Below are 57,671 nucleotides of genomic sequence, written 5' to 3'. Positions count from 1 at the left end.
GCATGTGGAAGCTGCTTTTCTACATGGGTTCAGGTTGGGAGCAAACCTACTCATTGAGGTTATGAGCAATCGGGAGGAGTTGATTCCATTGAAACCTCAATGATCAATTGCAAAGGCTTCAAGAAAAGTACTTAAAGAGTTGAAAGCTAAAAACTGGGTAACTGATGATGTTGAAGATTTAATAAAGCAAGTAGAATAATAGATTTGACCTTGGGGGTATAAGTTCCTCAAGGTCATTCTTTTGCCCCCACCCAATGCCGAATGAATTGGGCGGCACATATAGTAATGGCTTAACCCGCATCACCCCCGTATAACATTCCCTAATCCGTTAACATTCAGTTGGAATGATGCGAGGGTCAAATAGAATTTCAGCAAAATTACATTTATCAATCACACAAGAACTTTATCAAACGGGATCGATACGGCTTTGTATCCATCATGAGCAAAACCTATGCAAGTAAAATCAGCGATTCGGCCCTTTTATCTGCTTGGAAAGTTGTTATAAATATTGAATACTATTTACCGGGCAGTCGGATGCCGCGCCAGGCGCTTACATCGCACTGTCCATATTCATTATCACCTACAGCAACCACTGTGCCGTCCGCTTTAAGCCCCACGGTATGGGCACAACCCGCCGCAATCGCTACAATATCGCGCCAATCACTTACATTACATTGGCCATACTCATTCCAGCCCGCAGCTGCCACAGTACCGTCCGATTTAAGCCCGATGGTATGACTGCTACCCGCCGCAATCGCCACAATACCGCGCCAGCCGCTTAAATCGCATTGGTTATGTTTATTCCAGCCCGCAGCCGCCACCGAGCCGTCCGATTGAAGCAGGGCGGTATGAAGGTAACCCGCAGCTACCGCCACTATGTCGCCCCAACCGTTTACATCGCATTGGCGATACCGGTTATTTCCCGCAGCCGTCACCGTGCCATCCGATTTAAGCCCGATGGTATGCCAGTCACCCGCTGCGACCGCCACAATATCATGCCAGCCGCTTACATTACATTCACCTTCATTATTTCGGCCCGCTGCTACCACCGTGCCGTCCGATTTAAGCCCAATGGTACGGCACCAGCCTGCCGCAACCGCTACAATATCGCGCCAGTCGTTTACATCGCATTGGTTATGCTTATTCCAACCGACAGCCGTCACCGTACCGTCCGATTTAAGCCCGATGGTATGGGCATTACCCGTGTTCTTTGCCATATGAACATTACCCGCCGCAACCGCTACAATATTGCGCCAGCCGCTCACATCACATTGGCCATATTTATTATCACCCACAGCTGTCACTGTGCCGTCGGATTTAAGCAGTGCGGTATGGCGGCGACCCGCCGTTATGGTATTTTTAGGGTACTGTTTCGCCTTTAGCACCGCTTCGTTTGGTGTAATGAAATCCATGTCATACCTCCGATTACGCTTATTCGATCTTTTCAATCAAATCGTCCAAATAGAAAACTGCAACTTTTATAGCCTCTATCCTTCTCATAATGTAGGTACGCTGCCCGCTGCCCTCTTTTGATCTCTTAAGAAATGAAGGAAGTGTCAACAGCAAACTCGCCAGCTCCTTTTTTGCTTCGATTAAATCTGTTTTGCAGACATCCAATTCCCGGCCTTCCCAACGGGCAAGAAGCGTTTCTGCGCCAATCCGGGCAGCCTTCATTCGCTTCTCAAGCAACCTCGTCTGTGGTGCATCTGTTTTCATATGCGAGAGCGCCTTTTCCGATTTACGAATAATCGACTTAAACGCTTCAACCGACTGCTGCTTTTCTTCTGCTGTCAAATTTTCCATGAACAATTCACCCTCCTGCTTCGATCATACAACATTCATGCAATATTTCGTTTGTTGTACCAGGAATCCTTGTGTGGACAGCCATTGTCTCTTACAATATTGTTGCTGTACTTTAGAGTTTGACTTTAAGGAAGGTGTCGCAGGTGGACAAAACCTTTACGCCAAAACAGATAGCTAAGAGACTTCAGGTCAGCACCACAACCTTGCGAAGATATGAAGATCTCGATTTGGTACCTGACGTACCTCGAACAGCCAGTAATAGAAGATTTTATTCACCGGTCCATGTTCAAGCATTCATTGCTTTACGTACCTTGATACAAGGATTCGGTATTCCTGTCAGCTACGATGTCATGAGTCTGTTAAAAAAAGGTCACGTCGAACAGGCACTTTGGAAAATCAATTCACATCAATACAACATCCAAATGGAGAAGCAACGGGTTGAAGAGGTCATGAGCTTAATTCAAAAAACCGATTTCTCCAAGTACAAAAATGTGCAGGTAACGGAAGAAATGAAAATCGGGGAGGTTGCCGCTATCACTGGTGTAAACCCGTCCGCTATCCGGCATTGGGAAAAGGAGGGGCTTATCCGCGCCAAGCGGAATCCGGAAAACGGATATAGAGTCTTTACATCCCGGGAATTAAAAAAGATTATTGTGCTAAGCAGCTTAAGGAAAACCGTCTTTTTCATTGAAAGCATGAAGCAGTTGCTTGAAGCTTTAGAGATCCATGATCTTACTACAATTGAACGTTCCTTCAAAGTGGCTCTGCAAAAGCTGAATGAGCAATTGGAAAAGCAAATGAACGGCATAGCGGAACTGATGAGATATATACAATTTTGTAAATCGTTGGAGTGTTAACTGACCGAGAAAACTTGCTTATAATCAAACTTTCTTTTGAATCCTCACAATGGGTTATGCCACACTGTAGTTGTGAAATTGTATTTCTACTTTTTTCCTATGATAGAAGCCAGCTTTTTGGCTTTTCGCCGCGAAACAGCAGCTTCTTAGGAGGCTGCTTGTTCGCGGTATTTAGATTGGAGGACTTCATAATGAGCGAAATAAAAGCCGAAACTCTGACGCAGGTTTTAAGCAAAATACTCGGTACAAAAATAATCTGCGCCGATTTTCAAACCAAACCATTACATGGTGGTACACTGGGTGATGTACAGCTTGTAACGGGCTATGCCGAAACCGCTGACGGCGGGAAATTACCCTATACAATCGTTTCAAAAACGCAGAAGAAATGGGAACGCTTCAGCGATCCCGATTCATGGCGCAGGGAATATGATTTTTATAAATCCGATTTCGGCGCTCTGTTGTCTGAATCATTCCGATGGCCTGAATGTTATCACGCCGAAATGAACGAAGAAGAAAACGAAACGCAGATATGGATGGAATATATCGACGGCATATCGGGTTTAGACTTAACCGGCGATATGTATGAACGTGCAGCCGAGGAATTAGGACGGTTTCAAGGCAAGGTATATGCCGAACAGCCGGCTTTTTTACAGAATTTGACCAACCTGAGCAAAGTGGAGTATATGAAGAACTTCTATCTTCATTACCGGTCATGGAAAAGAGTGTACGATTATATACGCTCAGACGATTGCGAAATCCCGAAACACTTATGTAAAATGCTCATCGACATTGATGAAAGCGCAGACGAAATATTCAACCGTATTGAAAAGCTGCCCATCGTGCTGTGCCACAGGGATTTTTGGGTAGCAAACCTATTCTATTCAGACGGTAAAACCATACTCATCGACTGGGATACCGCCGGGTGGGGCTATTTAGGTGAAGATTTGGCAAGTCTTATCGCGGACGAAGCCGATATTGAACACATGGTTGAATACTACCGCAGATGTATCCCGGCGTATTACAAGGGCTTTTCGGAATCTGCGGATATTTCACACATAACGGATAACTGCGTTTATGAGATGATTCTGCTTATGTTCGGGTACAGGCTTGTAGAGTGGTATATGAACGCAGGGTCTGGAGACAAACTCCAAGAAACGGATAATCAGAGAACGCTGCACATTCATACCCTGCAAAAAATCTATGAGATGAGAAATGATCAATGATGGATAAATGGTTTCACTTATTACAAAAACCCGCGCTTTGGCAGCGAAGCCACGAACCTTTTTGGGATGACGAGCATATCTCAAAGGGGATGCTTGAAGCCCACTTGAATCCCGATTGGGACGCAGCCAGCCGTAAACAGAGTTATATAAACCGCTCCGTGAAATGGCTCTCCGGCGTCATCCCGGCAAATGGAAAAATCCTTGACCTCGGTTGCGGGCCGGGGCTTTACGCAAAAAGACTTTCGGGTATGTGGTATGACGTAACCGGTGTTGATTTTTCAAAACGCTCTATCGCGTATGCAAAAAGTCAAGACGCAAAAACCGAATATATATATAAGAACTACCTGGACATTGAGTATACCGCAATGTATAACGCTGTTACGCTGATTTACGGTGACTATGCCGCGCTAACGCCCGATGAGCGGAAAACGCTTGTGGAAAAGGTCCATAAAGCTCTTAAACCAGGCGGGTTGTTTATATTGGATGTTTTCACTGAGAAGCAGTTTGAGAACAAGAAAAGCTCAACCTCTTGGGCATTATGTACAAACGGCGGCTTTTGGAGTGCCGAACCGCATATATGCCTTGAAGCGACGTATCTCTATGAAAACAATACGGTCGCCGTCAATAAATATGTGATATTCGGCAAAGACGGGCTTAAAGAGTATTTGATATGGGACACCGCCTATACCGTTCAAAAGCTGACCGAAGAGGTATCCCCATTTGGGTTTACGGTAAAAGGCGTATTTGACGATGTGTGCGGAAGCCCGTACACTGGCGAAGCGGATACGCTGTGTTTCATAATGGAAAAAGGTGCGGAATGAATATAACGATTGAGCTTGATTGGCTGCGGCAATCCGATTGTACGAAAGGTTTGGTTTTTTCGTCTATTCCGAAACCGATAAAGAATTTTGCAGGAGCTATATAGTGGATTACGGGGTGCAGATTTTATCCCTGCGCGAACACCCCGAATGGGCGGATGAATGCCGTGAATTCCTTTTGGAACATTTCAACGAGTTTACATCATTACATCCAGCGGAAGTGTTGGCAAGCGCCGAACCATTTCCACAGGGATATTTAATGCTAAAAGACAACAGGGTTATCGGTTGGACTGGACTTCTTGAAAAAGAAGCCGTTACCGGCAGAGTGTACGGGTGGGAAGGAACGCTTGCGAAGGAAGAAGTTGTGAGCGAAGACCTCTCCCCATGGATTACACCTTTATTAGTGCATCCCGATGAAAGGGGCAACCTTTACGGCAAAATGCTCTTAGAACACGCGCGAAAGGAGGCCGGGCGGCTTGGCTTCAAGCTTGTTTACCTCACCACCGGTGAGATCGGTTATTACGAAAAGTATGGCTTCCGTGAGGTCGGTCTGACCACCTTCACATGGGGGCGGCCTACGAAGGTCTATGGTCATGATACTATCATTAAAGAAGTACAAAATGAACTGTAAAGGTAAGTTCGAGATAGAAATCTCGTGAAAAATACCTAACCAGCCGAGAAAGAATTACCGTTCGGCGCGGGAAATCAGATTGACTTTTTGTCCTGACAATAATAAATTATTGTCAGGACAAAAAGCGAGGTGAAGTGATGTCCTCTAAAAAGATGGGGCGTCCACCATCTGACAAACCCAAAAGCAAAACGATTGAGATACGTGTCGATGAGGAAACGATGAGTAAGCTTGATGCTTCTGCTGAAAAGCTAAATACGTCACGTTCTGCAATTGTCCGCAAAGGGATTGAAAAGGTGTATGACGAGCTCCAAAAATAAAGAAGGAAGCAGCGAGCATCCCGAGAAGAACACCGCTACTTCCTATCCCGCAACCGCTTGGATAAGCAGACTGCATAAATATCCTACCATGTGCAGGAGTCTCATTCAAGCTATGCGATGACATTTATGGGAGGATGAACATGGAATCAATTCTGGCAGCTTTATACCACGGGCAACTCCAACCCGATGAGACAATTGTGCCGTCTCATCCTGTATTCGGTTTTTCGCATACATTTGGCCCGCCCACCTCCGCATTGCCCATTGTGTTCGGTTTTTCACATACATTCGGCCCACACACCTCGCGCCTGCCCATTGTATTCGGTTTTTCGCATACATTTGGCCCTACCGCCTCGCGCCTGCCCAATGTGTTCGGTTTTTCGCATACATTCAGCCCGCACACCTCGCGCCTGCCCAATGTGTTCGGTTTTTCGCATACGTATTTATCGAAATTAGTGTCAGCAATCCTGGATTCTAATCAGGAGGTTGAAGGTTTGCCGGAAGAACTTTATAGTTGTCCGTGTTGTGAATTTAAGACCCTTCCAACAAAGGGTGAATACGATATTTGCCCAGTATGCTTTTGGGAAGATGATGGAAGTAGAGACCCAAGCCACTATAGTTCACCCAACCACATGACTCTTGCTCAGGCTCGTGATAACTTTATTAAGTTCGGTGCTGTGGATGAGTCTTCGTTACAATTTCTTCTGTTAGATAGACTTGAGTTGTTTAGTAAATAAGTGATTGGCCTGCTTGCACCAAGTCGGGTTAACCGAACCGGGGTACCGGCTCAATAAATGTGATGAAATACTCTGGGGGCTGTATAAGATGTAACCTTTCCCCCTCATTATGGCACCTATAGGTTAAGAACATGAGAGAAAAGAGGCAGGCGAGCGTATGCGGCAGTGGGTGGAGAAGGCGAGGCAGGGGGATGCGGAGGCGTTCGCGCAGCTGATGGCGCATTGCCGGGGGATGGCGTATGCGGTGTCATACGACATGCTGAAGGATGTCCATCTGGCGGAGGATGCGGTTCAGGAGGCGTTTCTTGAAGCCTATCTGAATCTGCAAAAGCTGAGCGAGCCGGCCGCGTTTCCGGGCTGGTTCAGGACGATTGTAGTGAGGCAATGCCAGCGGACCCTGCGGCGCAAGCGCCATCCCTTGCTCCCTCTGGACGAAGCTCTGCAAGGCTTGCAGAATGAGCCGGGTGCAGCGGATATCCTGGAACGGAAGGAAGCAGAGCAGGTGCTGCAAAGCTCAGTGGCGGCGTTATCCGCCAAGCTCAGAGTTCCGGTGCAGCTGTTTTATTTCTACGGCTATTCGCTTCAGGAAATATCCGGATATCTGGGAACTCCGGTGCAGACACTCAAGAAGCGGCTTCACGATGCCCGCCAAAAGCTGAAAGGCACACTCCCGGTAGCCGACCTGGCATCCGTGTTCAATCTTTTGTATGAAGGAGGCGGAAAAATGCTGCATATTGTGAACGGAGATGTTGTGGGCAACATGCTGAAGCATGGCATTGTTCAAGGAGAGGTACTGGTGTGGAGGGAGATTTACTCTTCCGGGCCGGTATTTGCAGACCTTTCCGGGTCCCGGGAACGGGCCGAACGCGCCCGGGTGCTGGAAGCAACTCTCGGGATTCCGGCTGGTGAGTATATGACAAGCTGTGAGGAACAAGAGCGGAAACTTCGTGAATATGCCCAATACGATGAAGTCGTACTGTGGTTTGAGCATGACCTGTTCGACCAGAGTATGCTTGCCTATCTGCTCCATTGGTTCAAGGGGCAAAAGCTGGGCCGGACCAAGCTTAGTCTGCTGTGCATCGGGGAGTTTCCGGGAATTGAACGGTTCCATGGTCTGGGGCAGCTTACTCCGGCCCAGCTAGGAACGTTATCCGGGACCTGGCGGACGATTGGGCGGCCGGAAATAGAGCTGGGAAGTGAGCTGTGGCAGGCGTATGCTTCTCCTGATCCCACCCGGATGGCTGATTTACTGGATCAAAAGAATGCAGAACTCGCAGCATCCGGCCTGCCTTTTGCCAGTGAAGCCTTCCGGACGCATCTCATGCGTCTGCCTTCGGTGCATAATGGCCTCGGGATTGTGGAACAGGCCACATTTGATGCACTTGCATCCGGGGCACATACGCCGCTGGAATTATTCCGTCAGGTGACTGACACGCTGCATGTGCTCGGCATGGGGGATCTCGAATATTGGAAGGTTCTGCGTGCGCTCACGGCAGGGGAGCATCCTCTACTGCACATCGAAGGTGTTGAGGGTTACACGGATTTCCGGCAGATTCCGGAGTTCCTGAACCGCAGGGTGGCGGCGACAGCGCTGGGGCAGCAGGTCCAGGAAGGGGCGGCGGACCGCGTCCTGGTCCAAGGAATAGACGAGTGGTATGGAGGTCTGCACCTGCAAGGGCGTGAGGTGCCGTGGCGGTGGGATACTGAGGCTGAACAACTGGTCCCCCAGCTAAATACACAGTAAATACCGGCTGCCGGGATAATATTGGAAATTGTTTTTTGCCGCTTACCATAACAAAATACGATTTTTAACGTATAATTATTATTCTGATCTGCGAGAGTCATTTTATATGTCCGGATACAAATCAATGAACTCCAGTTACATTTCGGAATAAAATAAATATATGCCCTGCCCTTCTTGCATCTGCAAGTGGGTCTTTTTTACTTATTCATCCGGTTCGCTGGTTAAGGAAAATTATGGGTGGTATGATGGGGATACCTTATCAGCGGGTCAATGAAAAACGGCCTAGACCCGAGGGCGAATCCAAGTACAGCTCTGCGCCTTAAGCATCAATGTACGCGATAAGTTTATTTTCCGCCCCGGTTTAACCGATGTAATACGTAACAGACGCAACTCAAGATGAACCAGAGAAACCTTTTGGAGGAGAGAGTACCATGGCTAAGAAACAATTTATTTGCAGTAAATGCGGATGTAAAGAGTATGCCGTGGATCAGTTTCAGGCAACCGGCGGCAATTTTGCCAAGCTTTTTGATGTCCAGAATAAAAAATTCATCACCATCAGCTGCCGGGAATGCGGATATACTGAATTATACAAGTCCAATACGGCAAGCGGCATGAATATATTGGACTTCTTGATGAATTAGAATTAGATACCCTGAATTACATATCTGAGGCCATCCGAATATCATTGGAATTCATTGAAGGTCATACTTGAATGTCTGTCCGCTACTCTTGTGCTTCTATTCACAGCTTGAACACTGCCACCCCGCCCCGGATCCCGGATCTTGTCATCCCATAATGCCTGAAGTCTCTGTACCTGCTCCTGCGAGCAGTGCAGCACGTGTGCGGATGACCTCCGGCGCGGCGGCTTTTGACCCCCGGTGAAGGAGCATCGTTATATTAGCCGGAAAGACAGCATAAATGGAATGGGAATTTTCAACCCTTTGCTCATATATTGGAAAAAGAAGTAAACTTTTTACATAGTATAATCATCCATTTATCCATCAAGGGGGCAGATGCAAGCGATGTCCTATTCACAAGTCACGAAAAACGCCTTAGCACACTCACTCAAAAAGCTGATGCTCACAAAACCGCTCCACAAGATCACCATTCAGCAGCTTACGGATGATTGCGGGGTGACCCGGCATACCTTCTACAATCATTTCCAGGATATTTATGAACTGCTTGGCTGGGTCTACCAGACAGAAATCATTGAGGATCTTGAGCAGTACCGCAATTGCGCCGGCTGGAAGCAGGGGTTCCTGAGCGTACTGTATTATACACAAAACAACAAAACCATTTGCCTGAATACCTTCCATTCGCTGGGCCGGGAGCACTTGGAGAGCTTTTTGTACGGGGTGATCTACGGGGTAGTGATTCAGGTCGTGGAAGAACTGGATGCGCGGGAACCGGAACGGGCGGACGTGCAGGCCAAGCAAGAGATTGCTGATTTCTATACATTGGCTATTCTCGGGCAGGTGATCCATTGGCTAAAAGCAGGAGCGGACTCTGACCCGGCCTGGATTGTGGCAAAGGTAGCCCGGATTATGGACGGAAGCATCTCCCGGGGGCTGGCCAACTATCTTACCCCCTCATACAAATGAACTTGGTAACTGTATATTGAATGAATGGAAAGAAGGATATCCACAGCCGCAGCTTGCGGCGGGGATATCCTTTTTTGTGCGGAAACATGGCAAATTATATGAAAAGTGCAGCTTGAAAACATAACATTATAGTTACATAAAAATTACATAAAAAGGCCATTTGGCTGATTTTAAACGTAAAATCTGCTGAAAAATAATTTTTATCTCAATGATAGCGCTTTATCAATGCCATATAATCTAACATTTGAATTGACAACACTTAAAATTTGTAATAGATTATTAAAAAAACATATAAGTTTATATAAGCGATTATTAGTTTGTATACTTTTATAAGAGGGGTTATGCGCATGGTGAAAGTGATTGGCATAGGAGACAATGTCGGAGATATCTATTTGGATTCCTATGAGATGTTCCCCGGTGGACAAGCCCTTAACTTCTCCGTCTACGCCAAGCGGCTGGGGGCAGAATCGGCTTATATTGGAGTTTTTGGCGATGATGCAGTGGCCCGCCATATTGCCGGTACGCTGGATGAAGTCGGAGTTGACCGCAGCCATTGCCGCCATGTCCAAGGGGAGAATGGGTATGCTCTGGTGGAACTGGTAGACGGGGACCGGGTTTTTCTGGGTAGCAACCGGGGCGGGGTGCTGAAGGACAAGCCCATCATTCTTGACAGCCGGGACGAGTCGTATATTAGGCAGTTTGATCTTGTTCATACCAGCAACAACAGCTATTTCAATGAGCAACTGTCCAAGGTTCACAAGCTGGGTGTAGCCATCTCCTATGATTTCTCAAAAAGCTGGAGCAATTGGAGGGATGTGGAGCAAATCGCCCCTCACCTGGACTACGGTTTCCTCTCATGCAGCAGTGATATGACGGATGAAGAGGCGGGGGAGACCTGCCGTAAGGTTCATGCGCTGGGCTGCCGCAGCGTAGTCGCAACATTGGGGAGCCGGGGGGCTTGGTTCTATGATGGAGAACTAAGATTGTTCCAAGCCTCACAATATGTTGATCCGGTTGACACTTTGGGGGCAGGCGATTCATTTGCGGCGGCGTTTCTGGTTGATTATTTGCGTCAGAACAAGCTAGATCAGGGTCTGATGAATACCAGTACGCATGACCGGGAAGAAGCCTGCCGGCAGGCACTCGCAAGCGCAGCTGCATTTGCGGCCCAAAGCTGTCTGGAACGGGGGGCCTTCGGCTACGGCAAAAAATATCAGCACCCGCTGCCGAAACGGCCGCGGACGAACAAATCATCCTAAGAAGGCCAGGTGAACATTGATGAGCTATATGATTGGCGTGGATGTCGGCGGAACATTTACCGATTTTTCTTTGTTCGATAAAAAGCAGGGCAAGCTGAGCCATTTCAAGCATAGCTCCACCCCGGAGGACCCATCGAAAGCCATTGTCGACGGTGTCATTCATATTTTAAGCGAGCATGCGATTCTTCCGGGTGACGTAAGTTATCTTGCCCATGGGACTACGGTGGCGACCAATGCGCTTATTGAGAAAAAGGGCGCCCGGATCGGACTCATTACGACAAAGGGGTTCAAAGATTTAATGGAAATCGGCTGGCAAAAAAGGCCGTCCTTATACGACCTTCTCAAAAAGAAGCCGCCGAGCCTGATCGAATCCGGACTGATCTATGAAGTGAAAGAAAGAATCCTCTACGATGGCACGGTTGAGACGGACATTGACGAAGAAGAGATTTCGGCGGTTGTCCGCGCTTTGGCCGCCCAAGGTGTGGAAGGGTTCGCCGTATGCACTTTATTTTCGTTCATTAACCCGGCCCATGAGCTGAAGATCAGGGAACTGATTTTAAGGGAATGCCCGGATGCCTATATCACCCTGTCCTCCCAGCTTGTTCCTGAATTCCGGGAATATTCGCGGATGAGCACAACGGTGCTGAACACCTATCTTGGTCCTGTAATGAAGAGGTATGTTGACAGATTCGGCACATCGGTGGCTGATGCGGGAGTGGAGGCAGATCCTTATATTACGCAATCCAACGGCTCCGTGATTTCGATTGCCGAAACCATTGAAAGCCCGGTCAAAACGGCGGTATCCGGCCCAAGCGCAGGAGTCATCGGTGCGAACTACATCGCCGGACAGTGTGGAATCGAAAAGATTATTACGTTTGATATGGGTGGAACAAGCATTGACGTGAGCCTGATCGAAAACGGCGTGGCCCAAATTTCCAATGAACGGCTGATTGAAGGTTATCCGGCCCGGATTCCGATGATCGACATTGCAACCGTAGGCGCCGGGGGTGGCTCAATTGGGCAGATTGACGAAGGCGGCGCATTAAAGGTAGGCCCGCAAAGTGCAGGGGCGCTGCCGGGACCGGCCTGTTATGGACGGGGCGGTGAACTTCCCACGGTTACCGATGCAAACGTGGTGCTGGGGAAATTGAACCCTTATCGCATTCTGGGCGGCCGAATGGAGATCAAGGCTCCGCTGGCCGAGCAAGCCATCACCCGCCATATCTCGCAGAAATCAGGGTTAAGCCCCGATGAGGCAGCCGCAGGAATTGTATCCGTTGTCAATTCCAACATGATCCGGGCAATCCGGGTCGTGTCCGTAGAGAAGGGGTACGATCCCCGTGAATTCACACTGATGGCTTTTGGCGGCGCAGGACCGCTGCATGCATGTGAGGTTGCGCAAAAAATGGGCATCCACCGGGTCCTGATCCCGCCTTCTCCCGGAACGCTGTGCTCGCTTGGCCTGCTTATGGCGGATACCAAATTCGATCTCAGCCATTCCCGGATGTTGATTGCCGATCCAAGCAATGTACCCGCCCTGCAGGAAATATTCTCCCGCATGATCCGCGACGGCAGTGCATTCCTGGACAAAGAGCAGGTCGGCGACACGGAACGCGAATTCAAGTGTACGGTCGAATGCAGGTACGAGAAGCAAAACTATGAAATTCCGATTTCAATCGACCCCGGATTAACGGGGGATGTTCTGGAGCAGATGATTCAAACGTTTCATGCCGAACACGAAAAACTGTACGGCTATTCCAATCACAATAAAAAAATACAGATGGTTAACTACCGGGTCAGCGCCATCGGCGTAATTGACAAGCCGGATCTGCCCGTCAAGGAAGCGGTCCCCGGTGCCAAGCCGCCTGAGCCGGCGGAAGTGCGCAACGTTCTGTTTGAGGGTGAGCCGGTGAGACATTTGACTAACGTTTACCACAGGGACGAGATAGAAATCGGCTGTCAGATTCAAGGTCCGGCGATCATCGAGGAAATGGACTCCACGACCATTCTCCCTCCGCATTGGGAGGCTTATGTCGATGAACTGGGCAATATCAGGGCCGCTTATCGGGAGGTGAAAGGAAATGAATAAGCACAAGGTCGATGCAGTGACGGTTGAAATTGTCGGGAATCTGCTGCTCACGATTGCTGAAGAAATAGGCATCAGCATCATCAAGAGCGCCTACTCCTCGAATATCAAGGAACGGCGGGATATATCCGCCGCAGTCTTTGACCCGGAAGGCAATCTGGTGGCCCAGGCTGAACATGTGCCGATGCATTTGGGTTCATTGCTCAGCATCGTTAAGGAGGTGTATAACAAGTATCCGCCGGAAGCCATACAGCGGGGAGACATGTTTATCGGAAACGATCCGTATAACGGAGGCGGTACCCATCTTCCGGATATTACGATCGTAGCACCAGTGTTCGCGGGCGAAAGGCTCATCGGCTGGGTGGCCAATTTGGCCCATCACAGCGACGTAGGCGGAAAGGTGCCGGGCTCCACCTCCGGCGACGCCGTCAGTATTTATCAGGAAGGGATAAAAATCCCCATCTCCAAAATTTGCCGCCAGGATGAGGTCAATGAAGAGATTGTAGATTTTATTATGACCAACAGCCGCATTCCTGAAGAACGTTACGGCGATCTCCATGCGCAAATGGCCTCCAACCGGGTTGGGGTGAGAAGGCTGCTGGAAGCCTATGAACAATATGGGGAGACACTGGTCTTAAGCATGGCCCAGCTGCAAAATTATGCAGAGCGCAGATTAAGGGCGGGCATCGAAAAGCTTCAGGATGGTGAATACAGCTTTACCGATTACATGGATGATGCCGGAGCGGCCAGTCCCGATCCCATCAAGCTGACCGTAAAAATTACCATTCAGGGAGATGCGATGGAACTGGACTTTGCGGGCTCACAGCCGCAGGTAAACGGCCCGATCAATGTCACGTATAACGGGCTGCTGGCCACTGTCTTTTATTCGATCAAAGCGCTCATAGATCCGGATATCTACTCCAATGCAGGCATTTACCGTGCATTTACGATCAAGGCCGAACCCGGGCTGATTATCAACGCACGCAATCCGGCCCCGGTCGGTGCGCGGATCGACACCTGCATGCGGGTCAGTGACGTCATCTTCGGTGCGATGGCACCGCTGGTCCCGGACAGGGCCATCGCAGGGTGCAACAGTTCATGTACGACGGCGGTATTCAGCGGATATGACCCCCGTGATCCCGATCAATTCTATGTCTATCTGGAGACGATCGCCGGGGGTTCGGGGGCCAGCCGGCGGGCGGACGGACTGAACGGTGTGCAGGTTCATTTGACGAACACCTCCAACTTACCGATTGAAGCGCTGGAAATGGAGTTTCCGCTGGTAATCGTGCGGGAATATTCCCTGATTGAAGACAGCGGCGGAGCGGGTGAGTACCGCGGAGGCCTGGGAATCCGCCGGGAGTTCGAGTCCCGGTTTGACCAGGTTACGTTCACAGGACTTGGAGACAGGCAGAAGTTTCTCCCCTGGGGCTTGAATGGCGGCGGAGAGGGGGCAGGAGGCGTCTATCAGCTGAAACGCGCCGACAATTCTGTAGAAAGACTCCCTTCCAAATGTACGGAGATCGTCCTGAACCGGGGGGACCGGATCGTCATCCACACGCCGGGGGCTGGCGGCTACGGCAATCCGGCCGACAGAGACCCTTCACTTGTCCTGAAAGACGTCATTGAGAAGAAGATCAGTATCCGGCAGGCGAAAGAGAAGTATGGCCTGCCAATCATCCAGACCCCGCAGGGATATCAAATTGCCCAACAATAAGCGGATAGGCACCTATCCGGCAAACGGAGGAGAACCATGGAAATTAAGGACATTATCAGTGACATCAGAAGCAAGCTCAAGGAAAACGGGGGACTGAAGCATATTTACTTTGTTGCCTGCGGAGGCTCCCAGGCGGCAATCTTCAGCGGCCATTATCTCATTCAAAAAGAGGCACGGACCTTCGGAACCTCGATCTATAACAGCAGTGAATTTGTCCATGCGACACCGGCGATGCTGGATGAACAGTGCATTGTGGTGCTGTGCTCGCTAAATGCCACGGCTGAAACGGTGCAAGCCGTTCAACTGGCGAATGAGCGGGGAGCCTATACAATCGCCATGACCGGGTTTCCCACCACAGAGATGGCCACAAACGGCATGTATCCCGTAGTCTATTCGAACGGAGAGCAGCAAATTTACAGCCAAGGCAACCAATCCTCCGTACTGCGCATCAGCTTTGAAATTCTGCATCAGTTCGAAGCCTATGCCCACTACCAGGCGGCGCTCGAAGCATTCACCAAGGTGGACTCGATAGTGGCCAGCGCCCGCACTTATATCAAACGTATCGCCAGCAGGTTTGCGGATGAGTACAAGGACGATGAAATCTTCTACGTCATGGCAAGCGGCCCGGCCTATAGCACAGCTTATACGATGGCTTATTGCCACTTTATGGAGATGCAATGGAGGCATGCGGTGCCGATGCATTCAGGTGAATATTTTCATGGACCGTTTGAAACGACCGATAAAAACATCCCGATCATCCTCTTTGTGTCGGAAGGCGCCACCCGTCCGCTCGACGAACGGGCTTTGACCTTCCTGACCCGCTATGCCCAGCGGGTGACTGTCATCGATGCAAAAGAACTGGGAATTAACATCATTGACGATTCCGTTGCCGAGTATTTCCTCTCCGTCATCATGATCCCGGTGGAACGGGATATCGTGTCCCGTATGGCTGAGATCAGAAATCATTCTATGAATATGCGCAGATACATGTGGAAGGTGGAATATTAAGCAGAATGTAGGTGGGGTGAATGATGAAAACATATGTATTGCGGCGGCTGCTCATCGCATTGCCGACGTTTTTGGGAATTACCATACTGGTGTTTTTTGTTTCCTACCTGGCGTCGGGAAGCCCGCTGGAGCTGCTGCTCAGCAATCAAAACATTTCGGAAGCAGAAATTGAGCGGCAGCGGATCAAGCTTGGTTTGGATCAGCCGGTCTATATGCAGTATTTTTCCTGGCTGGGCAATATGCTTACAGGCAATTTCGGCGAATCGTACCGGACGATGGAAGCCGTGACCAGCATGATTCTTAAAGGTTTGGGGGCTACCTCCATTCTAGTTGTCGCTTCGGTCCTCCTGGCTTGCCTGATTGCCATCCCGTTAGGCATCCAGTCGGCAAGGCACCAAAGTAAATTATGGGACAACCTGGCCGCTGTGTTTTCCTTCCTGGCCACCTCAACGCCCAGCTTTTTTATTGCCTTGGTGCTGCTTTATTTATTTTCGGTAAAATTGCAGCTTCTGCCTATCGGCGGAATGTACACCGTTGGGACAGCTAACAGCTTCTTGTCATTATTGGCGCATCTGATTATGCCTTGCCTGGTGTTATCCTTTCACATGATGGGGACGCTGATTCAATTTACGCGCAGCAGCATGCTGGAGGTGATGCGGGAGGACTACGTCCGGACCGCCAAAGCGAAGGGATTACAGGAGCGTGTGCTGATTGTAAGACATGTGCTCCGGAATTCCCTGATCCCCGTGGCTACCTATCTGGGGATGGAGATTCCGCTTCTGCTCGGCGGTGCGGTCGTTACCGAACAGGTTTTTTCCTGGCCGGGGATCGGAAAGCTGATGATTCAGTCCATCTCCGCCCGTGACTATCCTGTCATTATGGGAGTTACGGTGCTGGTTGCGCTGGCAGTCTTGATTTTTAATCTTATTACGGATCTTGTCTATGGATTGTTGGATCCGAGGATTCGTTATGACTAGGTGGCGATCTGTATGGTGAAAGCAAACAGCAGAAAACGGACAGTCTTCCTTAACTTTATGAAACGGTATTGTCACAACAAACTGGCTATTGCAGGACTGGTCTCCATCGTGCTGATCGGGCTGCTCGTTGCCTTTCTCCCCCCGTTCCTGCAATATGCCGAAGACCAAATCGACCCGCTCGCTTTCAGCGCAGCCCCCGGCGGCAGCCATCTCCTGGGGACGGATGATGTTGGACGGGATGTCCTGAGCCGGCTGTTAAACGGCGGACGCGTATCGCTTTTTGTCGGGATTCTCTCCGCATTGATCAGTGTCGCGCTGGGGATTCCGCTCGGGCTGCTGGCTGCCTTTTTCCGGGGGAAGTTCGAAACGGTGACCATGCGGTTAGCTGATATCTTCCTGTCCTTCCCGAATATAATTCTGATCCTGTTTCTGGTCTCCATTTTTGGCCCTTCCATTATTACGGTAACTGTGGTAATCGGCGTACTGGGCTGGCCGTTTTTCGCCAGGCTCATGTTTGGCACCGTGCTGAGCATCAAAGAAAAGGATTATATCGAAGGTGCGGCCGCTATCGGCGAGAAGCAGAGAACCATCATTTTCAAATACATTTTGCCCAACGCCATCGCGCCGATCCTCATTCAAATCACCTTTCGGATTGCCGGGGCGATCATTCTTGAATCGTCACTGAGCTTTCTCGGCATGGGTGTTCAGCCTCCGGCTGCTTCCTGGGGGAATATGCTGTACAATGCGCAGTCCATCACGATTTTATCGGAACGGCCATGGATGTGGCTGCCTCCCGGACTTCTGCTTATCCTCACTATCTTATCCATTAATTTTGTCGGCAACGGCCTGCGGGACGCATTGGACCCCAAAACCAGACTTTAAACAAAGGAGAAATGATATGAAGAAGAACAACCGCTTACTGTTCGTGCTGGTGATGATGCTTACAGCTTCACTTCTTTTGTTTGGATGTTCATCGAACGCAGGCAACACTGCCGGAAACGCCAGCAGTCCGCCGGGGACAGAGGCAAGTCCGCAGCCGCAGAGCGAGGGCGGGGCAGCCAGCGGAATTGTAACCATGGCCATTATTTCTACCTGGGACACACTCAATATTTACAACACTTCAGGGAATTACGGCAACGCGGTTGCCGACCAGTTGTTCGAACGCCTCGTTTTCAGAGAGCATGGCGGCAATGTCATCCCCCGGCTCGCCAAATCCTGGGCCATGGCGGACGATAATCTGTCGATGACGTTCGAGCTTGCCGATAATGTCACCTGGCATGACGGGGAAAAGCTGACCGCGAAGGATATTGTCTTCACTGTGCAGGCAATGACCAATCCGGCTGTTAACAACTACTACCGTTCCGCCTTCAATGTACTCGCTGGCACAGATGCAGATGGCATTGCGCAGGATCCGGCAAAAGTGGGCGTGGAAGCGGTAAGCGATACCTCTGTCAAATTCACATTCAAGGAACCAAAGGCCGAAGAAACAATCCTGAATGCGTTCCTGAGCTTCCTTTATGTTCTTCCTGAGCATATTTTGGGCCAAGGCGATCCGGCTTCGATCAACACCTCCGGGTTCTGGAATGCCCCGGTTGGCGCCGGTCCCTTCAAATTCGTCAAACAGACCGCAGGCGAATCGCTTCAATTGGAGGCTTTTACTGATTATTATCAGGGCAGCCCCGGCTTCAAAACGCTGGTCGTACGTGTCGTGCCGGCGGCCAACCTTACTGCAGGTTTGATCAACGGGGATATCGATGTGGTGGCGATGGGGAGCATTCCGCTGTCCGACTGGGACACGGTCAAAAACAATCCGGATATTGTAGCTTCCTCCATCCCGGATTATTCCTACCAGTACATGTTGTTTAACTTGTCCAAGGACACCTTCCAGGATTCTAACGTAAGAACAGCCTTTGACAAAGCGATCAACAAAACTCTGATTGTCGACAACCTCATGAAAGGCGAAGGGGGAGTTGCGGTCGGGCCGATGCCGAAGTACCACCCCTACTACAATCAGAGCCTGGTGCCGAACGCATACAACCCGGATGAAGCCAAGCAGATGCTGGAAGCGGCCGGCTTCGACTTTAAGCGTGAATATCTGCTGATCGTCCCGCAGGGCAACCAGGTCAGAGAGCAGTCGGCGCTATTGATCCAGCAGGATTTGGCGGCCATCGGGGTAAAGGTGAAGATTGAGACCTATGATTTTGCCACACTCCTGTCGATGCTTAAGAATGGGGAATCGGACCTTGGCCTGCTGGGCGGAGGCAGCAATATTGACCCGGGCGAAAGCAGCGTCATTATGAAGCCGGGCGACTCGAGAAACTATTCCCTGCTGAAAGATTCCAAATGGTACGATATTGCCGCCAAAGGCTTTTCTCTTTATGATTTTGACCAACGAAAAGCGGTATACGATGAGTACCAACAGGCCCTCGTGAAGGATCAGCCGTATATCTGGCTCTACCATCAAAACAATTTGTGGGCCCATTCCTCCCGCCTGACTGACGTGCCGATGGAGGACTTCGTCTGGATGAATTTCGCGTCATGGAAATGGAAGATCGCCAAATAAATCTCGTACACAGGGACTAATAATCAATTTGGAGGTTTTGGAATATGGAGCTCACTGAAATGAAGGATGTTTTTGATTATCTGGAGCAGCATTTTGAAGAGGATCTCAAATCGACACAAGAGTTCATGAGGTTAAAATCGATCTCAGCCACAGGTGAGGGCATCCGTGAAACGGCGCAGGTTGTCAAGGCGATGATTGAAGAGGTCGGCGGCGCTTCAGAGATTATCGAAACACCGGGCCATCCGATTGTATACGGCAAACTGGATGAAGGGGCACAGTATACCCTGTTGATTTACAGCATGTACGATGTGCTGCCGGCGGAAGAGCCGGACTGGATCTCTGACCCGTGGGCGGCGGAAATTCATGACTTTCAGGATTACGGCAAATGTATCATCGGCAGGGGCGCAGTCAATACCAAAGGACCTACAGCAGCGTTCTTCAATACGATCAAGGCGTACAAAAAGATCAAAGGAAAGCTGCCGGTTAATCTGGTATTCCTGATCGAAGGCGAAGAAGAGCTGTCTTCCAAATCCCTGCAGCAGTTTCTGGTGGACAACAAAGACAAATTTGCCGAATGCGACGCCATGTTTTTTCCGTCATTCGGTGAAGAAAACCGGGTAGCCTCGATTTTTATGGGTGTGAAGGGGATCGTAAGCTTCGAGTTGAAGGCGAAGGGCGGAAGCTGGGGTGGCCCGAAGGAAAGAGGGATTCACGGGGCTTTTGCCGCCTGGGTCGGCAATCCGGCCTGGCGGCTGGTGAAGGCTCTGTCGACCATGGTCGGGGAAGATGAGAAGGAGATTCTGGTGGAGGGCTTCTACGACGGCATTCTGCCTTTGGCGAAGGAAGGCGAAGATGCCTTGGACGCATCGGCTGATCTGCTGGACGAAGAGCAATGGAAAAAGGCATATGCAATCGACCGGTTCAAATGGGATTTGGAAGGCCTGGACTTGTGGAAAAAGATGCTGACGGTGCCAACCCTGAATATTGACGGCATCAAAGGCGGCTATATCGGCGAAGGCTCCAAAACACTGCTGCCCCATGAAACCACCGTGAAGATGGATATACGGCTTGTTCCGGGCATGGACCCGGAGAAGATGCTTGGCAAAATCAGAAATCATCTGGACAAGCACGGGTATTCCGATATTGAGATTACGGAGTATGGGAAGGCCTATTATCCTTCCAGTGTTCCCTACTACTCCACGTCAGTGCAGACCCTGAAAAGAATGTATGAGCTGATGGGTGCGCGTCCGCAGATCTGGCCGTGGAATCCGGGGTCCGCCCCCTATTTTTTATTCGGAAAAATATTGGGACTCCCCTACGTAACCGGAGGAATGGGTCATGGTTCAAGACAGCACTCCAGCAATGAGTACTGTACAGTCAAAGGCGTGCTGGATTTCGAGAAGTCGATGGTCTATTACTTGAACCTGTTCCCGCAAGTAGCCGAAGAGATGAAGAACCGTGAATAACAGCTTCATGTGAGGGGGGAACAGGATGAGTGATTATCTGCTGGAGGTAAAAGGGTTAAAAACCTATTTCAATCATTTCAACAAACAGGTTCCCGCTGTCAATGGTGTAGATTTTGTAGTGCGTAAAGGTGAAACGCTGGGAATTGTCGGGGAGTCCGGCTGCGGCAAAAGCGTGACTGCGATGTCCATTTTAAAGCTGCTGGCGCCTGAAGCCAAAATTGTGGATGGTCAAGTGCTGTTCAAGGGGAAGGATCTGGTCGGTCTGAACGACCGCCAGATGACCCGGATCCGGGGCAACGAAATTTCAATCATTTTTCAGGAGCCGATGACCTCACTCAATCCGGCATATACGGTGGGCTATCAAATCGGGGAAGCTATCCGGACCCACCAGAAGCTGGACAAGAAAACGACCCGGAGCAGGGCGGTCGAAATGCTCAAGCTGGTCGGGATACCCGATCCGGATAAAAGAGTGGATGAATATCCGCATGAGCTGAGCGGAGGGATGAGGCAAAGGGTCATGATTGCCATGGCTCTTTCCTGCAACCCTGAGCTGCTGATCGCTGACGAGCCCACCACCGCGCTGGATGTTACCGTGCAGGCGCAAATTCTGGAATTGATGAAAAGCCTGAAAGACAAGTTCCACACTTCGATTATGATGATTACGCATGATTTGGGTGTCGTCGCTGAAATGGCCGATTATGTTATCGTCATGTATGCAGGAACAGTTGTTGAATACAGTGACGTTAAGTCCTTGTATAACAAACCTCTGCATCCCTATACGGAAGGCCTGATGAATTCCTTGCCGAAAATTGATGATCCCAAGGATAAGCTTGAGGCGATTCCCGGCTCCGTTCCCAGTCTGTATGACCTCCCCAAAGGCTGCAGCTTTTGGCCTAGATGCCCTTATGCCCAGGAGATATGCAAACAGGAGAAGCCGGAGCTGTATGAGGTCGATCAACGCAAAGTCAGATGCTTTCTATATTCCGGAAAAATCGAAAGAAGGTGAACGCGATGGGAAACCCCAGTCCCTATCTGCTGGAAGTCCGGGAGCTGAAAAAACATTATACCTCCAAATCGGGTCTGCTGAGCCGGAAAAAACCGGTTGTCAAAGCGGTGGACGGGATCAGCCTGAATATCCGCAAAGGGGAAATATTGGGGCTGGTCGGAGAGAGCGGCTGCGGAAAATCCACATTGGGCCGCTCGATCCTGAGATTAATTGAGCCGACTTCCGGGAATATTGTCTTCGAAGGACAAGACATCCTTGCGTACGGCAAGGAAGAAAAGCGGATGATGAGGAAAGAGCTGCAGATTATTTTTCAGGATTCGGGTGCGGCGTTAAATCCGCGTATGACTGTCGGTGAAATCATTGGCGCACCTTTGGATATATATGGACTTGCCCAAGGCGAAGCTAAAGAAAGACGCATTAACGAGCTGCTTGAGCTGGTCGGATTGAACAAAGATTATGTTAACCGGTTTCCGCATGAATTTTCGGGCGGCCAAAAACAGCGGATCGGTATTGCGAGGGCATTGGCGGTGGAGCCGAAGCTGATCGTTTGCGATGAGCCCGTTTCCGCCCTGGACGTCTCTGTACGGGCGCAAGTATTAAATTTGATGAAAGAGCTGAAGGAGAAGCTGGGATTAACCTATCTGTTCATCTCCCATGACCTGAGTGTGGTTCATCATTTGTGCGACCGGGTGGCCGTGATGTACTTGGGCAAAATTGTTGAGATCACAGACCGGAATGAGCTGTATGGAAATCCGCTTCATCCCTATACCAAAGCATTGCTGTCAGCGATTCCGAATCCCAATCCCGAAATAAGCAGAGAACGGATCGTTTTAGAAGGGGATGTGCCAAGTCCGTCCAATCCTCCTCCCGGATGCTCCTTCCACACACGCTGCCCGTACCGGATGGACAAATGTTCGGTAGAGGTCCCGATTTTGCTGCAAACCCAGGGTAACCACAGTGTTTCATGCCACTTATACAACGATGAGCACTAGACGCTGGGCATACAATTGGTTATCATAAAATGGAAAGAAACCGGTTTATGAGGGGACGCCTATTATGTTAGACGAGAAAATCGCTACACCATTGTATGAGCAGCTAAAAGAAAAGCTGAAGAACGAAATTGCCGAAGGAAGGCTGAAGCCTGGAGAGAAGCTGCTGCCCGAAGTGGAGTTGGCTCAAAAATATGAAGTCAGTGTAATCACCGTCCGGAGGGCGACCAATGAGCTGAGGAACGAAGGACTGCTGGAGAAAAGGCAAGGCAAAGGTACATTTGTCGCCATGGCCAAATATCCAAAGGATCTAAACCAGATTCTCAGCTTTACCGAAGCCAGCAAGCTGATTGGGGCGGTCCCGAGTGCGAAGGTGCTGGCCTCCGAGCTAATGATCCCCGGCAATGACATTCTCGAACAGCTGGAGCTTCCCCCGGGCAGTCAAACCGTTTATATCTCTCGTCTCCGGCTGTTGGACAACAATCCGATGGTTATCGAAAACAACTATTTTTCCATTCAATATTCGTTTTTGCTGGAAGAGAACCTGAATGATCATTCATTGTTTCAAATTTTGAAAGAAAAAACAGGGATTCAGATATCCAAATCCAAACGTACGATCGAGATTTGCCGGGCCACTATGCAGGAGGCTTCCTATCTGCAGGTCAGCAAGAATAGTCCTCTGCTGCTGGTCCATGGCGTCGTATACGGGAACAACGATAAAATCGTATATGTAGGAAACCAAATCATCAACGGCGAGAAATATAAACTGCATGTATAAGGTGCTCCAGCACTGACAAAGATTCTTTCATCCGCTTTCCCTTGTGGGGAAGCGGATTTTTTTGAAATATAAGAATTTTAATGTGGATATATCTTGGCAACCGCACAGGATATAAGCGATGCAGAAGGATTGGGCTCCATCCGCAGACTGATGCGGACAGAGGAGCCCTTATTTTTCCAAAAATCTAACTTTTTCAGCAGTTACGGACCCAGGAGCCGTTATATCGTTTGATGGAGCCTGGAACAAAGGGAAAAGGGACAAATAAGGGCAATGCACATCTTCAGCAAAGACCGGGACTGAAGTTCCAGTTTATTGAGGAACATCGCTCCGTGTTCCGCATTGAGAAGATGTGCAGCGTACTCGGAGTCTCCCGAAGTGGATATTACAAGTGGCGGGCGACTCCTCCCAGTGAGCGCAAGAAGCATCGGGAACGGCTCGTACAGCGCATTGAATACCACTTTCATGACAACGGTGAAATTTACGGTAGCCCCAAAATCACAAAGAAGCTCCAGCAAGAAGGGTTTACCGTGGGAGAGAAAACGGTAGGCTGACTCATGCGAGAGCACAATCTTCGTTCCCAAGCAATGGGGAATTTTAAAGTTCAGACGACTGATTCGAACCACGACTTCTCGATTGCCCCGAATTGGCTAAACCAACATTTCGACGTGTGTACTAGGCCCAACCAAGTATGGGTCACGGATATTACCTATATCCGAACACGCCAAGGCACGGTCTATTTAGCGAGCGTTTTAGATTTATACACACGCAAGATTGTCGGCTGGCAACTGGGCAACCGAATGAAAGTCGAATTGGTTTCAGCGGCCCTGGACAAGGCCTACAGCGCACAGAAGCCCGGGAAAGGACTGATCACCATTCCGATCGCGGAAGTCAGTACGCCTCTGTAGAGTACCGGAAAAAGCTCAAGGGATACCATATGATTCGCAGCATGAGCCGCCGAGGGAACTGCTACGACAATGCTTGCATTGAATCGTTTCACAGTATTCTCAAACGAGAACTCATCTACCGTACAAAATTCCAAACGCAAAAAGAAGCGCAGAACCAGTTGTTTCGGTATATTGAGTTCTTCTATAACCGAAAACGAATACACAGTAAGCTGGGTTATCTTTCACCGGATCGCTTTGAGGAACTATATTACAGCAATCTTGCACTAGCAAACTGATTTTACTGTGTCCACTCTATTGACAGAAGCACACTCAGTCCGTTTGTCCTGCGGTATAGACGAATCTTCCTTCAATAACGGCTTTCCTGTCCGTAACGGCTGCGGATAGCTCGCGAAGGAATAGGGCGATCCGTCTTCAGCATGCCCCCGTTGATTTTGGAGCGGTGGAGAATCCCTGCGGCCATAAGCCTAGGGTTGCTATTCACCCGTCAAGGTGATTGGACGAATTTGTAACGAGCAACGGCAGAAATACCGCTGTTGGGGCGGCGGGGGCCGAGTTATGAGGCGGTAGCCGGTCTAGATATCCTCATTCCAGCCAGTATTCGCATACCGGCGTCTTCGTCAGGAGGCGCTATATAAATTGAACTTGAAAATATTACAATTAAGGGGAAAGTGGCGGAGGAGAAGTTTGGAACTGGAGGAGCGGTAGCGTCCGCCTTTGTCTGCGGATTTCAACCGCGAACGGCGGTACAAAATCAAGAAATCTGCAGACAACAGCGGCTGGAAGTCCAAACATTCTCTGGAGTCACGACCAATCCCAAATAGAAAAATCACAAGTTCAGTTAATATAGTTGGAAAAAGGGAACTTATTTTTCCGGAAGTTAAGAAATCCTGAGAGTGAAGTGGAAAAAGTAAACCTATTTGGGCTACATTTCTTGAACAATGGTGAAATGAGCTGAATTAGTGTCCCTTTTTCCACTTCATCTGCCCGAGGATAGGGTCCTCCGGCAAATTAGTGTCCCTTTTTCCACTTAAAGAGTTGTTGTAGGGTTCACGGGAAGTCGTTCTCCAAGCAACGCTAGAACCAAGACGGCTGCGCTGTCCCGTGGAGGACGGCTCAGCCGTTTTTATTCCAAATATAAGAATTTCTATGCTTCACGCTATAAATGTTCCTTCTATTTCTCTCTGAAACGGGTACCTGATAGCGATACACTGTATCGCTGCTTCGGAAGCATAGGCTCCTAATAAGGACGGCGTAGCCGTTTCTACTTTATCCCCCCAACTGTTGATTCTATTCTGGAGCAATGACAGCATTGCAATCTTTCTTGTATTTGTCCATTGCCAAAATACAACTCTTTCCTTTACAATGTTATAATGATAATGATTATCAATTTCATAAGAAAAAGGTGTGAGATATGAGTCAACAGACAGCAGCCGGTACAGGTCCCCTTGGCGGCGAAATGAGGTGAAGCTTCGTTCGCGGCCTTGGGCGGCTACACTGATCCTGGTTGGCGGTCTGATTGCCCTGGCGCTGGGTATTGCGGTATCTGTCTCGTTCGGGGCTGCGGATATCAAGCTGCCGGTGGTATGGGGCGCTGTTTTTCATTTCAATCCGGATATTACGGATCACTAGATTATCCGGGAGCTCCGGCTGCCCCGCGTGCTTGGCGGCGTGATAATTGGCGCGAGCTTTGCAGTGGCAGGAGCGATTATGCAAGGCATGACCCGCAACCCGCTTGCGGATTCCGGGCTGATGGGCATTAATTCAGGGGCAGGGTTTGCGCTGGCGCTTTGTTTTGCATTTATGCCGAATCTGCCATTCATGAGTTTGATTCTGTATTCCTTTGCGGGGGCAGGCGCTGGAGCAGCGATTGTGTATGGTGTCGGGTCCTTGGCTAAAGGCGGATTGACCCCAGCCCGTCTGGTGCTGGCCGGTGCGGCTTTAAGTGCGCTGCTCTCGGCGTTAAGCGAAGGCGTGGCTTTGCATTATAAAATTGGACAAGATCTGGCCCTTTGGTATGCAGGAGGCAAAGCCGGAACGAAATGGTTCCAGCTGAAAGTGATGTTTCCCTGGGTTTTTGCGGCGATCCTCGGGGACATCGTGTTGTCCCGCTCTATTACCATGCTTAGCCTGGGCGATGAGGTTGCCAGAGGCCTTGGGCAGCGTACAGGCCTGGTGAAGCTGGCTGGCGCTCTGATCGTTCTGATTCTTGCCGGTTCATCGGTATCGGTAGTTGGAGCCGTCGGTTTTATTGGTCTGATTATCCCCCATTTGACGCGGTATCTTGTCGGTGTGGATTACAGGTGGATTTTTCCTTGCTCTGCCGTGCTGGGCAGTCTGCTGGTGGTGCTTGCTGATCTGGCGGCCAGAACGGTTATCCCGCAGCATGAAACGCCGCTGGGCGCGGTTCTTGCACTGATTGGTGTGCCTTTCTTTCTCTATCTGGCCCGCAAAGAAAGAAGGGAGCTGTGACTATGCGCAGGACTACGGCTATAAGTTTTGATGAAGTTAGACGCAGGCGCGGACTTCAAGTGCTGGCCATCCTGTCGCTCTTGATTGCTGCTGCTCTGATCATCAGTGTGAATACAGGATACATACGTTTGACACCGCTGGAGCTGCTGCATACCCTGCTTGGCCGGGGGACGGACAAGCAGGAGCTCATTCTTTTCGATTTCCGTCTGCCACGGATTGTGATTTCAATTCTGGTTGGAGCTGGTCTGGCGGTTTCGGGAGCGGTGATGCAAGGAGTTTTCCGCAATGATCTGGCCGACCCCGGTATTCTCGGGATCAATGCCGGAGCGGGATTGATGGTTATGCTGCTGCTGACCGGTGTAGCGGTTGCTGCAGGGATGAGTGCAGCGATGATTGTGCTGACCCTGCGCCTTGATCCGGATAAATACCAATTTGTTGCCACCTGGCTGGCGGGCAGTATCTGGGGAACCAGTTGGAAGTTCGTGCTGTCCCTGCTGCCCTGGATTCTCATTCAGCTGCCTTATGTGATCTATAAGGCTAGAGTCATGAATGTGTTGAATCTGGGCGACCAGACTGTAACCGGGTTGGGTGCGGCAGTAACCAAGGAACAATTCCGTCTGCCCGGGGCTGCCGTAGGATTGGCAGCGGCCAATGTAGCGGTAAGCGGGGGAATCGGGTTTGTGGGCTTGATCGGCCCCCATCTGGCCCGGCGCCTGGTGGGACCGAAGCATCAGCTGCTGCTGCCTGCTTCGGCACTGCTGGGTTCCTTGCTTGTCCTGACGGCGGATACCATGGGCCGCCGGATTCTGCAGCCGTCTGAAATACCGACCGGTATTGTTGTCGCGGTAATCGGTGCGCCTTATTTTCTTTATTTGCTGGCCCGCACCAAATCTTAGCATGCTGAAGCATATTTATAAGCTGAGCTAAAACCTGCGCCGTTTTAGTAGATCAGAAGTTTAGCTTAACTAGCCATCTATACCAATACACCTTGGAGGGGAAGATATGAGCAAAGAGCTGGAATTATACGATGTGACGATTATTGGCGGCGGTCCTGCCGGTATGTATACAGCCTTTTATAGCGGCATGCGGGATCTTAAAACCAAGCTGATAGAGGCTAAGGAAGAACTGGGCGGCAGAATGCTCATCTATCCCGAGAAAATGATCTGGGATGTAGGGGGAGTTACTCCGATTCTCTGCCGCAAGTTGATTGATCAGCTGGCCGAGCAGGCCCGGACCTTTGATCCGACCATCGTACTGGGCCAGCAGATTATTGGCCAGGAGCGGCAGGAGGACGGGACCTATATTCTGACATCGGCGACCGGCGAGCGGCACTGGACACGTACAATTATTCTAACCATAGGGTATGGCATCCTGCAAATGGCGAAGCTGGAAATAGAGGGCGCGGACCGCTATGAGGTAACGAATCTTCATTATACTGTACAGGAGCTGGAGCCTTTCCGCGGCAAGCGGGTGCTCATCTCCGGCGGCGGTGATTCGGCGGTGGACTGGGCCAACGAGCTGGAGCCGATTGCCGCAAGTGTGACGATTGTGCACCGGCGCGAGCAGTTCGGCGGACATGAGAAGAACATTGCCCGAATGAAAGCGTCGTCGGTCCAGGTGCGGGTCCCGCATACAGTCAGCCAGCTGCATAGCAGCGACGGGGAGAAGATAGACCAGGTTACGATAAGCCATATAGAATCCGGCGAATCCGAGCAGCTTGAGGTCGATGCAGTGATCGTGAATCACGGGCTGAAGAGTGATTTTGGACCGCTTAAGGACTGGGGGCTGGACATGGGCGAATGGTGGGCCAATGTCAGCAGCAGGCTGGAGACTAACCTTCCCGGTGTTTTTGCCGCCGGAGATTTTGTGGATTACAGCAGCAAGGTCCGGCTGATCGCCGGAACGTTCACTGATGCGGTACTGGCTCTGAACAGCGCCAAGCTGTATATGGACCCTGATGCCCCGAAGGTGGCGTACGTCTCCTCGCATAATGAACGCTTTAAGGAGAAGAATAAGGCGCTTGGCGTAGTGGATGGACACTAGCAGGCTATTAATGAAGGAATCACGAATTGAGGCTGGCCGTATGCAGAAATTCTGCACGGTCAGCCTCTTTTCCATAACCTGCATAAAAAAAGGATAGCGGGCAAATAGTATGTGCAGGAGGTGCTTGCTGATGGCAGCTCAAACCAAAGAAAAAAAACAGTCACAAACGGCTGATAGCAATACAAGCTCCCCGCTCTCCGGGAATCTGAAGGATGATTTACAGCACATCAGGCAAGGACTGGGGAACAGTATGGATCTGATTATCCGCCATTTCAAATTGATAAATGCAGCTCTTCAGGTTGCAGTTATTTATATGGAAGGCCTCACGGATAAGGAGTTAGTGGATGACTTCATCTCCCATGCTATGTCTTTTCAAACCGTAAGTGAGGAAGGGCAGAAGCTCTCAACCAGCCAGGAGGTTTTTAACTATATCAAGGAAAAAGCGCTGACTCCGGGTAAAAGCCAGTCGCTCACAAACAGAGGCGGACTCTTTGAAGCCCTTTTGTCCGGCAACACGCTTGTACTGGTTGAAGGCATGCCGGAAGCACTCAGCGGCGATACAAGCGGAGGCGAGGTCCGTCCGGTCTCTGAGGCAGGAACGCAGGTATCCATCCGGGGGTCCAAGGCAAGCTTTACTGAAACGATTAGTGTCAACATTTCACTGGTCCGGCGAAGAATTAAAAATCCGAATCTTTGGGTAGAGCCGATGAAGCTGGGTGCTGTGACGCAGACGAACATCGCGATTATGTATATACATGGAATAGCCGACGAAGATGTCCTCAAGAAGCTGAGGGAGAAGCTGAAGGAGATCAGAGTGGATTCCATCCTGGAATCGGGTTACATCGAGCAGTTAATTGAGGGGAGCGGGTACTCCCCTTTCCCGACACTGTACAACACAGAACGACCCGACACTGTGGCCGGGAATTTGCTGGATGGAAGAATTGCCGTTTTCGTGGATGGTACCCCTTTTGTACTTATAGCCCCTGCAACTTTTTTTATGTTTTTTCATACCGTGGAGGACTACTATCAGCGGTTTGATATTTCTACACTGATCCGTTTGTTGCGTTTTCTCTGTTTTTTTATTTCGATGTTTGGTCCCGCCATCTTTGTTGCCGCGCTTAATTTTCATCAGGAGATGATTCCTACTCCGCTGCTCATCAATTTGGCTTCACAACGGGAAGGGGTGCCTTTTCCCGCCTTTGTCGAAGCGTTGATGATGGAGGTTACCTTTGAAATTATCCGCGAGGCGGGAATCCGCCTGCCTTCGCCAATCGGACAGACCGTCTCGATCATTGGAGGTCTGGTTTTGGGGCAGGCCGCTGTACAGGCGGGCATTGTTTCTCCGGCAATGGTTATTGTGGTTTCTATAACGGGGATCTCCAGCTTCACTACCCCTGCTTTTAATATGGCGCTTTCTGTACGTTTATTGCGTTTTGTTATAGTGTTTGTTTCCGCGTTTATGGGCCTGTACGGCATAGCGATTCTGGCCTTGATGCTGGTCGCGCATTTATGCGGCCTGCGGTCGCTCGGCGTTCCGTATATGTCTCCTTTGGGTCCCTTTGACCCTCAGGCCCAGAAGGATACCCTGATCCGGTCGCCCATCCATTTTATGAAGATACGGCCGCGTCTGGAACACAAAAGCAATGTGCGCAAAAAAGCGGACAAGGACAGACAGGGGAACCAGGCATGAAGACAAAACGTCTGTCAGTTCTTGTTCTCTTTGTCCTTCTGTCTGTTAACCTGGCCGGATGCTGGAACAGCAGAGAGCTGAACGAGCTTGCGATTGTAAGCGGGATCGGCATTGACCGGGTGAAGGAAACGGGGAAACTCCGGGTTACGTTCCAGGTTGTGAATCCTTCGTCCACTACCACTACCCAGGGGGCGAGCACCAACCAGTCGCCCATCTCCATTTATACGGTCAATGACCGGACAGTATTCGGGGCGCTCCGCAGAGCTTCTAAGCAGGCGACCCGGCAGCTTTTTTTTGCCCATGCTCAGCTTCTGGTGATAGGAGAATCGCTCGCAGAAGGCGGTATGAATGAGGTGTATGATATTTTTGAAAGATCCCATGAGCTTCGGCTGAATACAACTGTACTGGTGTCAAGAGATACGGATGCCGAGTCCATTCTGAGGGTGCTGCTGCCTCAGGAGAGCGTGCCCTCTGTCGGGCTGGGCAAAAAGGCGGAAAATACCTCAAGGGTCTGGGGGGAAACCCCAAAGGTCAGTGTGTTTCAAACGATCAAGGAAATAACGGGCGGCGGAGGGTTTACGATCAGCGGTGTCCGTATGCTTGGCAGCGTGGAGGAAGGACAAAAGAAGGCGAGCCTGGAACAAACGAAGGCGGAAACCTCAATACTGATCAGCGGCCAGGCGGTATTCAACAAGGGGAAGCTTCAGAACTGGATTGATGGGCCTGAAGCGAGGGGCACCCAGTGGATACTCGATAAAATTGTCGAAACCAATATGAATATAGATTCCGGGGACCAGGCTAAGGCGATTGCCGTAAACGTGGTGTTTTCCAAAACCAAGGTTAAGGTCGAGATGCGTGACGGGTTGCCTGTATTCCATATCCACATCAACGAGGAAGGGAATCTCAATGAGACGCAGAGCGTTATAAACCTGAGCGATAACCATGAAATCAGAAAGCTGGAAACGGGGATGGAGAAATTAACGGAGGAGGAAGTCCGGGAAGCCTTTCAAGCCGCACAAAGGGCAGAGTGCGATTATTTCAACTTTGGCAACGAACTCAAACGCCTGCACCCGGCTGAATGGAAAAAAGTTGATAAGGATTGGAATCAAATTTTTGCCAAAGGCACGCTGAAGCTTCAGGTTCATGCTTATATCCGGGCAACAGGATTGCGGGTGACACCGCTGAAGGCCCCGGAATAACCGATTCTGATTGAATAGGACAGGGAGACTGCGATATGAAAAAAGAGGTCATCGGCCCCAGTCAGGTATTTGCCATGATTGTGCTGTTTGAACTGGGAACCGCTATTGTGGTTCCTATTGGGCTGGAGAGCGGCCATGCGGTATGGCTGTCAATTCTGATGGCTCTGCCCGGCGGGGTTCTGCTGTATCTGATCTACAATGATCTCTACCGCCAATTTCCGAATTTGATCATCAGCGGCTATACCCGGAAAATACTTGGCAATTATATCGGCTGGCCGCTAAGCTTGCTGTATATTCCGGTGCTGATGTTCAACGGCTCCCGAAATTTGCGGGAGGCGGGAGATCTCCTGATCTCGGCCTCCTACGACAGAACACCGATCCTGATCATTAACTCCATTATGGTCATTGCTGTTATGTATATTCTGAACAAGGGAATCGAGGTGTTTGCCAGAACTGCAGAGATTTATTTTTGGATTATGATGGTCATGGGCCTGGTGTGCAATGGAGTGGTGATTATCGCGGGCCTGGTTGATTTTAAGAATCTGTTCCCCTTGCACTACAAGGATTGGGTGGATGCCTTGACTTCCGCATATCCGAACATCTGGATATTCCCTTTTGGCGAACTGGTATGCTTCACAACGGTTCTGCCCTTTTTAAAGAACTCCGGAATATCGAGAAAAATGGGCGTCACCGCGATCATTCTAAGCGGATTTCTGCTCTGCTTCACCCATGCGATTGAAATCTCCGTCCTCGGGTTGGACATTTACAGCAGAGCAGCTTTTCCCATATATACAACAATAACGCTGGTGAATGTTGCGAATTTTATCCAGCGTCTGGATGCGCTTGTGATTCTGACCCTGATTATCGGGGTTTTCTTCAAAATGTCAATTTATTGTTTTGCGGCGGCAGCAATCACAGCGGATTTGTTCAAGGTTAAAGATTACCGGAGGCTGGTGGTGCCAGTGGGTGTCATTGTATTGATCTCCTCGTTTATCAGCGTGGAGAATTACACCAGCCATTTGAATGAGGGAAAATTGTTTTTGAAGTACTTCCTCCCTGTTATTTGTGCCGTTGTACCGATTCTGCTGTTTCTTGTCCACCGCATCCGTAAGCGGTTTGGCTGGTACAGGGAGCCTTAGTGGCCGTGTTTCTTCTTCTTTTTTTTGCCGGTCTCCACTGCTACTTGGATCACCGGAAGAAAAAGAAAGGTAATAATCACCAACAGTTCCTGGTAGGTGGTAGTGATAAAGATTTTGGTAAGGAAGTTGAAGGACTGGGAGAATGGGGTTCCGGTTAACCAATCTAGCGAAATCACCATGGATAAGCCCAGTATTGCAAGCATGGCATAAATCAAAAGGATTTTCATGGGGTTTAATCTCCTTCTTCAGATCTGGCGGGTTAACGGTATTATCCCCATCATTGAGACGGATAACCAACATTCCGGGAGAAGGATTTAAGGCGGAACCCCAAACCACGCGACTTGACGGTCCCCCAAGGAATCACTATATAATTGAACTTGAAAATATACATACAGGGAAAAGTGGCGGAAGAGAAGTTTGGAACTGGAGGAGCGAATGCGTCCGCCTTTGTCTGCGGATTTCCACCGCGAACAGCGGTAACAATCAAGAAATCTGCAGATGGGCAGTGGCCGGAAGTCCAAACATTCTCTGTAGTCACGACCAATCCCGAAATTTAAAAATCACAAGTTCAATTTATATAAAGTTTAGAATGATCCGTAAACAGGGTATAAGTGTTCAGAAGGGGGGCGCGGCAGTCATGACGACCTGGAATTTGCAAGGAACGCTCAGCCATCTGCTGATCTGCGGCGGCAGCAGCTGCAGGAAGAATGCAGGCGAAGAAGTGGCGGAAGCCATTGAGGATGAGATTGAGAAGCAAGGGGCTGCAAGCAAAATACATACCACCGTAACCGAATGCAACGGGAGATGTTCGGATGCCTGTATCGTGATCGCTTATCCGGAAGGCGTATGGTATAGGGAAATGACGCCCAAGGCAGGTAAAAAACTGGTGCGGAAGATGCTCAAGGGGAAGCAGCTTGAAGATCATATCCTCTATACCTACGATGGCGGCCTGCAGGCACAGACCGGAAAAGGCGCCAAGGGTAAAAAGAAAAAATAAAAAAAGGGAGCGGTGGCGGGAAACGATGCATAAATCCCTCCCCCGTATGAACACAGACAGGAACAGCCTGCTGCCGGAAATCCATTGGCGGCGGGCTATTTATTTTTGCGGAAGGGGGGTCTATGATTGAGAGGAACAGGAAAATTAAGGGGGAACCGTGATGTTTGTGAGCTTTGAGACAGGGGATATGGTGCTGCAAAGTGAGGCGTTCATGCAGGAGGAGGTGCGGTATAATCTGATCCACCGGATTACCGAATATCCCGAAGCGATCCGGCTGACCACGGCAGACCGCAAGCTGATTTTTACGCAATCCCAGGGACATAATCCCTGGCTGTGGGTGTCTGGAGAACTTCACGAAGGACAGCAGACCAAACTGGTGCAGCTACTGGCGGAATGGGTGCGGACTTATGAATTTCCGGGGATTTCTGCACAGCCGGAGACGGCGAAGACGTTTGCGGAAGCTTTTTGCGGAGGCCAGGGCAAGCTCTACCATACGCATATGATGCTTGAGGCTTATCAGTGCCTGATGGTGCGGAAGCCTGCTGGAGTCAGGGGGAGCCTGGAGCAGGCCAAGGCTGAGCATGTTCCGGTGATTGCCGGTTTTTTGGCCGGGTTCATGAAGGATGCGTTTGGCGAAAGGCTCCGGGCGGAGGATTTTTTGAAGATTGCAGCGGAGGATGCCGCATCCGGCAATCTGTATTTGTGGACGGAAGAGCATACTCCTGTATCGATGGCCAAAATCACGCATCGTTCCGCCAGACATGCACGGATTAATGATGTATATACCCCTTCCGTCCACCGCAAGCAGGGCTATGCCAGCGCATTGGTTGCCGCCCTGTGCGGCCGGCTGCTGGACGAAGGGTTAACACCGGTGCTCTATGCGGACGGCAAAAATCCGGACTCCAACAAGGTCTATCAGTCGATCGGCTTTCAGCACGCGGGCCAAATTGCAGATCTCAAGTTTGACTAAGCGTACAAGTACTTAAGGAGAGTTTTCGGGCAGCAGGAATTCCTGGTTTCACTGTTCTGCCGAAATTTGACTTGCTGCCCCCATGTTGACTATGCTAATACAAAGTGCAAATAATCACACATACAAAGAGGCATTTGTGTTAAGGGGGACAGGCATCATGGAGAGGCTGCAGGTATGGCCGGAGAAGTTCAAAAAGTTTTTTCTCAATAACCGATTTGTGGTAACCCTGCTGATTGTGCTGCTGATCGGAGTAAACATTCTGGTGTTTGCCAAAATTCCTTTTATCTTCAAGCCGATTTCAGTCCTGCTGCATACCGTGGCCGCACCGCTGCTGCTGTCGGGAATTGCCTACTATCTGTTGAATCCGCTGGTTGACCGGATGGAGAAAAGGAGCAAAATCAGACGCCCTTACGGCATCGTCATTCTATTTCTGCTTATCGCCGGTATCATAACGCTGATCCTGCTTACGGTAATACCTATGATCCGCACCCAGCTGGTTGGACTGATCGATAATTTTCCTAAATACAGTGACCAGATTCAGCAGGAATTTATCGACTTGACCGGCAGTAAGCTGTTCGAACAAATTCAGGAGAATGTTGGGACGGATTTCACTGACATCACAAGCAAAGTAACCACATGGGGGACCTCTTTCCTGAACAATGCCGTGAGCGGCGTCGGGAATTTCGTAGGGGCGCTGACGGAAATTGTGCTGGCCTTGGTGACTACTCCCTTTATTCTGTTCTACCTGCTGCGCGACGGCAAAAGGCTGCCGGATTATCTGATGAGATTTATCCCGACCGCACTGCGGCCCCAGACCCGCATGGTCATGTCGGAGATGAACAGCCAGGTGGCTTCCTATATCCGCGGGCAGATTATTGTCAGCTGCTGTATCGGCGCCTTGCTCTACATCGGATATTTGATTATCGGACTCGAATATTCGCTGGTGCTGGCGATTGTCGCTGCCTGTACAGCGGTCGTCCCCTATCTGGGTCCGGCAATTGCGATTACACCGGCCTTGATCGTTGCACTGGTGACTTCTCCGTTCATGCTGCTGAAAATGGTGTGCGTGTGGACCGCAGTCCAACTGATTGAAGGCAAGTTCATTTCCCCGCAAATCATGGGCAAAACGCTGAAAATTCATCCGATTACGATTATATTTGTCATTATTTTTGCCGGTAAAATGTTCGGAGTGCTCGGAATCATTCTGGCTGTGCCGGGCTATGCTGTGCTGAAAGTGGTCGTTACCCATGTCTTCCAGTGGTTCCGCTTCCGCTCAGGACTCTATAAACAAATTGAAGAAACCAAGGAATAACGGGAAGAGGTAGATAGATATGACAGCAACCCTGGTCACTACTTTATATGGAAAGCTTCAAGGGGCGGAGGAGGAGGGCGTGAAGGTGTGGCGCGGGATTCCTTTTGCCGCTCCGCCAGTCGGGAAGCTGCGGTTTCGTGCACCACAGCCGCCGCAGCCGTGGGATTCCGTCAGAGAGGCGCTGGCGTTCAGTCCTGTCAGCCATCAGCCCGCGAGCACCAGCAGCACCCGGTTTGGCGGATTATCTCCGGAATACTCTGAAGACTGTCTATACCTGAATGTCTGGTCGCCTGCAGAAGCCGGGGAGAGCCTGCCGGTGATGGTCTGGATACACGGAGGGACCTTTGTGACCGGGGCAGGAAGCCAGCCGATGTTCGACGGTGCCTGCATGGCCCGTAACGGCAAGGTTGTTCTGGTTACGGTGAATTACCGGCTGGGACCGTTCGGATTTCTGCATCTGTCCCCATTTGGCGGGGGCCTTGCCTCCAATGCAGGCCTCCTGGACCAGATTGCCGCCCTGGAATGGGTACAGGGAAATATTGCCGCCTTCGGGGGAAATCCGCAGCGCGTTACCGTCTTTGGGGAATCCGCAGGCAGCATGAGCATCGCTGCACTGCTGGCGATGCCTGCCGCGGCCGGCCTGTTCGCAGGCGCGATCATGGAGAGCGGTGCCGCCCAGAGCCTGCCGCCGCAGCAGGCCCAGGAGATCGCCGCCGCGCTGCTGGCTGAGCTGGGGCTTGCGCCAGGCAGCGGCCTTGAGCTTCTGGACCACCTTCCGGCGGAGCAGATTATGGAGGCTGCGGCGCGGATGACCTATAAGCTGTCCGGTGAAGCGCTCAGCATGTTTTTTCAGCCGGTTGTGGAGCCTGCCACTTTGCCGGCCGATCCTGCTGAAGCTGTAGCGGGCGGAGCGGCACGCGGGATTCCGCTGCTGATCGGCACCAACCTTCATGAAGGGAACCTGTTTTTCCGGGAAGAACGCCCGGGTGAGAGCTTCGAGCAGTCACTGAAATCGCTGGAGCTGCTGATGGGCATTGACGATCTGGCAGAGCTTGCCGGCGGTTACCCTAAGTCCTGGGAGGGACAGGCAGCGTTTCTGACCGACCTTTTTTTCTGGGGCAGCTCAATTGCCTTCGCAGAGAGCCAGTCTGCGGCAGCACCTGTGTGGATGTACCGCTTCGACTGGACGGTTGAAGGCCACCCGCTGCTGGAAAAGGCGGTTCACGGCGCTGAAATTCTGTACGTGTTCGGCAACCTGCATCTGCTGAAGCAATACGGTTTGACGGTTACGCCGGAAATGCAAAGGCTGTCCGAGGTGATGCAGAAGACCTGGACGGCGTTTGCGCATCACGGGAACCCTTCCCTTGCTGATCTGGAATGGCCGCAGTACAGAACGGACTCGCGTGCAACCCTGATCTTTGACGGAGAGACGCGGGTGGTGCAGGACCCGGATGCGGACAAACGCCGGCGTTTGTTTGCTGCGCAGGCCAATTGGCCTAAGGTTTTTTCCGCCGGGGCCAGCGATTCACGGGGCTGATTGATTACCATGAGGCCTGAGAGCAGGCGGATGTTTTTGAAGGATTAATTTCCGGTTGATTGCACTTTGTACACTAGAAAGCTGAGAGGTTCTGCAGCGAATGGCAATCTGCTGCATTTCGTGCAGCAGATTGCCTGATTTGGAGCCAAAAGCGCCTTTTTCGCCCGAATCTGCTGTACAGAGTGCAGCAGATTCCATTTTCCCGCTGATTTAGGGAGCATCTGTTGTATAAAGTGCAATTGAATGCCGGTGAGCGCTGCATGACCAATAGTTTCGAGCAGACTCAGCTTCTGAATAGCCCATCTTCTGAACAGCCCCGCTTCCTACTTCATTTCACAAATTCCGTCTACTTCAACGAGGTATACCCCGTCTTCTCTACCAGCTCCTGCCCCTCAGCCGATTGAATCCAGTCCAGAAACGGCTGGACATTCGGATTCACGCTTCCTGCAGTTACGGCATAAAATTCGGTGGTCATCGGATATTTTCCGCTGCGTATGCCCTCTTTGTCAGGCTGTACACCATCGATGGCCAGCAGCTTGATGTGATGATTCGCATTCATCTCCGAGGCATAGAACAAAAAGCTGAAGCCCAGCGCATTGTTGAAGTTGCGGTAGTCGGAGGTCTGGCTGATGATGCCGCTCATCAAATCCATTACATCCTCCTGCGGGGGTGTCATCAGCGTTCGCCCAGCCATGATTTTCTCCAGCATGGTCTGACTGCCGCTGCCCTCTTCCCGCTGAAAGGCGCGGATGCGTTGATGTTTACCGCCAACCTCTTTCCAGTTCCTCACTTTGCCGGAATAAATGTCTTTCACCTGATCCGTGCTCAGGGAAGACACCGGGTTGCGCTTGTTGACAAAGAAGACAAACGCTTCGCGTCCGATCGGCGTGAGCTTCAGCTCTTTGCCCGCCTGCTTGGCCTCTTTTTGCTGGGCGGAAGAGGGGGCTGCGGCAAAAATAATGTCGCTGTCCCCGGCAATCAGCCGTTTGTAAGCAAAGGCGGTAGAAGAGCATATAACGATGTTCTGATCATTAATTTCATAGGGATCGTAATTGTCTTCCGGGTACACCGCCTGTACAAAAGCGGAATAGAGCGGGTAAAGCGCCGTTGCTCCATCCAGACGCGGAAGCTGGTCATGGATATGGTAGGATGCGGGATGCTCCAGAACCGCGGCCTTGGAGAGGGCGTCGAACGGCTTGTACTGCGTAAGGTCAACCTCCCGGTCATCCACTACAGCGAAGCTGTTGACATAGGCTTTGTTCAGCTCGTATCCGGCTGTGGCCAGCAGGCAAAGCCCGGCAAAAACGGCAATGCCCAGATTCCGGGTCCGGGGGGAGAGCAGCTGGAAGACCGTCATGACAAAATAAGCAGCCAGCCCGCAGGCGACGACAACGATAAGCGGTGCGTAGAAGGCCAGTCCAAGGGTTAGTGCAGTAATGAAGTATCCGATAAATCCGGCGACAGCAAGGACAATTAGGATCAGGACAGTATACAGCAGATTCAGACCAAAGGATCTTTTCACAGCAGCCTCTCTTTCCTGAAGCAAAAATATAGTTATACATACATTTCTATTATATCTAAACGATCATACCTTCTTCCAATTTCTGAGCGGGGTCAGCCCCTGGAAATGCTATGGCTGATGAAAAAACTGTGAATATTTTCATTAGGGACTGGACGAAAAGCACAAACGGCGTTATTCTGAGGTTGTGAAAAATATAACGGAATACAAGATTCTCGGGGTAAGGTGAAATTCCTGACCGGCGGTGATGTTCAAAGCGAACTAAGCCCGCGACTTCTTTTCTCTTCAGAGAAAAGAACTGATCTGGTGCCATTCCAGAGCCGACGGTAAAGTCCGGATGGGAGAGGATCATAAGACGAAGAGGTCAGGCTTATTTCTGATGTCTTTGCCCTAAACAACCCCCGGTTTACGCCTTTTTCAGGCGATCCCCGGGGGTTTTGGTCTCTTATCGAGGGTTTGTATCGACAAGGAGAATGAATTATGAGTCAAGCTACTGCTTCATCTTCAGGAGTCCGCACAGCGCCGCTGCGCAGCGGATTCTGGCTGGTCGTCCTGGGCGCGGCGCTGTGGGGTGTCGACCCGCTGTTCCGCATTATCCTGCTGAAATCACTGACCTCGTCACAGATTGTGCTGCTGGAGCATGTCGTGCTCTTTCTGGCAGCAGCCCCTGTGCTCTGGCGCCACCGCGCCGAACTGAAGGGAGTCCGGCTGCGTCAGGCTGCGGCACTGCTGATTGTATCGTGGGGCGGCTCTGCCGTGGCTACGATTCTGTTCACCAAGGCCTTGGCGAGCGGAGACTTCAATGCGGTTCTTCTGCTGCAAAAGCTGCAGCCGCTGTTCGCTATCGGCCTGGCCGCTGTCATTCTGAAAGAACGCCTGCCCAAAAACTTCGGGCCGCTGATTATCGTCGCCCTGGCGGGAACCTATCTGCTGACCTTCGGCTGGACCATTCCCTTCGGGCATGTGAACAGCTTCATCAGCATCAGCAGCCTGATGGCGCTGGGAGCAGCCGCGTTATGGGGCGGTTCTACGGTTATGGGACGATACCTGCTGGGTTCCATGAAGTACGAGACGGTGACTTCACTGCGCTTTATCCTGGCGCTGCCTTTGCTGTTCGTGATTACGAGCATGGAGGGAGCCCCTTGGCAGATCCATGGCGGCCTGGGCACATCTGCAGCCATTGGGATCAATCTGCTGCTGCAGGCGCTGCTGCCCGGACTGCTCAGCATGCTGCTCTATTACAAAGGCCTTAACACTACCAAAGCTTCCTATGCAACGTTAGCCGAGCTCAGCTTTCCGATGACGGGCATCCTGATCAACTGGGTTGTCTACCACCAGCTTGTCACCTTGCCGCAAATTATCGGCTTTGCGCTGATCTGGACGGCACTGTTCTTCATTTCAAGCCAGCAGAGCCGGCAGGCTGTCCCGGCTAGCCTGGAATTATCCCAAACGAATCAACGCAGCGCCTGAGGGGAGTGACCCCAGGGCACTGATGCACCAAGAAGATGCCTCCTTGGCCATATGGCCGGGAGGCATTTTTTTTAATTCCAACTATATAAAGCGAACTTGAAAAACGAACAAAAGGGAAAAGGGATGGAGGGGAAGTTTGGAACTGTAGGAGCGAAAGCGTCCGCCTAAAAGCTTTCCGTAGGAAAGCTCGCTATCTTCAGCATAGGCAGTCTGCGGATTTCCACTGCGAACAGCGGTACAAATCAAGAAATCTGCAGACAACAGCGGCCGGAAGTCCAAACATTCCCCGTAGTCCCGACGAAGTCCCTAATGTAAATATCTTAAGTTCACTCTATATAGCAAGTTACTTACCGGTTTCTTCGCAGGAGCTAGATGGAAAAAAGGAACTTATTTTTCCTCAAATTAAGAAATCCTGAGAGTGAAGTGGAAAAAGTGAACTTTATTGGGGTACATTTCTGGTCCAATGGCGAAATGGGCTGAATTAGTGACCCTTTTTCCACTTCATCTGCCCGAGGGTAGGGTACTCCGGTAAATTAGATAACCTTTTTCCACTTAAAAAGTTGCCGTAGGATTCATAGGGAATCGTTCTCCAGGTAACACTAGAACAAAAACGGCTGCTGTTCCGTGGAGGACGGCACAGCCGTTATTGTGTTGTTCAAGAGTAAAAATAAGCCTTTTCTCCCATACTACCGTTATTCTTGAAAATAAGACTTTGAAGCTTTTCATTAGATCCTGTAGGAGGTGTCCGCACATGACTGCCCATTCGGCTCCCGCTATTTACATACAGCTCAAAAACCGGGTGACGGTGCCCAAAGGCAAAGGTGTTCTACTGCGTGATGTGGCCTACCTCATTACCGATCCGGAGTGGAGGGAGCCGCTGTATTCACTGCTGCTGCTGGACCCTGTCCAAAGCGACGGCAACCTGATCCTGATTGATCTGCTGACGGTCATTCCCAAGATCCATGAGCTTGTGCCCGGAGCAGACATTCAGCCGATCGGCGAAGGTCGGACGCTGGTGCAGATTGAAGGGCCTGTGGAAGCGCGCAAGCCGTCCATTGCCTTGTTTGTGCTGGTCTGGCTGCTGCTGTTCTTCGGCTCTGCTTTGACGATTATGAATTTCCATGCGGATGTCAGCATGCTGGAGGTGCAGGTCAGGATTGTGGAGATGCTGACGGGCCGCCGGGACGAGCATCCGTATGTCTTTCAAATTGCCTATTCCCTGGGCATCGGATTTGGCATGGTGATTTTTTTCAACCATCTTTTTAAGAAAAAATGGAATGAAGAGCCAACTCCGCTTGAAGTGGAAATGTTCCTTTACCAAAAAAATATTGACCACTATGTAGTCAACGAGGAGTACAGCAAAATGAAAAACAATGGCGATGAATCCTCCAGACGGCCGGGGAGGGGGAAAAGGTTATGACCGCACAGCTGTCGCTGGGGCTGCATCTGCTGCTGGGGATTGCCGGAGGCATTGCGGTGGGCGGCGGGGTAATCGCTCTTTTCATTGTACTGGACATGGTGCCACGGCTGGCCCAGCTGACATCCTCCTACGATAAAGTGCATTGGTATGAAGGAGCAATGGTCGGGGGCTCCCTGCTCGGCACCATGTCTGATTTCTGGAATTGGCGGATTTCCGCCGGGCCGCTGGTAGAGCTGGGAGTAGGCTTGTTTGACGGGGTATTTGTGGGGATGCTGGCCGCGGCGCTGACCGAAGTGCTGAATGTGCTGCCCATCCTGGCCAAGCGTCTCCGTATGACCCATCTGCTCTTCGGGCTGCTGATGGCGATGGTCTGCGGCAAGGTGGCCGGCTCTTTGTTTGATTGGTTTGTATACCAACAGTAGAAGGAGGTTATGGTGTGGTTAAGTATGTTCACAGCGGATATTCTGTCGAGGCTTCAGAAGAAAAAAATCAAACAGCCGGTAAAGACAGTGCGGAGATGATGGAAGAAGGGCCGGAGGCGCCAACTGGTGTGGGAGACGATGGTCCACCCGGTCCGGGGACGGGTACGGGTACGGGAACTGCCGGGGAGGATACGGGACGTTCAGAAACAGAGACACAGGATATGGAAGCGGCTGCGGAGCTGGACACAACAAATGTGGAGAAGCAGGAGACGGAGCCAGGCGGCGGGGAGGCCGGTTCAGCGGCCGGGGACACCGCATCTTCTGCGGAGAGCCAGGCATCGGAGGCGGATGAAGAGAAGGCGTCCGGTACAGAACCGCCCAAGAAGGGCGCTAAGGGGTTCCTGGCTTCGTTGTTCAGTGACGACGAAGCTGAACCGGATGGGGACGGAGAGGAATCCGGAACCGGCGGTACCGGCCGCGGGGCCGGCAATACCGTGGGCAGCGGGGAGGACAGCGGAGAGGATTCGGGTGCAACCGGATATGGGGATGAAAGCTCATCCGGCACTGCCGCCCCTGAGAACCGGTCCGCAGCAGCAGATTCCGGCCAGGGAGGCCTCAGCTGGGACCGCGGGATGGACCCGGACGCGCAGGATGCAGAGGCCTCGGATGAACTGGGTGTGCAGGATGCAGAGGCCTCGGAAGAGCCGGGTGCACAGAATGCAGAAGCTTCGGATGAACTGGGTGCACAGAATGCAGAGGCTTCGGATGAACTGGGTGCGCAGGATGCTGAGGCCTCGGATGAACTGGGTGCGCAGGAGCCGGAGAGCGGCAAAAAAGGTTTTTTTGCCAGATTGTTCGGAGATGACGAAGAGACAGAAGACGATGCGGATCAAGCTGAGGATGCAGAGGCTCCGGCCGCACAGCCAAAAGCGAAGGCAGCAGGCAAAACCCTGAAGCAGCCGGAGGAAAACGGGAAAAGTGCAGGGGAAAATGCTGCCGGCGGGGCTGAAGCGAAGAAGGACGAAGATCCGCTCCAAAAGAAACGCGACGCTGAACGATCTGATTCTCTGGAGCAATCGATCATTTACTGGCAGGGCAATGACAACATCCCGGCTAAGCTTGAGGATACCAAAAATACACTCGTTGAGGTCATGGGTCTGAATTCATCCTTTGACGTAGTGTTCCGGGAAATGACCTTTGGCGGACAGAAGGCGGCGCTGCTGTGCATCAGCGGGTTCGCCAAGGATATCATCATCGATGAAATTCTGAAGCGCCTGACCTATCTCACTCCGGAGAATATTTCTGCGGACGTGCTGGCCAGCTTTATGGGCGAATACATTCCCCACATTCAGGTGGAGAAGGGAGACGTCCTCAGCGAGAGCATTACCAAAGTGCTGTCGGGAATGAGTGTTTTCTTCCTGGAAGGTGAAACTGAAGTTATCATCATGGACACCCGCTCCTATCCCTCGCGCAATCCGGATGAGCCGAGCATTGAACGGGTGGTGCGGGGGGCGCGCGACGGCTTCACGGAAACGCTGCTGAGCAATATTGCCCTGGTCAGAAGGCGTGTCCGGGATCCCGGGCTGAAAAATGAGCTGCATCAGGTGGGCCGCCGGACCCGCACGGATGTCTGTGTGGCCTATATTGACGATATCGTTGACAAGACCCAGGTGAAGGCTGTGACCGATAAAATTAAGAATGTGAATATCGACGGAATCCCGCTTGCGGACAAGCAGCTCGAAGAAGCGATTGTCGGCGGAGGCTGGAATCCTTATCCGATGGTGCGGTATTCAGAACGTCCGGACGCTGTCGCTTCCCATCTGCTGGAAGGCCGGGTGGTTGTATTCGTAGATACTTCCCCCAGCGTTATGATTTTGCCGACCACCTTTTTTGATTTGTGCCAACATGCGGAGGAGAACCGCCAGACACCATTTATGGGCACGTATCTGCGCTGGGTGCGGTTCATTGGGATTTTTGCTTCCATGTTCCTGCTTCCGCTCTGGATGCTGCTCGTGATCCATCCCGAGCTTAAACCGCCGATGCTTGATTTCATCGGGCCGCAGAAAATGGCCAAAATTCCGCTGCTCGCCCAGTTCCTTATTGTAGAGCTTGGGGTCGATCTCCTGCGCATGGCCGCCGTGCATACACCATCGCCACTCGGCTCGGCTATGGGCCTTATTGCGGCGATCCTGGTCGGAGATATTGCAGTAAAGAGCGGTTTTTTCGTTAATGAGGTTGTGCTCTACATGGCGGTTGCTTCCATCGGGATGTTCGCCACGCCCAGCTACGAGCTGGGGCTGGCCAACCGGACTGTCAGGCTTGCGCTGCTGCTCGCCGTGGCCGCATTCCAGGTGCAGGGCTTTATGATCGGCACAACACTGCTCATAATCCTGCTCACGATAAACCGCTCCTACAATTCATCATATATGTGGCCGTTTATACCATTTAATGCAAAGGCGATGGGGGAGATCATTATCCGCCAGCCTGTGCTTAGCTCCAAAACTCGGCCTTCCTTCAACAAAACAAGAGACAATACACGGATGCCGCCGGTTCAGGAGAAGAAAAACAAATCGTAGGAAAATACAAATCAACTGCAAATTAGTCCATTCAATGGAGTTCCCACTGTCTGTTATACTGAATACACTAAACAGATAGGGTGGAACAAGAATTTCCACAGAAATTGGAGGACTGCGCAAATGTTTTTACACGGGACGAGCCGAATTAATGATGCCAATCATCTGGAGATCGGCGGATGTGATGTGACTGAATTGAAGGCGGAATATGGTACCCCGCTGTATATAGTGGACGAGCAATTAGTCCGCCGCCGCTGCCGCGAGTACATGGAGGCTTTTACCGCATCCGGTCTCGGGTTCCAGGTTGCCTACGCCAGCAAAGCCTTCTCAGTAATGGCTATGTGCCGTTTGGCTGACGAGGAAGGACTATCGCTGGATGTTGTGTCCGACGGTGAGCTGTACACCGCGCTGCAGGCGGGATTTCCGGCTGAGCGCATCCATTTCCACGGCAACAACAAAACGCCGGATGAGATCGAAATGGCGATTGATGCCGGGATCGGCTGCTTCGTAGCCGATAATCTGGTGGAGCTGCACATGCTGCAGGCCATTGCTCTTCGCAAAGAAGTCACAGTGAACATCCTGCTGCGCGTGACTCCGGGTGTAGAGGCGCATGCCCACCATGCGTATGCCTCTACCGGCCAGACCGATTCGAAATTCGGCTTCGATATTGGAAACGGCGCTGCACAGGAAGCGGTAAAGCTCGCCGCGGCACAAAGCAATCTGCAGCTGCTGGGCGTTCATTCTCACATCGGCTCACAGATTTTTGAAACCGAAGGTTTTGAGCTGGCGGTTGAGCGTATTGCCGGATTTACCCGCAAAGTGAAGGAAGAACTGGGTGTAGAATTCCCGGTGGTTAATCTCGGCGGCGGCTTTGGTATCCGATATGTCGAAGGCGATACACCGCTGCAGGTGTCCGAATATGTGGCCGCCATCACAGGTGCCGTGAAGACGCATTTTACCGGCATTAGCGAGAAGCTGCCGCAAATCTGGGTAGAGCCGGGCCGCAGCATTGTGGGCGATGCCGGAACTACGCTGTACACTGTGGGCACGAACAAGGAGATTCCCGGCGTGCGCAAATATGTTGCCGTTGACGGCGGGATGACGGATAATCCGCGGCCGGCGCTTTATGAATCCAAATATGAGGCGCTGCTGGCCAACCGTGCCGCAGAACCGAATGAAGAAACGGTTTCGATTGCCGGCAAATGCTGCGAGAGCGGCGACATGCTGATCTGGGATGTGGAGCTTCCAAAGGTAGAGAGCGGGGATCTGCTCGCCGTGGCCTGCACAGGGGCATACAACTACTCCATGGCCAGCAACTATAACCGTATCCGCCGTCCGGCGGTGGTGTTCGTACAGAACGGGCAGAGCGACCTTGTGGTCCGCCGCGAAAGCCATCAGGACATTATCGCGAACGATATTGTTCCGGCGCGCATTGCGAAGCAGACGGTAGCGAAGTAAGTCATTTTCTGCGGCAGACGCGGGAGCCAATGTGCAAGGATAGGGCAGGCGGAAGGACTTCCGTCTGCTTTGCTTTGTGCGTCGTTTCATAGTAAACTAATAAACATGTTCCATATCTGTTATTTCGAAAGGGGTATTTACATATGGCAAAGCAAGCGAAAATTACTCTCGAGAATGGCGGCGTCGTGCTGCTGGATCTGTTCGAAAAGGATGCGCCCAACACGGTGGCCAACTTTGAGAAGCTGGCAAAAGAAGGCTTCTACAACGGTCTGGTCTTTCACCGCGTAATCCCGGGTTTTGTAGCACAAGGCGGCTGTCCAAATGGTACAGGCTCCGGCGGTCCAGGCTACACCATCGACTGCGAAATCAACCCGAACAAGCATGAGCGCGGTACCCTGGCTATGGCGCATGCCGGCAAGAACACAGGCGGAAGCCAGTTCTATATCTGCTACGCTCCACAGCCGCATCTTGACGGTGTGCACACTGTATTCGGCAAAGTGGTGGAAGGCATGGACAAGGTTGATGCTTTCCAGGGACGCGACAAAATGACTTCGGTGGAAATTATCGAAGCGTAATTTTTAATATATTCGGGCTTTTCCCGTTTACTGCCCGCAAGCAGACTTCCGGTATGGAGGTCTGCTTGCGGGCGTTTTGCGTTGTTCTGCCAGTCGCAGCGTGTGTTCACGGCTTATTTTTACGGGCATTCAGACGCTGCGGAAACCAGAAGAACACAAGATACATCAGGAGAAATACCACAAAGGCAAACGCCTCTTCCACCAGCAGATAGTACGGGTAGGGACCAAAATAATCCAATACTGAAAGTGTGCCGGGCTTGTGCGCCAGAAACATATAGTTGGCCCCGAGAATCCGGTCTGCCGCATAGACGGCGGCTGCCACGATATTGAGGCAGAGCATGGTGAAGAACAGCGATTTCCAGGTTGGCTTATACCCCTCTATCCAGGTCATGTACAGCGATGCCAGAATAATCCCGCCGTGGGCAGCGAAAAACAGCAGGAAGCGGAAATGGGGAAAAGGATACACCAGATTGGGTGTAAGCAGCGCAATAAATGCACCGCCGATTCCCGCGAAATAAAGAAAGGAGTACAGCAGACGGCTCCGGGTAAGCAGCATCACAATGGATAAGAGCAGCGTGATCCCGCATAGTTCCAACGGCAGGGAATTCCCTTTTTTCCAGACCTCCTGAGTGATGTACCACAGTTGCAGACCGCCCTCGGAGAACAGCAGCACAGCAACAAGCAGCAGGCGGACAGACTGCTTAAGTCCCGGGTTGGAACGGATGGTCCGGCGCAGGCCAAAGAGTATTACACAGAAACATGCGACTAAAGATACAGCGATCCAATGCGAAACTGAGAACATAATGAAATCGGTATCATGCTGCCGGTCGAAAAAAGCGTTGTGGCTCACAGCGTTCCCCCTTGAAAGACGAGAAATATTTGGCAAAAATAAAATTCTGAAATTTTAACAATTTCTGATTCTAATGATCTACACTAAGGTGATATAAGTATATATCGCAGTCTCTGGCCAGAAAAGAAAAAAACACAGAACATTCACATAAGATGGTCGCGGGATTTTCCGGAATACATAACTGGCTTTCAAGCGGAGTATGTTTTAACCTGGGTGTTCGGCGGTAGTCTTCGGCAGGGGCAAGAGGAATTTGCGAATCCGATAATACAAGGGGAATGGGGGCTTTTTAAGTATGGTGAAAAAAAGAATTAGCGTTGCCTTGGTCGTACTCATGCTGGTTGTGCAGTATGCGTACAGCATCGGGTTCAGCATGAAGGCTACGGCAGCGGGAATTGAAAATGACCGGGACATTATTACCAGTGTGTCGATGGCTGTGTATGGGCCGGATGGGCAGACGGTAACAGGCAGCGTGTATGACGTTGGTTCCAGTGTGAAGCTGGATTATACGTGGGCGCTTCCTAACGGTCATGGGTATGTTGACGGGGACACTTTTGCGTTTCAGCTGCCCGCGCAATTTGAACTGTTCAATGACATTAACGGTTCACTGGTATCCGATGACGGGGAGGTAGGCAGTTTTACAGTCAGCCAATCCACGCACCAGGTGCTGATGACCTTCAACAATTACATCGAAACTCATGACAATGTTCAAGGTACGTTAAGTATTAATACCCAATTTGATAAAAAAGTGATCTCGGGCAGCACGGTGCAGGAAATCGTGTTCCCGGTCAACGGCGGCACTCAGACCATTGTTGTGAACTTCAAACCTTCGGTAGGTTCAACGATCGAGAAGAAAGGCGTCTCTGGCGGTTTCAATGCGGACCACATTGATTGGACCGTCGATGTCAACAAAAAGCTGGAGCGGGTAGCGGGTGCTGTCGTTACAGACCCGATTCCTGAAGGCCTGGCTCTGGACAGCACCGTTACGCTTGCAGTCTATGCTCTGGGAGTTCAGCTGGATGGGACGGTCACGGTAGGGGCTTTGCTGGACAGCAGCAAGTATACCGCTGAAGTGACGGACGGAACGCTCAAGGTGCATTTTACGGACCCTGCCATTACAGGCGCTTACCGGATTGCCTATACTACGGCGGTTGTCAGCGATACGCGGAGCAGCTTTACGAATACGGCGTCTTTTGCCGGGGATGGCCGTGAGCCCGTCAGCTCATCTGCCACCGTCACCATCGAACGCGGCGGAAGCCTGAACAAACTGGCTACGAATTATGAATGGGGCAAACAGGTGATTTCCTGGGCCATTGAATACAACTACAACAATAAGGCGATCCCGCAGGGCAGCGGGGTGCTGACCGATTTGTTCAACAACTCGCAGGAGCTGGTTCCGGGTTCGGTGAAGGTCTATCCGGTGACACTGAACTCCTCGGGGACGGCTGTAAAAGGCACTGCCCTGTCAGAGAACGTGGACTACACGGTGACAGAAGCAACTGGGCAGGGTAAAAAAGGCTTCAAGCTGGAATTTTTGCACGATATTTCTTCGGCGTTCCGCATTGAATACAAAACCAAGTCGGCGGACCGCGTACTCACGGATACAACGATCAGCAATACAGTTTCGGACAGCACCTACAGCGTAGAGGCTTCACAGCTGATCCGGTCGGCAATCATTTATAAAAATCTCTCGGGTGTCGATTACAAGAACCATACAACGGACTGGAAAATTACTCTGAACGGCGACGGCTACCCGATGAATAATGTAGTTGTTACGGATACCTTCCCGCAGGGGGGACAGAAGTTTATTCCGGAGAGTGTGGTCGTAAGGAACGCAAGCGGTACGGTGCTTGGTGCCTCTGCCTATACGCTGGAATATAATTCGCCAGTGAAACCGAATGCCGGGTTCAAGGTGAAGTTCACCTCACCAGTCTCGGGAACCCATACCATCGCCTACCGCACAGAGTTCAGCAATGACTGGCTGTATGGCAATACGGATAATTTTGTGAACAATGCGCGGATTGACTGGGTGGGCGGTGACGGCAAAGCGCAATGGACGGAAGCGAAGGGGCTGTTCATTCCCCGTGCCGAGGTGAAGAACAATGGCTTCAAAGCCGGGGCTTATAATGCCAGATATAAACTGTTCGCCTGGACCCTTGGAATCAATTACAACAGCAAGGTGATTGCCGACCCGGTTATAACGGATATTCTGACTTCCGGCCAGATCATGGCGGACGGCTCGCTCAGGGTTTTTAACATGAATATCGATGCCAATGGTGAACCTTCCCGGGGATCAGAGATTCCTAAGAATGCTTACACTTATACTGTCGGTACCGGCAATGAGCTGAAGGTTACATTCAAGGATGCCATAAGCTCACCATACTACGTAGTGTTCAATACAACTATGCAAGGACAACTGATTGGTCCTAAGGTCGACAATACGGCAAAGCTGCTGGACGGTACCCGAAAAGTATCCAAGGATTTATTCGCCTCGGTCAACATTCCTTACGGTGGTGAATATGTCTACAAAAATGGCGTGCAGAATGGTGATAAGCTGGATTGGACGATTGCAATCAACCGTTCACAGTCCACCATAAAAAATGCGGTACTGACAGATATTCCGAGCCGGAATCAGATTCTGCTGCCGGATTCCTTCCACCTTTATCCTGCCTATGCGGAAACAAACGGAGAATTGATCAAAGGCGGACCCGAATTGGTTAGGGATTCTGATTACACACTCCGTGTCATCACGGATGAGGGCGGCAAGCAGAGCTTTGTGCTCAGTTTCCTGCATGATATTAGTTACGCCCATATCCTTGAATACAAGTCTCTGATCGTTGCGAATACAGGGGAAAAACTGGTGAATACCGTCAATCTCACCGGGACTAATGTAGAGCGGGTCACCCAGGAAACAACCAGAGAAATTACCGTCGGTGTTTCCAGCGGTTCGGGAACAGGCAGCGGTGTACGCGGGACTCTGGCGGTTCAGAAGTTAGATGCGGCAGACAGCCAGCTTCTACTCGCAGGGGCGACCTTTGAGCTGTACCGCCTGAACGGCTCCGAACGGGTGCTTATCAATACCCGGACCACGGATGCCGCAGGCAGCGCGGTGTTCAACAATATATGGCTGGGAAGCTATGTGCTGATTGAGACAGCAGCTCCTGCCGGTTACGCTCTGGATACACGTGAATACCCGGTTACCATTGGCTCTTCAGCCACAATCAACTTAACGGTGCTCAATACGAAGCTGGCCCCGGCTACACCTACGCCGACACCGACACCGACACCGACACCTACGCCGACTCCAACGCCGTCAACGACACCAACGGAGTCTCCGGTAGCGACTGCGACGCCGTCAACAACACCGACGGAGTCGCCGGGAGCGACTACAACGCCGTCAGAATCACCGGCGGTGACGGCATCACCAGCACCGACATCTGGTCCTACGGCGGCGCCAACGTCAACAGATGTTCCGTTTATTCCAGCACCCACACCTGCAGTGTCCAGTGTGCCGGGAATAATCATTGATGAGCCGCAGATTCCAGCAGGGCCGGCAGTAACTCCAGCAGCGACTGCGGCGGCTTCTCCGTCCCCTTCTGCTTCACCGGCAGCCGGAGGGAATACGGATGAGGAAACACCTATTGACGATGAAGTTCCGCTGGGCGGAGTGACAGTCGACGAAGATGATGTTCCGAAAGGAACCGCTGTTAATCCTGCAGCTGACGGCAAGCTCCCTCAGACTGGTGAAAGCAGCCCGCTGCCTATATATATGGCCGGTTTGGCTCTGGTCCTTGCCGGGTTTATTCTCAGCAGAGTATTCAAAAACCGTAAAGAGTAGGAACAACCCGATACAGTAAAAAAGGCACACGGCAGATTTATTGCCGTGTGCTTTTCGTCTTGTGCGCCCGGCATGGGCGATAACTAGGCGGTGAAAGTCCGCTACAGGCTTGGCAGTAGGAACTGTTAGCCAAGGGCAAGGGTGTCCACCGCGAGGCGGAATCTGAAGGAAGCCAGAGGCAAACCCTCGGTCTGACGAACAGAAATCACATACAAGGCATGCTGGGACGGACGAGCTTGCAATCCAAAGCAAAGTCCAATACTGCCCGAATCTCAGGATGTAAATGTGGCAGATAGATGAGGGGAAGGTTATCGCTCTTACCCGGGGAGGTCTCACAGACGTCCGGTAGGAAAAAAATCCGAAAGACGGAGTAAAGCTTGCTGTGAGAAGTCAGCAGAGGCCATAGTACCGGGAAGTTTTTTTTTCGGAAAGGGCCAAACAATCGCAAGTCTCGATTACATACCAGAAGGGATATGGCGCGATGAAAGCAGAATACCGAAAGGGCTACCCGCAAAGGGATAACGTGGAACGCGATGAGTATGCGGGAGCGCGGAGCGCCAGCGTTCGGGAACGTAGAGAAAGAGGCGGTGCAACAGACCTGCTAGAGCAGATTTTGAACAGAGACAATCTGAACAGGGCCTACAAGCAGGTGAAACGTAACCACGGAGCGCCGGGAATCGACGGAATGACCGTAGAAGACGCGTTGTCATGGTTACAGGAACATAAGGGCGAGCTTTTACAGAGTATCCGAGAAGGCAGATACAAGCCAAGCCCGGTACGGCGCAAGGAAATTCCCAAACCAGATGGAAGCGGAGTCCGGAAGCTGGGCATCCCTACGGTCATAGACCGGGTGATTCAACAGGCGATCTCCCAGCAGCTACAACCCTTGTTTGAACGGCTCTTCTCTGACGGAAGCTACGGCTACCGCCCCGAGCGGAGTGCGCAGCAGGCCATCCGAAAGGTAAGAGAGTACGCACAGCAAGGCTACGGCTACGCAGTCGAAATCGACCTCTCCAAATATTTTGACACCCTGAATCATGAATTGCTGATGAATCTGCTACGCAAGCAAATCCAGGATCACCGTGTAACCGACCTGATTAAGAAATATCTGAAAAGTGGGGTTATGGAGAATGGGGTACACTGCAAAACGGAGGAAGGCTCTCCGCAAGGAGGCCCCTTATCTCCACTGCTTGCGAATATTTATCTGAACGAATTCGACCAGGAGATGAGCAGCCGTGGAGTGAAGGTCATTCGGTATGCAGACGATATCGTGGTACTAGCGAAAAGCAAACGGGCAGCAACGCGGCTTCTGGAATCCTGCCGGAAGTACCTGGAGAATAAACTGAGACTCCAGGTGAATGCGCAGAAAAGCAAGGTCGTGAGCGTAGTGGCTCGGAAGCATTTCAAGTTTCTTGGCTTTGCCTTGGGCAAGAACGGAAATGGAGTGTATATTCGCGCCCATGGTCAATCCCTCGCCAAAGCAAAGAAGAAGTTGAAGGAACTGACGAGCCGCAGTCAGGGCAGGAATGTTCCACAAGTGATGGAGAAGGTGAAAGTCTACATTCGCGGCTGGATCGGCTACTTCTACGTAGCCGATATAAAACGGATCTTGCAAAGCTGGAGCGAATGGCTGCGTAGAAGGCTGCGAATGTACATCTGGAAACAGTGGAAGAAGCCCAAAACAAAGGTACAAAACCTACGGAAACTGGGAATACCAGAGTGGCAGGCTTACCAATGGGGGAACTCCCGCCTGGGCTACTGGCGAGTGGCCGGAAGCCCGGTGCTGTCCCGTTCCATAACAAACGAAAAGCTCGCACAGGCCGGATATTATGACTTCCCTGCACAGTACGAGCAATTACGTAAATTGCACTTATGCGGTTGAACCGCCGTATACCGAACGGTACGTACGGTGGTGTGAGAGGTCGGCTACTCAGTCAATGGGTAGCCTCCTACTCGATTGGATATGTTTTAAGATGTTTTCTCTTCCGGAATGTCAAAAAACTGATTTAAATTCATCTCCTTTGTCCCCAGGGTCTTGACTTCTCCGTTAGGCTCCACGAACCCGTATTTTGCTTCTCCGACATGCCCCATAAATTCAAAAAAAACTACACGACTCGTTATTTTTGGAAGTTCGCCGTCCTGGTTGGTGATTTTTAGAGGCAAAAAGAACAGGCCGCTGGAGGCTTTAACCGAATCAAAGGTGGCCGTCCATTTTTTCTCGCTGTGGTTTCCCACAACTTCGTAATATGAAATGCTGTTGCCTCCAGTCAAGAAAAATTGGTCCGCTTTTCCTTCCGGGAAATAATAACCTTGATTACCCCCTACTTCGCTGGGAGTAATATCCAAGGCTTTCAACGAGCTAACCATTGGAAATTTTAGCGCTGCGCTTCGGGCTTCGGCCAGGCTGGACGAGGCAAATTGTTCCTTTAGCTCTTCCTCTTCACTGGATTTGGCGACGAATACAATCCGTTGTTTGGGATTCCACAGGACATACGCCCCCGTCGATTCTGCGATAAAACGCAAGGGAACCATGACACGCCCTTGTTTTAGGGTCGAGGCTGCTTCCAGTTTCACTTCTTTATTTCCAACCTTTGCTGTTTTCTGACCCGCCACTAAGGTGATGGTTTCGCCGTTTCGGGTAAGCGTGACGGTCTTGGATGCGTTATTCCATTGTACCGAGCTGCCGGGTATTTGTTGGGCTACCTGCAAAGGAACCATTGTGGTTCCTTTGGTGATATAAGGGGCCACATCCATATTTGCGTAAATGCCATTGATACTAATTTTGATAGCTGAGGAAGCTGCGGAAGCCGTTCCTGTAGGTAGGGCACTTCCTACGACTAGCAGGGACGCGATGAGACATCCGATGAATCCTCTTTTCAACATCTTGTTCACGTTATCATATCCTCCTTGTTCCATTTTTGGTCTTCACTCCCTGTATTATAGACGCACGAAAATCCAAAATGTTACTAAAAACAAAGAAGAAACTTCTATAAAAGAAGTTTCTTCTTTGTTTTATATGACTACTCCTGTTAGGCAGGGTCAAGCTTGGTAATAAGCGGAGCGAAGTTATAGATGGTGAATTTGTCGGCGCTGGTGGGATCAGCAGGATGTTCCTTGGTGCTGACTACTACACGACTGGTGGAAGACAGATTGTCCGTCCATGTATTGTAAACCGCTCCCGCGGTATCCATTCGCAGCTGGGTTTGCGAAAAGCTGGCTTGGCTGTACGAGCTACCGCCCTGGTCTTGCACGCCATGAATCATTTTGACTTTGTTGTGGGTACTCAGCAGGTTTTTGGTAGCACCGACGTTGACGTTATTCGTCCAAGGCAGGGGTGAACCATTTACGTACAAGGTTGCCCGGTTCGTCGCATAGTCGTATACCAGTTTCAAATCTACGGTCTGACCTTTGGCCAGGCTGGCCACCGGATGAGATTCATTATACGTTGATACGTCCCCATAGGAAGAGCCGAGAAACACCTTAAATCCTTCGTAGGAATACGAAATGCCGCTTTCAATGGCCGCATCCCCAATGCCCAGATACCAATCAACATAGCCGTTGACAGCGTTAATAGTCGTGGGCAAAATGAGCTTGGTTGTCACCCCCGTATAAGAGGCCGAGTTGGTAATTGTTCGTACTGCACCGTGTCTGTTCATTGTTTTTCTCTCCTTATTTGTGTGAGATGAGTAGCTTGGAAGCTGGAGCGCCGTCTTGCTTCTCATCTATTAGGGAGAATTTAGAGGGTAATTTACAACCTTTTTCTTTTTTTAATCTCTGAACGGCGAAACGACGCCGGGGGAAACGGAATGATACGTCCAGGTGAAGCAGTATTCACTTGGGCGCTTTTTGTGTTCAGCCAGAAACCCAAGAGCTGAAGGATAAAGCAAACGACCGGTCGGGCTGAGGCTACCGGCTCTAAGGCGTCTGAAAAACACCGCCCAAGAGCCGGTACGCCCCCTGCGGGGTTACTCCGGCCGATAACAAGAGCGCCTAAGCCGGGCAAAAGCGCCCCGGCCAAGGCGCTCTAGGTTCCTGTCCGTCGCTTCACACCGAGTACGGAGCTTAAGGCCAGGTCAAATGCGTTGTGGGCGAGATCGAGGAAGGCATGACGGCACCATGACTCCGCTGACGCTCATGAAGAAGCGGGCAACGCCTTGGCGCTGCCCGCTTTGTGTGTGGAAATGCTTTAAAATTTGTTCTCTTCCGGAATGTGGAAAAACTGATTTAACTTCATCTCTTGCTGCCCCAGGGTAGTGACTTCTCCGTTAGGTTCCACAAACCCGTAAGTGGCTTCCCCGATGGGTCCCATAAAGTTGTAAAAGACCACGCGCTTCGTTACTTAAGGAGAGAATCGGCGACCGCCGGTTCTTTTTGATGTGGCACATAAAAGGTTAACCCCCCAGCAGAGGTTAACCTTTAATTCTTTATTTGATGTGAAAAGAGTTGCAAGAACCACCTCAATGATCAGCTAGACAGATCATTGAATATCGATATTATCAAGAATATTGCTTTTAATTATTTCTTGTTTGATTTGTTGTTGTTTTTCATTCTGGCTTTCATTGAGGTCGGTGTTATCAATATTATATTTCCCCAACTCGGCAGCGATAATAAAGTAAAGTCCCTCTGAATTTTGTTTAAGGTAAAGTAGGTATTCGCTGGATTGTTGTAATTCGGTATACTCATCCCGTGTTATCTTGCTTTTACCTGTAAGTGTTTGAACGTAACCTATGGGTTCGCCGACTTCAATTATTGAATCATTTGGCACATCACCCTTTAGGGCCTGCTTTACGGAAAAATCGGTTTTTGTATAAAAGTCCTGAATTGCTCCTGTTGGGTAACTTACATTAATGTGTTCTCGATTCTCAAAGCTTTGATCAGTGGAGCCAACTACAACTAAATCTGCTTCATTGAAGAGTGCTTCTTCTGTTTCGTAGTCAGGATATACAGCCGCTGTGTTAATTACTGTGCTTTTAACTGAATTATAAATGAAAAAATAATAGGCACTAGCGAAAACAAAAAATAAAAGTAGAATTGTTAAGAACATATGGAAAGGTTTACGAATATTATAAGTTTTCATATTTAGTCTCCCTTAATTAATTTCCGTAAATAGATTTTAATTGATTTCTATCGTAAGTTGTAGGACTGGCAGATGTTTCGTTACCTTGCCAACCGCCTTTCATTACAGAATTTTGAGCATTTGTACCTGTGGTGTGATCTAATCCTAAAGAGTGACCGATTTCGTGTGTTGCTGTGAATCGAGCTTTAAGTGCAGAGGCAGCAGCGTCATTAGGAACAGTAACGTTATTGTGATACAAAGAATTTACTGAATAATCCCAATTTTTTTCATATTTATTAACAGGAATATTTCCCGGCCAAAAAACATTATAGGCAACATTTAAACCTAACAGTAAGGGATCGCTTGTAGTCCCAGCATAGTACTCATCAATACTATTCCCATTAGGTGATGAAGCTTTACTAATAGAGACATTGGAACTAATTCCGCCCCAATTAGAACGTGCTGTATCATAAGTACCTGTATAACCATAGGATGCAACTGACGAGTCGTACCATGCGCTAAAAATACCACCATTTTTACGTTTATATCCATATAAATCAGCATCAGCATTTCCGATAAATATTGTGCCTGCTAGAGTTCCGAGTAGAGATAGGGACAAGATAGCTTTAATTTTACTTTTCAATTTAGAACCTCT

Annotated in this window: 50 protein-coding genes, 1 pseudogene and 1 riboswitch (1 of these 52 only partly in view); of the genes and pseudogenes, 42 read left to right on the top strand and 9 right to left on the bottom strand. The window is 50.7% G+C overall.

Annotated elements, in window-relative coordinates:
• Positions 1 to 103 carry the end of a DUF6809 family protein gene (locus tag PRIO_RS22630; protein ID WP_020432341.1) on the top strand. Its footprint begins 194 nt before the window's first position, so the window shows 103 of its 297 coding nt (coding positions 195-297); the start codon falls outside the window, past its left edge; it ends in the stop codon at positions 101 to 103.
• Between the two features lie 412 nt (positions 104 to 515).
• Here the strand turns inward: PRIO_RS22630 and PRIO_RS22625 are convergent, their stop codons facing one another.
• Positions 516 to 1,412 (bottom strand): RCC1 domain-containing protein, encoded by an 897-nt coding sequence (locus tag PRIO_RS22625; protein ID WP_046504792.1) that lies wholly within the window; start codon positions 1,410 to 1,412, stop codon positions 516 to 518.
• A gap of 19 nt (positions 1,413 to 1,431) precedes the next feature.
• Positions 1,432 to 1,803, bottom strand: coding sequence for a hypothetical protein (locus tag PRIO_RS22620; RefSeq protein WP_020432348.1), 372 nt, complete (start codon positions 1,801 to 1,803; stop codon positions 1,432 to 1,434).
• Between the two features lie 143 nt (positions 1,804 to 1,946).
• Here PRIO_RS22620 and PRIO_RS22615 point away from each other — a divergent pair, with 143 nt between their 5' ends.
• The 29 genes and pseudogenes from PRIO_RS22615 to PRIO_RS22485 all read left to right on the top strand — a co-directional run bounded on the left by PRIO_RS22615 (position 1,947) and on the right by PRIO_RS22485 (position 33,022).
• Positions 1,947 to 2,660 carry a MerR family DNA-binding transcriptional regulator gene (locus PRIO_RS22615; RefSeq protein WP_046504789.1) on the top strand — a complete coding sequence of 238 codons (714 nt, stop codon included), beginning with the start codon at positions 1,947 to 1,949 and terminating at the stop codon, positions 2,658 to 2,660.
• A gap of 191 nt (positions 2,661 to 2,851) precedes the next feature.
• Complete coding sequence (locus tag PRIO_RS22610; protein ID WP_020432355.1) at positions 2,852 to 3,883, top strand: aminoglycoside phosphotransferase family protein; 1,032 nt, start codon at positions 2,852 to 2,854, stop codon at positions 3,881 to 3,883.
• Positions 3,880 to 4,704: a class I SAM-dependent methyltransferase gene (locus PRIO_RS22605; RefSeq protein WP_020432357.1), complete on the top strand. Its 825-nt coding sequence runs from the start codon at positions 3,880 to 3,882 to the stop codon at positions 4,702 to 4,704. The genes PRIO_RS22610 and PRIO_RS22605 overlap by 4 nt, the downstream gene beginning before the upstream one ends.
• A gap of 19 nt (positions 4,705 to 4,723) precedes the next feature.
• A complete protein-coding gene (locus PRIO_RS34030; protein WP_081487306.1) occupies positions 4,724 to 5,332 on the top strand; it encodes a GNAT family N-acetyltransferase in 609 nt (202 codons plus the stop codon).
• 137 nt (positions 5,333 to 5,469) lie between these two features.
• Positions 5,470 to 5,649: a ribbon-helix-helix protein, CopG family gene (locus PRIO_RS22595; RefSeq protein ID WP_020432359.1), complete on the top strand. Its 180-nt coding sequence runs from the start codon at positions 5,470 to 5,472 to the stop codon at positions 5,647 to 5,649.
• Between the two features lie 140 nt (positions 5,650 to 5,789).
• Positions 5,790 to 6,383: a CPCC family cysteine-rich protein gene (locus tag PRIO_RS36950; RefSeq protein ID WP_231869737.1), complete on the top strand. Its 594-nt coding sequence runs from the start codon at positions 5,790 to 5,792 to the stop codon at positions 6,381 to 6,383.
• 157 nt (positions 6,384 to 6,540) lie between these two features.
• Complete coding sequence (locus PRIO_RS22585) at positions 6,541 to 8,127, top strand: sigma-70 family RNA polymerase sigma factor (RefSeq protein ID WP_020432361.1); 1,587 nt, start codon at positions 6,541 to 6,543, stop codon at positions 8,125 to 8,127.
• 431 nt (positions 8,128 to 8,558) lie between these two features.
• Positions 8,559 to 8,768, top strand: a complete 210-nt coding sequence (locus PRIO_RS22580) for a zinc ribbon domain-containing protein (protein WP_020432362.1) — start codon at positions 8,559 to 8,561, stop codon at positions 8,766 to 8,768.
• A 381-nt stretch (positions 8,769 to 9,149) separates the two neighbouring features.
• A complete protein-coding gene (locus PRIO_RS22575) occupies positions 9,150 to 9,728 on the top strand; it encodes a TetR/AcrR family transcriptional regulator C-terminal domain-containing protein (protein ID WP_020432363.1) in 579 nt (192 codons plus the stop codon).
• 347 nt (positions 9,729 to 10,075) lie between these two features.
• A complete protein-coding gene (locus PRIO_RS22570) occupies positions 10,076 to 10,987 on the top strand; it encodes a PfkB family carbohydrate kinase (RefSeq protein ID WP_046504782.1) in 912 nt (303 codons plus the stop codon).
• A gap of 19 nt (positions 10,988 to 11,006) precedes the next feature.
• Complete coding sequence (locus PRIO_RS22565) at positions 11,007 to 13,076, top strand: hydantoinase/oxoprolinase family protein (protein WP_020432366.1); 2,070 nt, start codon at positions 11,007 to 11,009, stop codon at positions 13,074 to 13,076.
• Positions 13,069 to 14,790 carry a hydantoinase B/oxoprolinase family protein gene (locus PRIO_RS22560; protein WP_020432367.1) on the top strand — a complete coding sequence of 574 codons (1,722 nt, stop codon included), beginning with the start codon at positions 13,069 to 13,071 and terminating at the stop codon, positions 14,788 to 14,790. The genes PRIO_RS22565 and PRIO_RS22560 overlap by 8 nt, the downstream gene beginning before the upstream one ends.
• A 36-nt stretch (positions 14,791 to 14,826) precedes the next feature.
• On the top strand, positions 14,827 to 15,798 hold the full coding sequence (locus tag PRIO_RS22555; RefSeq protein ID WP_020432368.1) for an SIS domain-containing protein: 972 nt from the start codon (positions 14,827 to 14,829) through the stop codon (positions 15,796 to 15,798).
• A gap of 20 nt (positions 15,799 to 15,818) precedes the next feature.
• Positions 15,819 to 16,775 (top strand): ABC transporter permease, encoded by a 957-nt coding sequence (locus tag PRIO_RS22550; protein WP_046504777.1) that lies wholly within the window; start codon positions 15,819 to 15,821, stop codon positions 16,773 to 16,775.
• Between the two features lie 57 nt (positions 16,776 to 16,832).
• On the top strand, positions 16,833 to 17,657 hold the full coding sequence (locus PRIO_RS22545; RefSeq protein WP_197545360.1) for an ABC transporter permease: 825 nt from the start codon (positions 16,833 to 16,835) through the stop codon (positions 17,655 to 17,657).
• Between the two features lie 16 nt (positions 17,658 to 17,673).
• On the top strand, positions 17,674 to 19,338 hold the full coding sequence (locus PRIO_RS22540; protein ID WP_052741508.1) for an ABC transporter substrate-binding protein: 1,665 nt from the start codon (positions 17,674 to 17,676) through the stop codon (positions 19,336 to 19,338).
• A gap of 44 nt (positions 19,339 to 19,382) precedes the next feature.
• The gene (locus PRIO_RS22535) at positions 19,383 to 20,804 is read left to right on the top strand and encodes a M20/M25/M40 family metallo-hydrolase (RefSeq protein WP_020432376.1); all 1,422 of its coding nucleotides are present in this window, start codon (positions 19,383 to 19,385) and stop codon (positions 20,802 to 20,804) included.
• 25 nt (positions 20,805 to 20,829) lie between these two features.
• Positions 20,830 to 21,810 (top strand): ABC transporter ATP-binding protein, encoded by a 981-nt coding sequence (locus PRIO_RS22530; protein WP_020432377.1) that lies wholly within the window; start codon positions 20,830 to 20,832, stop codon positions 21,808 to 21,810.
• Between the two features lie 5 nt (positions 21,811 to 21,815).
• Positions 21,816 to 22,802 carry an ABC transporter ATP-binding protein gene (locus PRIO_RS22525; protein ID WP_020432378.1) on the top strand — a complete coding sequence of 329 codons (987 nt, stop codon included), beginning with the start codon at positions 21,816 to 21,818 and terminating at the stop codon, positions 22,800 to 22,802.
• Positions 22,803 to 22,866: 64 nt separating this feature from the next.
• Positions 22,867 to 23,577, top strand: coding sequence for a GntR family transcriptional regulator (locus PRIO_RS22520; protein WP_020432379.1), 711 nt, complete (start codon positions 22,867 to 22,869; stop codon positions 23,575 to 23,577).
• 230 nt (positions 23,578 to 23,807) lie between these two features.
• Positions 23,808 to 24,128, top strand: coding sequence for an IS3 family transposase (locus PRIO_RS35015; protein WP_082118135.1), 321 nt, complete (start codon positions 23,808 to 23,810; stop codon positions 24,126 to 24,128).
• A 3-nt stretch (positions 24,129 to 24,131) separates the two neighbouring features.
• Positions 24,132 to 24,482 (top strand): DDE-type integrase/transposase/recombinase, encoded by a 351-nt coding sequence (locus PRIO_RS35665; RefSeq protein WP_099091768.1) that lies wholly within the window; start codon positions 24,132 to 24,134, stop codon positions 24,480 to 24,482.
• A gap of 29 nt (positions 24,483 to 24,511) precedes the next feature.
• Positions 24,512 to 24,757: an integrase core domain-containing protein gene (locus PRIO_RS37490; RefSeq protein WP_020432381.1), complete on the top strand. Its 246-nt coding sequence runs from the start codon at positions 24,512 to 24,514 to the stop codon at positions 24,755 to 24,757.
• Between the two features lie 1,186 nt (positions 24,758 to 25,943).
• Positions 25,944 to 26,951 (top strand): annotated as a pseudogene (locus PRIO_RS22510) (FecCD family ABC transporter permease).
• Positions 26,952 to 26,953: 2 nt separating this feature from the next.
• Positions 26,954 to 27,847, top strand: coding sequence for a FecCD family ABC transporter permease (locus tag PRIO_RS22505; RefSeq protein ID WP_020426009.1), 894 nt, complete (start codon positions 26,954 to 26,956; stop codon positions 27,845 to 27,847).
• 106 nt (positions 27,848 to 27,953) lie between these two features.
• On the top strand, positions 27,954 to 28,994 hold the full coding sequence (locus PRIO_RS22500) for an NAD(P)/FAD-dependent oxidoreductase (RefSeq protein WP_020426010.1): 1,041 nt from the start codon (positions 27,954 to 27,956) through the stop codon (positions 28,992 to 28,994).
• A gap of 130 nt (positions 28,995 to 29,124) precedes the next feature.
• Entirely contained in the window at positions 29,125 to 30,684 is a 1,560-nt protein-coding gene (locus PRIO_RS22495) for a spore germination protein (protein WP_020426011.1), read from the top strand.
• On the top strand, positions 30,681 to 31,883 hold the full coding sequence (locus PRIO_RS22490) for a Ger(x)C family spore germination protein (RefSeq protein ID WP_020426012.1): 1,203 nt from the start codon (positions 30,681 to 30,683) through the stop codon (positions 31,881 to 31,883). Before PRIO_RS22495 ends, PRIO_RS22490 begins: the two co-directional genes overlap by 4 nt.
• Positions 31,884 to 31,918: 35 nt before the next feature.
• Positions 31,919 to 33,022 (top strand): GerAB/ArcD/ProY family transporter, encoded by a 1,104-nt coding sequence (locus tag PRIO_RS22485; protein ID WP_020426013.1) that lies wholly within the window; start codon positions 31,919 to 31,921, stop codon positions 33,020 to 33,022.
• Here PRIO_RS22485 and PRIO_RS22480 read toward each other — a convergent pair.
• Positions 33,019 to 33,249 (bottom strand): YczF family membrane protein, encoded by a 231-nt coding sequence (locus tag PRIO_RS22480; RefSeq protein WP_020426014.1) that lies wholly within the window; start codon positions 33,247 to 33,249, stop codon positions 33,019 to 33,021. The two genes, PRIO_RS22485 and PRIO_RS22480, sit on opposite strands and share 4 nt — an antisense overlap.
• Before the next feature lie 362 nt (positions 33,250 to 33,611).
• On the opposite strand from PRIO_RS22480, the gene PRIO_RS22475 reads away from it, so the two are divergent.
• The 4 genes from PRIO_RS22475 to PRIO_RS22460 all read left to right on the top strand — a co-directional run bounded on the left by PRIO_RS22475 (position 33,612) and on the right by PRIO_RS22460 (position 37,838).
• Complete coding sequence (locus PRIO_RS22475; RefSeq protein WP_331709815.1) at positions 33,612 to 34,019, top strand: (2Fe-2S) ferredoxin domain-containing protein; 408 nt, start codon at positions 33,612 to 33,614, stop codon at positions 34,017 to 34,019.
• A 160-nt stretch (positions 34,020 to 34,179) separates the two neighbouring features.
• Positions 34,180 to 34,989 carry a GNAT family N-acetyltransferase gene (locus tag PRIO_RS22470; RefSeq protein ID WP_020426016.1) on the top strand — a complete coding sequence of 270 codons (810 nt, stop codon included), beginning with the start codon at positions 34,180 to 34,182 and terminating at the stop codon, positions 34,987 to 34,989.
• 157 nt (positions 34,990 to 35,146) lie between these two features.
• Complete coding sequence (locus tag PRIO_RS22465; RefSeq protein WP_020426017.1) at positions 35,147 to 36,301, top strand: AI-2E family transporter; 1,155 nt, start codon at positions 35,147 to 35,149, stop codon at positions 36,299 to 36,301.
• Positions 36,302 to 36,320: 19 nt separating this feature from the next.
• The gene (locus tag PRIO_RS22460; RefSeq protein WP_020426018.1) at positions 36,321 to 37,838 is read left to right on the top strand and encodes a carboxylesterase/lipase family protein; all 1,518 of its coding nucleotides are present in this window, start codon (positions 36,321 to 36,323) and stop codon (positions 37,836 to 37,838) included.
• A 346-nt stretch (positions 37,839 to 38,184) separates the two neighbouring features.
• Here the strand turns inward: PRIO_RS22460 and PRIO_RS22455 are convergent, their stop codons facing one another.
• A complete protein-coding gene (locus tag PRIO_RS22455) occupies positions 38,185 to 39,360 on the bottom strand; it encodes a PstS family phosphate ABC transporter substrate-binding protein (protein ID WP_020426019.1) in 1,176 nt (391 codons plus the stop codon).
• A 204-nt stretch (positions 39,361 to 39,564) separates the two neighbouring features.
• A riboswitch (FMN riboswitch) is annotated at positions 39,565 to 39,710 on the top strand.
• Between the two features lie 127 nt (positions 39,711 to 39,837).
• On the opposite strand from PRIO_RS22455, the gene PRIO_RS22450 reads away from it, so the two are divergent.
• The 6 genes from PRIO_RS22450 to PRIO_RS22425 all read left to right on the top strand — a co-directional run bounded on the left by PRIO_RS22450 (position 39,838) and on the right by PRIO_RS22425 (position 47,275).
• Positions 39,838 to 40,827 carry a DMT family transporter gene (locus PRIO_RS22450; RefSeq protein WP_020426020.1) on the top strand — a complete coding sequence of 330 codons (990 nt, stop codon included), beginning with the start codon at positions 39,838 to 39,840 and terminating at the stop codon, positions 40,825 to 40,827.
• A 751-nt stretch (positions 40,828 to 41,578) separates the two neighbouring features.
• Positions 41,579 to 42,247, top strand: coding sequence for a stage V sporulation protein AA (locus PRIO_RS22445; RefSeq protein WP_020427260.1), 669 nt, complete (start codon positions 41,579 to 41,581; stop codon positions 42,245 to 42,247).
• On the top strand, positions 42,244 to 42,669 hold the full coding sequence (locus PRIO_RS22440) for a stage V sporulation protein AB (protein ID WP_020427259.1): 426 nt from the start codon (positions 42,244 to 42,246) through the stop codon (positions 42,667 to 42,669). Before PRIO_RS22445 ends, PRIO_RS22440 begins: the two co-directional genes overlap by 4 nt.
• A gap of 950 nt (positions 42,670 to 43,619) precedes the next feature.
• The gene (locus tag PRIO_RS22435) at positions 43,620 to 45,245 is read left to right on the top strand and encodes a spore germination protein (RefSeq protein ID WP_046507297.1); all 1,626 of its coding nucleotides are present in this window, start codon (positions 43,620 to 43,622) and stop codon (positions 45,243 to 45,245) included.
• Positions 45,246 to 45,365: 120 nt separating this feature from the next.
• Positions 45,366 to 46,700, top strand: coding sequence for a diaminopimelate decarboxylase (lysA, locus tag PRIO_RS22430; RefSeq protein ID WP_046504765.1), 1,335 nt, complete (start codon positions 45,366 to 45,368; stop codon positions 46,698 to 46,700).
• Positions 46,701 to 46,843: 143 nt separating this feature from the next.
• A complete protein-coding gene (locus PRIO_RS22425) occupies positions 46,844 to 47,275 on the top strand; it encodes a peptidylprolyl isomerase (RefSeq protein ID WP_020427255.1) in 432 nt (143 codons plus the stop codon).
• A 106-nt stretch (positions 47,276 to 47,381) separates the two neighbouring features.
• On the opposite strand, the gene PRIO_RS22420 is transcribed toward PRIO_RS22425, so the two are convergent.
• The gene (locus PRIO_RS22420; RefSeq protein WP_020427254.1) at positions 47,382 to 48,125 is read right to left on the bottom strand and encodes a YwaF family protein; all 744 of its coding nucleotides are present in this window, start codon (positions 48,123 to 48,125) and stop codon (positions 47,382 to 47,384) included.
• A gap of 292 nt (positions 48,126 to 48,417) precedes the next feature.
• Here PRIO_RS22420 and PRIO_RS22415 point away from each other — a divergent pair, with 292 nt between their 5' ends.
• Together PRIO_RS22415 and ltrA are read left to right on the top strand one after the other, a co-directional pair.
• Positions 48,418 to 51,960 carry an LPXTG cell wall anchor domain-containing protein gene (locus PRIO_RS22415; protein ID WP_020427253.1) on the top strand — a complete coding sequence of 1,181 codons (3,543 nt, stop codon included), beginning with the start codon at positions 48,418 to 48,420 and terminating at the stop codon, positions 51,958 to 51,960.
• Between the two features lie 481 nt (positions 51,961 to 52,441).
• Positions 52,442 to 53,842: a group II intron reverse transcriptase/maturase gene (gene ltrA, locus PRIO_RS22410; protein ID WP_046504760.1), complete on the top strand. Its 1,401-nt coding sequence runs from the start codon at positions 52,442 to 52,444 to the stop codon at positions 53,840 to 53,842.
• Positions 53,843 to 53,928: 86 nt separating this feature from the next.
• Here ltrA and PRIO_RS22405 read toward each other — a convergent pair whose 3' ends face one another.
• The 4 genes from PRIO_RS22405 to PRIO_RS35005 all read right to left on the bottom strand — a co-directional run bounded on the left by PRIO_RS22405 (position 53,929) and on the right by PRIO_RS35005 (position 57,659).
• The gene (locus PRIO_RS22405; protein WP_036705308.1) at positions 53,929 to 54,843 is read right to left on the bottom strand and encodes a copper amine oxidase N-terminal domain-containing protein; all 915 of its coding nucleotides are present in this window, start codon (positions 54,841 to 54,843) and stop codon (positions 53,929 to 53,931) included.
• Positions 54,844 to 54,989: 146 nt separating this feature from the next.
• Positions 54,990 to 55,616 carry a hypothetical protein gene (locus PRIO_RS22400; RefSeq protein ID WP_020427250.1) on the bottom strand — a complete coding sequence of 209 codons (627 nt, stop codon included), beginning with the start codon at positions 55,614 to 55,616 and terminating at the stop codon, positions 54,990 to 54,992.
• 821 nt (positions 55,617 to 56,437) lie between these two features.
• Complete coding sequence (locus PRIO_RS22395) at positions 56,438 to 57,037, bottom strand: hypothetical protein (protein WP_025706130.1); 600 nt, start codon at positions 57,035 to 57,037, stop codon at positions 56,438 to 56,440.
• A 16-nt stretch (positions 57,038 to 57,053) separates the two neighbouring features.
• The gene (locus tag PRIO_RS35005; protein ID WP_167345652.1) at positions 57,054 to 57,659 is read right to left on the bottom strand and encodes a matrixin family metalloprotease; all 606 of its coding nucleotides are present in this window, start codon (positions 57,657 to 57,659) and stop codon (positions 57,054 to 57,056) included.
• Between the last annotated feature and the right edge of the window lie 12 nt (positions 57,660 to 57,671).

Origin of the sequence: Paenibacillus riograndensis SBR5 (assembly GCF_000981585.1) — a bacterium.
In the GTDB taxonomy this organism is placed as follows: Bacteria; Bacillota; Bacilli; order Paenibacillales; family Paenibacillaceae; genus Paenibacillus_AQ; species Paenibacillus_AQ riograndensis.
Note: the sequence above shows the minus strand (reverse complement) of the source record. Positions and strands in the feature narration are given on the sequence as shown.

Excerpts from the sequence above, each read along its gene's own strand:
- PRIO_RS22625 (WP_046504792.1), bottom strand. The coding sequence starts at position 1,412 with ATGGATTTCATTACACCAAACGAAGCGGTGCTAAAGGCGAAACAGTAC.
- PRIO_RS22620 (WP_020432348.1), bottom strand. The coding sequence starts at position 1,803 with ATGGAAAATTTGACAGCAGAAGAAAAGCAGCAGTCGGTTGAAGCGTTT.
- PRIO_RS22610 (WP_020432355.1), top strand. The coding sequence starts at position 2,852 with ATGAGCGAAATAAAAGCCGAAACTCTGACGCAGGTTTTAAGCAAAATA.
- PRIO_RS22605 (WP_020432357.1), top strand. The coding sequence starts at position 3,880 with ATGATGGATAAATGGTTTCACTTATTACAAAAACCCGCGCTTTGGCAG.
- PRIO_RS22595 (WP_020432359.1), top strand. The coding sequence starts at position 5,470 with ATGTCCTCTAAAAAGATGGGGCGTCCACCATCTGACAAACCCAAAAGC.
- PRIO_RS36950 (WP_231869737.1), top strand. The coding sequence starts at position 5,790 with ATGGAATCAATTCTGGCAGCTTTATACCACGGGCAACTCCAACCCGAT.
- PRIO_RS22585 (WP_020432361.1), top strand. The coding sequence starts at position 6,541 with ATGCGGCAGTGGGTGGAGAAGGCGAGGCAGGGGGATGCGGAGGCGTTC.
- PRIO_RS22580 (WP_020432362.1), top strand. The coding sequence starts at position 8,559 with ATGGCTAAGAAACAATTTATTTGCAGTAAATGCGGATGTAAAGAGTAT.
- PRIO_RS22575 (WP_020432363.1), top strand. The coding sequence starts at position 9,150 with ATGTCCTATTCACAAGTCACGAAAAACGCCTTAGCACACTCACTCAAA.
- PRIO_RS22570 (WP_046504782.1), top strand. The coding sequence starts at position 10,076 with ATGGTGAAAGTGATTGGCATAGGAGACAATGTCGGAGATATCTATTTG.
- PRIO_RS22565 (WP_020432366.1), top strand. The coding sequence starts at position 11,007 with ATGAGCTATATGATTGGCGTGGATGTCGGCGGAACATTTACCGATTTT.
- PRIO_RS22560 (WP_020432367.1), top strand. The coding sequence starts at position 13,069 with ATGAATAAGCACAAGGTCGATGCAGTGACGGTTGAAATTGTCGGGAAT.
- PRIO_RS22555 (WP_020432368.1), top strand. The coding sequence starts at position 14,827 with ATGGAAATTAAGGACATTATCAGTGACATCAGAAGCAAGCTCAAGGAA.
- PRIO_RS22550 (WP_046504777.1), top strand. The coding sequence starts at position 15,819 with ATGATGAAAACATATGTATTGCGGCGGCTGCTCATCGCATTGCCGACG.
- PRIO_RS22545 (WP_197545360.1), top strand. The coding sequence starts at position 16,833 with ATGAAACGGTATTGTCACAACAAACTGGCTATTGCAGGACTGGTCTCC.
- PRIO_RS22540 (WP_052741508.1), top strand. The coding sequence starts at position 17,674 with ATGAAGAAGAACAACCGCTTACTGTTCGTGCTGGTGATGATGCTTACA.
- PRIO_RS22535 (WP_020432376.1), top strand. The coding sequence starts at position 19,383 with ATGGAGCTCACTGAAATGAAGGATGTTTTTGATTATCTGGAGCAGCAT.
- PRIO_RS22530 (WP_020432377.1), top strand. The coding sequence starts at position 20,830 with ATGAGTGATTATCTGCTGGAGGTAAAAGGGTTAAAAACCTATTTCAAT.
- PRIO_RS22525 (WP_020432378.1), top strand. The coding sequence starts at position 21,816 with ATGGGAAACCCCAGTCCCTATCTGCTGGAAGTCCGGGAGCTGAAAAAA.
- PRIO_RS22520 (WP_020432379.1), top strand. The coding sequence starts at position 22,867 with ATGTTAGACGAGAAAATCGCTACACCATTGTATGAGCAGCTAAAAGAA.
- PRIO_RS35015 (WP_082118135.1), top strand. The coding sequence starts at position 23,808 with ATGGAGCCTGGAACAAAGGGAAAAGGGACAAATAAGGGCAATGCACAT.
- PRIO_RS35665 (WP_099091768.1), top strand. The coding sequence starts at position 24,132 with ATGCGAGAGCACAATCTTCGTTCCCAAGCAATGGGGAATTTTAAAGTT.
- PRIO_RS37490 (WP_020432381.1), top strand. The coding sequence starts at position 24,512 with ATGATTCGCAGCATGAGCCGCCGAGGGAACTGCTACGACAATGCTTGC.
- PRIO_RS22505 (WP_020426009.1), top strand. The coding sequence starts at position 26,954 with ATGCGCAGGACTACGGCTATAAGTTTTGATGAAGTTAGACGCAGGCGC.
- PRIO_RS22500 (WP_020426010.1), top strand. The coding sequence starts at position 27,954 with ATGAGCAAAGAGCTGGAATTATACGATGTGACGATTATTGGCGGCGGT.
- PRIO_RS22495 (WP_020426011.1), top strand. The coding sequence starts at position 29,125 with ATGGCAGCTCAAACCAAAGAAAAAAAACAGTCACAAACGGCTGATAGC.
- PRIO_RS22490 (WP_020426012.1), top strand. The coding sequence starts at position 30,681 with ATGAAGACAAAACGTCTGTCAGTTCTTGTTCTCTTTGTCCTTCTGTCT.
- PRIO_RS22485 (WP_020426013.1), top strand. The coding sequence starts at position 31,919 with ATGAAAAAAGAGGTCATCGGCCCCAGTCAGGTATTTGCCATGATTGTG.
- PRIO_RS22480 (WP_020426014.1), bottom strand. The coding sequence starts at position 33,249 with ATGAAAATCCTTTTGATTTATGCCATGCTTGCAATACTGGGCTTATCC.
- PRIO_RS22475 (WP_331709815.1), top strand. The coding sequence starts at position 33,612 with ATGATCCGTAAACAGGGTATAAGTGTTCAGAAGGGGGGCGCGGCAGTC.
- PRIO_RS22470 (WP_020426016.1), top strand. The coding sequence starts at position 34,180 with ATGTTTGTGAGCTTTGAGACAGGGGATATGGTGCTGCAAAGTGAGGCG.
- PRIO_RS22465 (WP_020426017.1), top strand. The coding sequence starts at position 35,147 with ATGGAGAGGCTGCAGGTATGGCCGGAGAAGTTCAAAAAGTTTTTTCTC.
- PRIO_RS22460 (WP_020426018.1), top strand. The coding sequence starts at position 36,321 with ATGACAGCAACCCTGGTCACTACTTTATATGGAAAGCTTCAAGGGGCG.
- PRIO_RS22450 (WP_020426020.1), top strand. The coding sequence starts at position 39,838 with ATGAGTCAAGCTACTGCTTCATCTTCAGGAGTCCGCACAGCGCCGCTG.
- PRIO_RS22445 (WP_020427260.1), top strand. The coding sequence starts at position 41,579 with ATGACTGCCCATTCGGCTCCCGCTATTTACATACAGCTCAAAAACCGG.
- PRIO_RS22440 (WP_020427259.1), top strand. The coding sequence starts at position 42,244 with ATGACCGCACAGCTGTCGCTGGGGCTGCATCTGCTGCTGGGGATTGCC.
- lysA (WP_046504765.1), top strand. The coding sequence starts at position 45,366 with ATGTTTTTACACGGGACGAGCCGAATTAATGATGCCAATCATCTGGAG.
- PRIO_RS22425 (WP_020427255.1), top strand. The coding sequence starts at position 46,844 with ATGGCAAAGCAAGCGAAAATTACTCTCGAGAATGGCGGCGTCGTGCTG.
- PRIO_RS22415 (WP_020427253.1), top strand. The coding sequence starts at position 48,418 with ATGGTGAAAAAAAGAATTAGCGTTGCCTTGGTCGTACTCATGCTGGTT.
- ltrA (WP_046504760.1), top strand. The coding sequence starts at position 52,442 with ATGAAAGCAGAATACCGAAAGGGCTACCCGCAAAGGGATAACGTGGAA.
- PRIO_RS22405 (WP_036705308.1), bottom strand. The coding sequence starts at position 54,843 with ATGTTGAAAAGAGGATTCATCGGATGTCTCATCGCGTCCCTGCTAGTC.
- PRIO_RS22400 (WP_020427250.1), bottom strand. The coding sequence starts at position 55,616 with ATGAACAGACACGGTGCAGTACGAACAATTACCAACTCGGCCTCTTAT.
- PRIO_RS22395 (WP_025706130.1), bottom strand. The coding sequence starts at position 57,037 with ATGAAAACTTATAATATTCGTAAACCTTTCCATATGTTCTTAACAATT.